The 56,165-nt window shown below is 59.4% G+C and carries 54 protein-coding genes, 1 tRNA gene and 3 pseudogenes (1 of these 58 running past the window's edge); 33 read left to right on the top strand and 25 right to left on the bottom strand.

Features of this window, described 5'->3' with window-relative positions; genetic code table 11:
- Positions 1 to 48: the 3' end of an AI-2E family transporter gene (locus PMI22_RS21860; protein ID WP_007944073.1), read on the top strand. 1,023 nt of this gene lie to the left of the window's left edge; the window shows 48 of its 1,071 coding nt (coding positions 1,024–1,071); the start codon falls outside the window, past its left edge; the stop codon is at positions 46 to 48.
- A gap of 137 nt (positions 49 to 185) precedes the next feature.
- Here the strand turns inward: PMI22_RS21860 and PMI22_RS21865 are convergent, their stop codons facing one another.
- Both PMI22_RS21865 and PMI22_RS21870 read right to left on the bottom strand, forming a co-directional pair.
- A complete protein-coding gene (locus PMI22_RS21865) occupies positions 186 to 659 on the bottom strand; it encodes a peroxiredoxin (RefSeq protein ID WP_007944072.1) in 474 nt (157 codons plus the stop codon).
- 10 nt (positions 660 to 669) lie between these two features.
- The gene (locus tag PMI22_RS21870; protein ID WP_007944071.1) at positions 670 to 1,230 is read right to left on the bottom strand and encodes a glycine cleavage system protein R; all 561 of its coding nucleotides are present in this window, start codon (positions 1,228 to 1,230) and stop codon (positions 670 to 672) included.
- 327 nt (positions 1,231 to 1,557) lie between these two features.
- Here PMI22_RS21870 and dapA point away from each other — a divergent pair, with 327 nt between their 5' ends.
- From dapA to PMI22_RS21895, 5 genes are all read left to right on the top strand, one after another.
- On the top strand, positions 1,558 to 2,436 hold the full coding sequence (gene dapA, locus PMI22_RS21875; RefSeq protein WP_007944070.1) for a 4-hydroxy-tetrahydrodipicolinate synthase: 879 nt from the start codon (positions 1,558 to 1,560) through the stop codon (positions 2,434 to 2,436).
- A gap of 17 nt (positions 2,437 to 2,453) precedes the next feature.
- On the top strand, positions 2,454 to 3,569 hold the full coding sequence (gene bamC / locus PMI22_RS21880) for an outer membrane protein assembly factor BamC (RefSeq protein WP_007944069.1): 1,116 nt from the start codon (positions 2,454 to 2,456) through the stop codon (positions 3,567 to 3,569).
- Between the two features lie 4 nt (positions 3,570 to 3,573).
- Positions 3,574 to 4,332, top strand: coding sequence for an MBL fold metallo-hydrolase (locus PMI22_RS21885; RefSeq protein ID WP_007944068.1), 759 nt, complete (start codon positions 3,574 to 3,576; stop codon positions 4,330 to 4,332).
- A gap of 28 nt (positions 4,333 to 4,360) precedes the next feature.
- On the top strand, positions 4,361 to 5,074 hold the full coding sequence (gene purC / locus PMI22_RS21890) for a phosphoribosylaminoimidazolesuccinocarboxamide synthase (RefSeq protein WP_007944067.1): 714 nt from the start codon (positions 4,361 to 4,363) through the stop codon (positions 5,072 to 5,074).
- Between the two features lie 83 nt (positions 5,075 to 5,157).
- Positions 5,158 to 5,247 (top strand) — tRNA-Ser (locus PMI22_RS21895).
- 140 nt (positions 5,248 to 5,387) lie between these two features.
- On the opposite strand, the gene PMI22_RS21900 is transcribed toward PMI22_RS21895, so the two are convergent.
- From PMI22_RS21900 to PMI22_RS21960, 14 genes and pseudogenes are all read right to left on the bottom strand, one after another.
- Complete coding sequence (locus PMI22_RS21900) at positions 5,388 to 5,678, bottom strand: DUF3077 domain-containing protein (RefSeq protein ID WP_007944065.1); 291 nt, start codon at positions 5,676 to 5,678, stop codon at positions 5,388 to 5,390.
- Positions 5,679 to 6,133: 455 nt separating this feature from the next.
- The gene (locus tag PMI22_RS32440) at positions 6,134 to 6,277 is read right to left on the bottom strand and encodes a hypothetical protein (RefSeq protein ID WP_157214409.1); all 144 of its coding nucleotides are present in this window, start codon (positions 6,275 to 6,277) and stop codon (positions 6,134 to 6,136) included.
- Between the two features lie 4 nt (positions 6,278 to 6,281).
- Complete coding sequence (locus PMI22_RS21905) at positions 6,282 to 7,688, bottom strand: lipid II flippase MurJ (RefSeq protein ID WP_007944063.1); 1,407 nt, start codon at positions 7,686 to 7,688, stop codon at positions 6,282 to 6,284.
- On the bottom strand, positions 7,689 to 8,510 hold the full coding sequence (locus PMI22_RS21910; RefSeq protein ID WP_007944062.1) for an acyltransferase: 822 nt from the start codon (positions 8,508 to 8,510) through the stop codon (positions 7,689 to 7,691).
- Positions 8,507 to 9,901: an O-antigen ligase family protein gene (locus PMI22_RS21915; protein WP_007944061.1), complete on the bottom strand. Its 1,395-nt coding sequence runs from the start codon at positions 9,899 to 9,901 to the stop codon at positions 8,507 to 8,509. Before PMI22_RS21915 ends, PMI22_RS21910 begins: the two co-directional genes overlap by 4 nt.
- A complete protein-coding gene (locus PMI22_RS21920) occupies positions 9,901 to 11,004 on the bottom strand; it encodes a glycosyltransferase family 4 protein (protein ID WP_007944059.1) in 1,104 nt (367 codons plus the stop codon). The genes PMI22_RS21915 and PMI22_RS21920 overlap by 1 nt, the downstream gene beginning before the upstream one ends.
- A complete protein-coding gene (locus PMI22_RS21925; RefSeq protein ID WP_007944057.1) occupies positions 10,995 to 12,209 on the bottom strand; it encodes a glycosyltransferase family 4 protein in 1,215 nt (404 codons plus the stop codon). Before PMI22_RS21925 ends, PMI22_RS21920 begins: the two co-directional genes overlap by 10 nt.
- A 24-nt stretch (positions 12,210 to 12,233) precedes the next feature.
- On the bottom strand, positions 12,234 to 13,586 hold the full coding sequence (locus PMI22_RS21930) for a hypothetical protein (protein ID WP_007944056.1): 1,353 nt from the start codon (positions 13,584 to 13,586) through the stop codon (positions 12,234 to 12,236).
- Positions 13,583 to 14,764: a glycosyltransferase gene (locus PMI22_RS21935; RefSeq protein WP_007944055.1), complete on the bottom strand. Its 1,182-nt coding sequence runs from the start codon at positions 14,762 to 14,764 to the stop codon at positions 13,583 to 13,585. The genes PMI22_RS21930 and PMI22_RS21935 overlap by 4 nt, the downstream gene beginning before the upstream one ends.
- The gene (locus PMI22_RS21940; RefSeq protein WP_007944054.1) at positions 14,764 to 16,743 is read right to left on the bottom strand and encodes an exopolysaccharide transport family protein; all 1,980 of its coding nucleotides are present in this window, start codon (positions 16,741 to 16,743) and stop codon (positions 14,764 to 14,766) included. The genes PMI22_RS21935 and PMI22_RS21940 overlap by 1 nt, the downstream gene beginning before the upstream one ends.
- Positions 16,744 to 16,804: 61 nt before the next feature.
- On the bottom strand, positions 16,805 to 17,620 hold the full coding sequence (locus PMI22_RS21945; protein ID WP_007944051.1) for a polysaccharide biosynthesis/export family protein: 816 nt from the start codon (positions 17,618 to 17,620) through the stop codon (positions 16,805 to 16,807).
- 7 nt (positions 17,621 to 17,627) lie between these two features.
- Positions 17,628 to 18,542, bottom strand: a complete 915-nt coding sequence (locus tag PMI22_RS21950) for a glycosyltransferase family 2 protein (RefSeq protein ID WP_007944050.1) — start codon at positions 18,540 to 18,542, stop codon at positions 17,628 to 17,630.
- The gene (locus tag PMI22_RS21955) at positions 18,539 to 19,999 is read right to left on the bottom strand and encodes a mannose-1-phosphate guanylyltransferase/mannose-6-phosphate isomerase (RefSeq protein ID WP_033048935.1); all 1,461 of its coding nucleotides are present in this window, start codon (positions 19,997 to 19,999) and stop codon (positions 18,539 to 18,541) included. Before PMI22_RS21955 ends, PMI22_RS21950 begins: the two co-directional genes overlap by 4 nt.
- A gap of 68 nt (positions 20,000 to 20,067) precedes the next feature.
- Positions 20,068 to 20,261: pseudogene (locus tag PMI22_RS21960) on the bottom strand (sugar transferase); the annotation flags it as partial.
- 1,252 nt (positions 20,262 to 21,513) lie between these two features.
- On the opposite strand from PMI22_RS21960, the gene PMI22_RS0129190 reads away from it, so the two are divergent.
- The 15 genes from PMI22_RS0129190 to PMI22_RS22030 all read left to right on the top strand — a co-directional run bounded on the left by PMI22_RS0129190 (position 21,514) and on the right by PMI22_RS22030 (position 38,871).
- A complete protein-coding gene (locus PMI22_RS0129190; protein ID WP_033048933.1) occupies positions 21,514 to 21,816 on the top strand; it encodes a hypothetical protein in 303 nt (100 codons plus the stop codon).
- 136 nt (positions 21,817 to 21,952) lie between these two features.
- Positions 21,953 to 22,285 carry a hypothetical protein gene (locus PMI22_RS21965; RefSeq protein WP_007944047.1) on the top strand — a complete coding sequence of 111 codons (333 nt, stop codon included), beginning with the start codon at positions 21,953 to 21,955 and terminating at the stop codon, positions 22,283 to 22,285.
- A 145-nt stretch (positions 22,286 to 22,430) separates the two neighbouring features.
- Positions 22,431 to 23,078 (top strand): TetR family transcriptional regulator C-terminal domain-containing protein, encoded by a 648-nt coding sequence (locus tag PMI22_RS21970; protein WP_007944046.1) that lies wholly within the window; start codon positions 22,431 to 22,433, stop codon positions 23,076 to 23,078.
- Between the two features lie 92 nt (positions 23,079 to 23,170).
- Positions 23,171 to 23,887: a response regulator gene (locus PMI22_RS21975; RefSeq protein ID WP_007944045.1), complete on the top strand. Its 717-nt coding sequence runs from the start codon at positions 23,171 to 23,173 to the stop codon at positions 23,885 to 23,887.
- A gap of 5 nt (positions 23,888 to 23,892) precedes the next feature.
- Positions 23,893 to 24,666: a substrate-binding periplasmic protein gene (locus tag PMI22_RS21980; RefSeq protein WP_007944044.1), complete on the top strand. Its 774-nt coding sequence runs from the start codon at positions 23,893 to 23,895 to the stop codon at positions 24,664 to 24,666.
- A complete protein-coding gene (locus tag PMI22_RS21985; RefSeq protein ID WP_007944042.1) occupies positions 24,663 to 26,924 on the top strand; it encodes a hybrid sensor histidine kinase/response regulator in 2,262 nt (753 codons plus the stop codon). Before PMI22_RS21980 ends, PMI22_RS21985 begins: the two co-directional genes overlap by 4 nt.
- Before the next feature lie 193 nt (positions 26,925 to 27,117).
- Positions 27,118 to 28,530 (top strand): amino acid permease, encoded by a 1,413-nt coding sequence (locus PMI22_RS21990; RefSeq protein WP_007944041.1) that lies wholly within the window; start codon positions 27,118 to 27,120, stop codon positions 28,528 to 28,530.
- 333 nt (positions 28,531 to 28,863) lie between these two features.
- Positions 28,864 to 29,655 carry an enoyl-CoA hydratase/isomerase family protein gene (locus PMI22_RS21995; RefSeq protein ID WP_007944040.1) on the top strand — a complete coding sequence of 264 codons (792 nt, stop codon included), beginning with the start codon at positions 28,864 to 28,866 and terminating at the stop codon, positions 29,653 to 29,655.
- 41 nt (positions 29,656 to 29,696) lie between these two features.
- Positions 29,697 to 30,857, top strand: a complete 1,161-nt coding sequence (locus PMI22_RS22000; protein WP_007944039.1) for an acyl-CoA dehydrogenase family protein — start codon at positions 29,697 to 29,699, stop codon at positions 30,855 to 30,857.
- An 18-nt stretch (positions 30,858 to 30,875) separates the two neighbouring features.
- Entirely contained in the window at positions 30,876 to 32,975 is a 2,100-nt protein-coding gene (locus tag PMI22_RS22005) for an acetate--CoA ligase family protein (protein WP_007944038.1), read from the top strand.
- Between the two features lie 10 nt (positions 32,976 to 32,985).
- Positions 32,986 to 34,593: a 5-guanidino-2-oxopentanoate decarboxylase gene (locus tag PMI22_RS22010; protein WP_007944037.1), complete on the top strand. Its 1,608-nt coding sequence runs from the start codon at positions 32,986 to 32,988 to the stop codon at positions 34,591 to 34,593.
- A 27-nt stretch (positions 34,594 to 34,620) separates the two neighbouring features.
- Positions 34,621 to 35,811, top strand: a complete 1,191-nt coding sequence (locus PMI22_RS22015) for a pyridoxal phosphate-dependent aminotransferase (protein WP_007944036.1) — start codon at positions 34,621 to 34,623, stop codon at positions 35,809 to 35,811.
- Entirely contained in the window at positions 35,804 to 37,219 is a 1,416-nt protein-coding gene (locus tag PMI22_RS22020) for an aldehyde dehydrogenase family protein (RefSeq protein WP_007944035.1), read from the top strand. The genes PMI22_RS22015 and PMI22_RS22020 overlap by 8 nt, the downstream gene beginning before the upstream one ends.
- Before the next feature lie 67 nt (positions 37,220 to 37,286).
- Entirely contained in the window at positions 37,287 to 38,006 is a 720-nt protein-coding gene (locus PMI22_RS22025) for an NAD(P)H-dependent oxidoreductase (protein ID WP_007944034.1), read from the top strand.
- Between the two features lie 160 nt (positions 38,007 to 38,166).
- The gene (locus tag PMI22_RS22030) at positions 38,167 to 38,871 is read left to right on the top strand and encodes a hypothetical protein (RefSeq protein ID WP_007944033.1); all 705 of its coding nucleotides are present in this window, start codon (positions 38,167 to 38,169) and stop codon (positions 38,869 to 38,871) included.
- 58 nt (positions 38,872 to 38,929) lie between these two features.
- On the opposite strand, the gene PMI22_RS22035 is transcribed toward PMI22_RS22030, so the two are convergent.
- Positions 38,930 to 39,121, bottom strand: coding sequence for a YegP family protein (locus PMI22_RS22035; protein ID WP_007944032.1), 192 nt, complete (start codon positions 39,119 to 39,121; stop codon positions 38,930 to 38,932).
- A 224-nt stretch (positions 39,122 to 39,345) separates the two neighbouring features.
- Between PMI22_RS22035 and PMI22_RS22040 the strand changes: the two genes are divergently transcribed.
- Positions 39,346 to 40,272, top strand: a complete 927-nt coding sequence (locus tag PMI22_RS22040; RefSeq protein WP_007944031.1) for a LysR family transcriptional regulator — start codon at positions 39,346 to 39,348, stop codon at positions 40,270 to 40,272.
- A gap of 57 nt (positions 40,273 to 40,329) precedes the next feature.
- A complete protein-coding gene (locus PMI22_RS22045; RefSeq protein ID WP_007944029.1) occupies positions 40,330 to 40,695 on the top strand; it encodes a 5-carboxymethyl-2-hydroxymuconate Delta-isomerase in 366 nt (121 codons plus the stop codon).
- 20 nt (positions 40,696 to 40,715) lie between these two features.
- Here PMI22_RS22045 and PMI22_RS22050 read toward each other — a convergent pair.
- Positions 40,716 to 41,006 (bottom strand): annotated as a pseudogene (locus PMI22_RS22050) (LysR family transcriptional regulator); the annotation flags it as partial.
- 403 nt (positions 41,007 to 41,409) lie between these two features.
- Between PMI22_RS22050 and PMI22_RS22055 the strand changes: the two are divergent.
- The 6 genes from PMI22_RS22055 to PMI22_RS22080 all read left to right on the top strand — a co-directional run bounded on the left by PMI22_RS22055 (position 41,410) and on the right by PMI22_RS22080 (position 47,928).
- Positions 41,410 to 42,792, top strand: coding sequence for a glutamine synthetase family protein (locus tag PMI22_RS22055; protein WP_007944027.1), 1,383 nt, complete (start codon positions 41,410 to 41,412; stop codon positions 42,790 to 42,792).
- Between the two features lie 157 nt (positions 42,793 to 42,949).
- Positions 42,950 to 44,599 carry a phosphoethanolamine transferase gene (locus PMI22_RS22060; protein WP_007944026.1) on the top strand — a complete coding sequence of 550 codons (1,650 nt, stop codon included), beginning with the start codon at positions 42,950 to 42,952 and terminating at the stop codon, positions 44,597 to 44,599.
- A gap of 66 nt (positions 44,600 to 44,665) precedes the next feature.
- Positions 44,666 to 45,328, top strand: coding sequence for a class I SAM-dependent methyltransferase (locus PMI22_RS22065; RefSeq protein WP_007944025.1), 663 nt, complete (start codon positions 44,666 to 44,668; stop codon positions 45,326 to 45,328).
- Between the two features lie 123 nt (positions 45,329 to 45,451).
- A complete protein-coding gene (gene rnd, locus PMI22_RS22070) occupies positions 45,452 to 46,585 on the top strand; it encodes a ribonuclease D (protein WP_007944024.1) in 1,134 nt (377 codons plus the stop codon).
- Positions 46,582 to 46,875 (top strand): YcgL domain-containing protein, encoded by a 294-nt coding sequence (locus PMI22_RS22075; protein WP_007898694.1) that lies wholly within the window; start codon positions 46,582 to 46,584, stop codon positions 46,873 to 46,875. Before rnd ends, PMI22_RS22075 begins: the two co-directional genes overlap by 4 nt.
- A gap of 120 nt (positions 46,876 to 46,995) precedes the next feature.
- A complete protein-coding gene (locus PMI22_RS22080) occupies positions 46,996 to 47,928 on the top strand; it encodes a D-2-hydroxyacid dehydrogenase (protein ID WP_007944023.1) in 933 nt (310 codons plus the stop codon).
- 54 nt (positions 47,929 to 47,982) lie between these two features.
- Here the strand turns inward: PMI22_RS22080 and PMI22_RS22085 are convergent, their stop codons facing one another.
- On the bottom strand, positions 47,983 to 48,576 hold the full coding sequence (locus PMI22_RS22085; RefSeq protein ID WP_007944022.1) for a nitroreductase family protein: 594 nt from the start codon (positions 48,574 to 48,576) through the stop codon (positions 47,983 to 47,985).
- A 167-nt stretch (positions 48,577 to 48,743) separates the two neighbouring features.
- Between PMI22_RS22085 and PMI22_RS22090 the strand changes: the two genes are divergently transcribed.
- Together PMI22_RS22090 and PMI22_RS22095 are read left to right on the top strand one after the other, a co-directional pair.
- On the top strand, positions 48,744 to 49,193 hold the full coding sequence (locus PMI22_RS22090; protein ID WP_007944020.1) for a YcgN family cysteine cluster protein: 450 nt from the start codon (positions 48,744 to 48,746) through the stop codon (positions 49,191 to 49,193).
- Positions 49,194 to 49,229: 36 nt separating this feature from the next.
- A complete protein-coding gene (locus PMI22_RS22095; RefSeq protein WP_007944019.1) occupies positions 49,230 to 50,459 on the top strand; it encodes a hypothetical protein in 1,230 nt (409 codons plus the stop codon).
- A 57-nt stretch (positions 50,460 to 50,516) separates the two neighbouring features.
- Here PMI22_RS22095 and PMI22_RS22100 read toward each other — a convergent pair whose 3' ends face one another.
- From PMI22_RS22100 to PMI22_RS22115, 4 genes are all read right to left on the bottom strand, one after another.
- The gene (locus PMI22_RS22100; protein ID WP_007944017.1) at positions 50,517 to 50,894 is read right to left on the bottom strand and encodes a YgaP family membrane protein; all 378 of its coding nucleotides are present in this window, start codon (positions 50,892 to 50,894) and stop codon (positions 50,517 to 50,519) included.
- A 91-nt stretch (positions 50,895 to 50,985) separates the two neighbouring features.
- Positions 50,986 to 51,456, bottom strand: coding sequence for an RNA methyltransferase (locus tag PMI22_RS22105; protein WP_007944014.1), 471 nt, complete (start codon positions 51,454 to 51,456; stop codon positions 50,986 to 50,988).
- A gap of 205 nt (positions 51,457 to 51,661) precedes the next feature.
- Complete coding sequence (locus PMI22_RS22110) at positions 51,662 to 52,033, bottom strand: YajD family HNH nuclease (RefSeq protein WP_007944009.1); 372 nt, start codon at positions 52,031 to 52,033, stop codon at positions 51,662 to 51,664.
- Positions 52,034 to 52,082: 49 nt separating this feature from the next.
- Complete coding sequence (locus tag PMI22_RS22115; RefSeq protein ID WP_007944007.1) at positions 52,083 to 52,769, bottom strand: spermidine synthase; 687 nt, start codon at positions 52,767 to 52,769, stop codon at positions 52,083 to 52,085.
- Positions 52,770 to 52,864: 95 nt separating this feature from the next.
- Here PMI22_RS22115 and PMI22_RS22120 point away from each other — a divergent pair, with 95 nt between their 5' ends.
- Positions 52,865 to 53,155, top strand: a complete 291-nt coding sequence (locus PMI22_RS22120) for a hypothetical protein (protein WP_007944005.1) — start codon at positions 52,865 to 52,867, stop codon at positions 53,153 to 53,155.
- Here PMI22_RS22120 and PMI22_RS22125 read toward each other — a convergent pair.
- A complete protein-coding gene (locus PMI22_RS22125; protein WP_007944003.1) occupies positions 53,152 to 53,625 on the bottom strand; it encodes a cyclic nucleotide-binding domain-containing protein in 474 nt (157 codons plus the stop codon). The genes PMI22_RS22120 and PMI22_RS22125 overlap by 4 nt on opposite strands.
- Before the next feature lie 102 nt (positions 53,626 to 53,727).
- Positions 53,728 to 55,782, bottom strand: a complete 2,055-nt coding sequence (locus PMI22_RS22130) for a S9 family peptidase (protein ID WP_007944001.1) — start codon at positions 55,780 to 55,782, stop codon at positions 53,728 to 53,730.
- Positions 55,783 to 56,029: 247 nt separating this feature from the next.
- Here PMI22_RS22130 and PMI22_RS22135 point away from each other — a divergent pair.
- Positions 56,030 to 56,165: pseudogene (locus PMI22_RS22135) on the top strand (MFS transporter); the annotation flags it as partial.

The raw sequence follows: 56,165 nt of genomic DNA, 5'->3' as shown, positions 1-56,165 counted from the left end.
CTGGATGCGTGGCCGCGCAAGGAGCCAGAGGTCGCGCCGCTGCTTTAAGCATCATTCTGGAAAATGAGGTGAGGCAAAGGGCCTCTTCGCGAGCAGGCTCGCACCCACAGGTGATTTGTGGTGAACACAAAACCAAGGTGGGACCGAGCCTGCTCGGGAAGGCGTCTGAACAGGCACCCAATCAATCAGGTTTTGTCGAGGGCCTGAGCAGCCGCCAATACCGTATCCACATGCCCCGGCACCTTCACGCCACGCCATTCCTGACGCAGGACACCGTCCTTGTCGATCAGGAATGTGCTGCGATCAACGCCCATGTATTCCTTGCCATACAGTTTCTTCAGCTTGATCACATCAAACAACAGGCAAAGTGCTTCTTCCTTGTCGCTGATCAGCTCGAAGGTGAACGCCTGCTTGGCCTTGAAGTTCTCATGGGACTTGAGGCTGTCGCGCGAAACGCCAAACACTTCGGTGTTCGCCGCTTTAAAAGCCTCAAGTTGATCGCGAAAGCCCTGACCTTCGGTCGTGCAGCCTGGCGTGCTGTCCTTCGGGTAGAAGTAAATCACTACCTGCTTGCCTTTAAGGCCCGCGAGGCTGACGGTCTGTCCATTGGTGGCGGGTGCTTCGAAGTCGGCGACCGGTTGGTCGATGGCAACGGCCATGAAAGCTTCCTTACATTGGGTTTTGTGGGCGCCACGGTTCAATCAGGGCATCCAGATTCAGCGCATCTGCGAAATCCAGGAACTGATCGCGCAGCCAGCTGATTTGCACGCCGGCCGGCAACGTCACGGTAAACGTGGCGTTGAGCATGGTGCCGCCGGTTTGCGGTGCCTGATACGTGTCGCAGGTCAGGTTTTCCAGCTCGACGTTGTGGTCCATGAAGAACTGACACAGCTCGTTGATGATGTCCGAGCGATAGGCCGAGCTGACATAAGCCACATAAGGCAGCGCCTGAGGACGATTCTCCAGCGCCGCGCTACGCACCACATTGACGGTGAACGCATGCTTTTTGGAGAGGCTCGACAGGCTGCCTTCCAGGCGCGCCAGGGCGTCCCAGCTGCCGGAAATCTCGAGGATCAACGCACTGCACTCGCCATGACGGGTCAGGCGGGAAGTGACCACGGCGCAGCGGTTTTCATGGCTGGCGCGGCACAGGACGTTAGTCAGCTCCATGGGGTTGGCGCCGAGGGCACTGATGACAAGGAATTGTTCGCGAACTGTGGGGGTGGACATGCAGCATTCCTAAAGCGATGAGCGGTCGATACGTCTAAGGGCTTTTTTCCGGGAACGAGCCTGCGGATGCGAATTCAGAAAACCCGGGCCACAAGGTTGCAACATGCTCCAGTGAGGCAGGAGCGAGGGGTGGCAACGCTGGATCGGGGCTTGTGATGCCGTAAATGGAGGCTGGAAACTGGCGTACGAGCTTATCAGTACCGATCAAAGTCTGAAGGGTAGCGAAAAGCAGCGCCAAGGGGAATGGCGGCAGCGCAGTACTTCGCTTGTACAAGCATCTTGGCGCCAGTACCATTACGGCTCTCTTTTTCCGGCAGGAGCGGTTGCATGATTGCGGGCAGTATGGTGGCACTGGTCACACCCATGGATGCACAAGGTCGTCTTGACTGGGACAGCCTGAGCAAACTGGTGGACTTTCACCTGCAAAACGGCACCCACGCCATCGTGGCGGTCGGCACTACAGGTGAATCGGCCACCCTCGACGTGAACGAGCACATCGAAGTGATTCGTTACGTGGTCAAGCAGGTTGCAGGGCGCATTCCGGTGATCGCCGGGACTGGCGCGAACTCGACTCGCGAAGCCATCGAGCTGACCACCAATGCGAAGATCGCCGGTGCCGACGCTTGCCTGCTGGTGACTCCGTATTACAACAAGCCGACCCAGGAAGGCCTGTACCAGCACTTCAAGGCCATCGCCGAAGCTGTCGATATCCCGCAAATTCTCTACAACGTGCCCGGCCGTACAGCGTGCGACATGCTGACCGAAACCGTGATCCGCCTGTCGACCGTGAAAAATATCATTGGCATCAAGGAAGCCACCGGCGACCTGAGCCGTGCTAAAGCCATCATTGATGGCGTGAGCGAAGATTTCGTGGTGCTATCCGGTGACGACGCCACCGCAGTCGAGCTGATGCTGCTTGGCGGTAAAGGCAACATATCGGTCACCGCCAACGTCGCGCCGCGCGACATGAGCGACCTGTGCAACGCGGCCCTGAAAGGCGACGCCGTGACCGCCCGCGCGATCCACGAAAAGCTGATGCCGCTCAATAAAACCCTGTTTATCGAATCCAACCCTATTCCCGTGAAATGGGCACTGCATGAAATGGGCTTGATGCCGGACGGTATTCGTCTGCCGCTCACCTGGCTCAGTGCGGCCTGTCACGAACCGCTGCGACAGGCCATGCGCCAGTCCGGCGTCCTGGTTTAATTGAGGAAGTACAACGCATGAAGCGAATGGCCGGACTTTCCGCACTTGCCTTGATTATCTCCAGCACGAGTGGCTGTGGATGGGTCTGGGGCCCGGAAGGTTATTTCCGTGACCGTGGTAGCGATTACCTGGAAGCGCAACAAACTGCACCGATGCAATTGCCACCGAATATCACAGACGCCAAACGTCTGGATCCGCTGCTGCCGATCCCGCGTAACGTGGCTGATGACACCGCCAAGGGCGAATACATCGTTCCTCGTCCGCAGCCGCTGGCGGCATCGGCCGATGCCAGCCCTTACTCCCTGCAGAAAGTCGGCGATACGCGCTCGATCCTGGCGCAGAACCCACCGGCCGAAATCTGGCCAGTGGCTGTGCAGTTCTTCCTGGACAACGGTTTCCGCCTGGATGAACAGCGCCCGCAAACCGGCGAATTCACCACCACCTGGCAGCATTCCGACGAACTGTCCGCCGCAATGGCCAAGCGTATGAGCGCCGCCGGTGTCAGCACCGACAGCCAAACCCGCGTTCGGGTACGTATCGAGCCGGGCGTACAGCGCAACACCAGTGAAATCTATGTGGTCAGCGCCGAGCGTCCTGCCGGCAGCACTGCGGATGTGGAGTTCACCAATCGTTCGCTCAACACCGGCCTGGATGCGGCACTGACCAACGACCTGCTCGCGAGCATGAGCCGCATTTCGGAGAAGGGCGGTTCAGTCTCCATGCTGGCTTCGCGTGATGTTGATACACCGGGTCGTGTCAGCCTGAGCGAAGATGGTAGCGGCAACCCGATTCTGATCGTCGGCGACGACCTGGATCGTGCCTGGTCGAGCGTCGGTCGTGCGCTGGAACAGGGCGAATGGCGTGTTGAAGACATCAACCGCAGCCTGGGCCTGTACTACATCAATTTGTCTGAAAAAGCCGAGAGTAAAGACGACAAACCTGGTTTCTTCAGCAGCCTGTTCGGTACCGCTCCGAGCAAGGAAGAAGTGGAAGCCCGCGCCGAGCGTTATCAGGTCCGCCTGAGCAAGGTCGGCGAAAACATTCAGGTCACCGTCGAGAAAAACATCAACACCGTGGCGCCGGCAGACGTGGCGCGCAAAGTGTTGAGCGAGATTCAGGACAACCTGGGCTGATCACATGCGTTTTGCCGTTCTCGGCAGCGGTAGCCAAGGGAACGGCACGCTGATAGCCAGCGATGACACGTATGTGTTGGTGGATTGTGGTTTCTCCCTGCGAGAAACCGAAAAACGCTTGCTGCGCCTGGGTGTAAACCCGGCGCAGTTGAGCGCGATACTCGTGACCCACGAACATGCCGACCACGTGCATGGCGTGGGTTTGCTGTCTCGGCGCTACAATCTGCCTGTCTACCTCAGTCGCGGGACCCTGCGCGGGATGCGCAAACCGATTGAACCGGCTGGCCTTCTGGCCGACGGCGAGAAACTGCAGATCGGCGCTCTGAGCATCGGCGTCATTGCCGTGGCTCACGATGCACAGGAGCCGACGCAATACGTCTTCAGCGACGGTGAGCGGCGCTTCGGCCTGTTGACCGACCTGGGCTCGTATTGCAACAAGGTGCTGGACGGCTATCGGGATCTCGATGCGTTGATGATCGAGTCCAACCATTGCCGTGACATGCTGGCTCGCGGTCATTACCCCTACTTTCTGAAGCAGCGGGTGGGCGGTGAACTGGGGCATTTGAACAACCACCAGGCGGCATTCCTGGTGTCCGAGTTGGGCTGGCAAGGCCTGCAACACCTGGTCCTGGCCCATCTGAGCAGCAAGAACAACCTGCCGCAGCTGGCCCGGCAATGTTTTGTCGACACCCTCGGGTGCGACCCGGACTGGCTGCAACTGGCCGATCAAGATTCAGGGCTCGACTGGCGATACATCGCCTAGCCCACCTACTTAGCAAGCGGAGCCCATCATGGAAAAACGTGAAGAACTCTACCGCGGCAAAGCCAAATCGGTTTACAAGACCGACGACGCTAACCGCTTGATCCTGCTGTTTCGCAACGATACGTCGGCGTTCGACGGCAAGCGCATCGAGCAGCTCGACCGCAAAGGCATGGTGAACAACAAGTTCAACGCCTTCATCATGCAGAAACTCGAAGCCGCCGGCGTGCCGACCCAATTCGACAAACTGCTGGGCGACAACGAATGCCTGGTGAAAAAACTCGACATGATCCCGGTCGAGTGCGTTGTGCGTAACTACGCCGCCGGTAGCCTGGTCAAGCGCCTGGGCGTCGAAGAAGGCATGAAGCTCAACCCTTACACCTTCGAACTGTTCCTGAAGGACGACGCCAAGGGCGATCCGTTCATCAACGAATCCCACGTCGTGGCGTTCGGTTGGGGCACGGCCGAGCAACTGGTTCGCATGAAAGAACTGTCGCTCAAGGTCAACGAAGTCCTGAGCAAACTGTTCGACGACGCGGGCCTGCTGCTGGTCGACTTCAAACTCGAATTCGGCGTATTCCACGACGGCTCCATCGTCCTGGGCGACGAATTCAGCCCGGACGGCTGCCGCCTGTGGGACAAGGCCACCGGTAAGAAAATGGACAAGGACCGCTTCCGTCAGGGCCTCGGTGACGTCATCGAAGCCTACGAAGAAGTCGCCAATCGTCTGGGCGTACCGCTTTAATCGACGCAAGCATCTGATAGCACGGAAAAATTTCGCTCAGGGGGTTCGCTTCCGGCGAAAGTGTTGTTATGATGCGCGCCGTTGGAGAGATGCCAGAGTGGCCGAATGGGACGGATTCGAAATCCGTTGTACCTTCACCGGTACCTAGGGTTCGAATCCCTATCTCTCCGCCATTACATAGAAAAAGCCCCGTAACTGAAAAGTTACGGGGCTTTTTCGTTTCTGACGTTTCGTTCAGGATATTTTCAGATGCGCTTTCAACCAGAGTTGGAGGCCCCTGATAACTCGTGCGAATACTCAGAATGCCGAGCCACTAACCTGCTGTCTTTTCACTCTTCCAAACAGGTCGTGGCGAAACAGCCTTCACCACATCATCGATCAGCGCTTTTCCCATCGCCGTCAAATAGTGTGCAGCCCAAGCATGACGGTCGGTGTCTTTTGCATAAGCTGCGTCCTCAGTGAGCGCCTTGGCCAGGAACAGGAAGTCCGAGGCCTGTGCCAATGCAACATTGATGGGCACACCCGCGCTGACGTGGAACATTGCATTGTCCGAGCAATAGATGGGGGTGAAGCCGATTGTTTTTGCTTCTGCAGGGTCGGTCATTTTCCACCTCCATTGATGCACAGGTGAAGGCGACGAAGCGGGAGGTTATGTTGTGCAGAATAGCGGTGAGCGAAAGGATGATTTTTAGACGGATTTACTTTGTTCATTTTCAGTTCCCTTGATTTGAGGAACTGCCACTTAGCCGTCTCAAAAGCTTGGGTGGCAGCCGTGCGTGGTGTGAGACCCGGCAATCAAGGTAACCGGTAGGCCCGAAGGCCTTCCACGCACAGCCGCCATAAAACCGTATCGCAGGCGAAAAAAACACCGCGATGGGTTCTGTGGCGCTTTGCGCCTTGATTGGTACCCGGGGTCTCACGCCCGATCGCTGAATGTGCAGCGACGTCTGGAGAGTATCCCGACGTAGATATGACCAACAAGGAGGTAACTTGCCCAAAAGCAGAGCAAGCTTACCCTCTTACGCAAGTCTCGGATTTTGCCTACAACCTCGGCGAGAGTCACCCGGATTGTTCGTCGGACACATCGCGGGTATCAAGAATGTCGTTGGCTTTCACTGCGAGTCGGCAAGGGAGCTTCGAGCAGCCTTTGAAGAGGCCGTCACTGATTATCTGGATACGTGCGCCAAGCTTGGGCGCACGCACCGGCTCATCCTTTCCACGGCCTGAGCCAAATCCCCAAAGCGCAGAGCAATAACAACCCGGCGACGGTGCTGAGCCCAAGCTGCAACCACGTATTAAGCAGCGGATGTAAAAACACCGCCGCCAGGCCCAGCAAGACCACGCTCAGGCCCCAGCGAATCGGCCAGCCGAGAAGTGCGAGCAGTTGTTGGCGTTGCATCAGCAACAGATTCGTCAGGATCACACCCCCCAACGCCGCCAGCGGGATGGCCTTCAGCCCGAACAGCACCGGTAAACTGGCCAGCAGGATCGCGTTGAGCAGGCTGCCGAGCAGCTCGCAGTGCAACGGCATTCGGGTGTCGCCAGCGGCGTAGGCGTAGCGCGCGAGCATGGCATTCCAGGCGCCAAATACCAGCGGCGCGGCAAACCATCCCAGTAACGCCGGTAGCGGACCCTCTATGCTCTGGGCTGGCAGCAGCAGTTGAATCAGCGCCGGGCTGGCTCCGACCAATCCCAGAGCAGCGGGCAGACTCAGCAACGTCGCCGCGTCCAAACCTCGGCGCAGCAAGGTTAGGCGCTGTTCGCCCTGTTTGCCGCTCATCAAGCCCAACAACACTTGGTTCAGGCTCATCAGGGCAATCAGCGGCAGGTTGATCAACTTGCGCGCCAGGTTGACCCAGGTCACCACACCTTCCCCCAGGTAGCTGGCGACCAGACGTTCCAGCAAGGCCAGACCTTGACTCGCCACGTTGCTGAGCAGAAGCGGACCAATGCGCCCGAGTAATTCGCGTCCGACGTGCGCTTCGCCGCGCAGGTGCCACGGGCGCCATCCGGATTGCCAGATCGGCGGCAGCAGGGGCACGCACATCAGCAGGCTACCGGCAAAGAGCGCCATCGACAGTTCGGCGCTGAGACTGGCAGAGCCTCGCCAAAACAAATAAATCACAGGTGGCAGGTTGAACAGCAATGAGCCCAACCCCGGCAGGACAAACCGTTGCCGGGCTTGCAGCGGAATGCTGAACAACGCATGCAGCAGCAGCCCCGGCACGCAGGCTGCCAACCAACGCAAATTGGCAGCCGCTTCAGCCTGGGCATCACTGTCCAGCCCCGGGCCGATCAGCCGGACCCAAAGGGGGGCACCCAGCGCGAGCAGCGCATAGAGTCCAAGCCCGACACCCAGCAGGCGCGGAGTCAGACCGGCGAGCCAGCTGCGCTGGAACGTCTCATTGCGTTGTTGGTAGAGGGGCAGGGCCGCAGCAGCCAACAGGCCGGCCGCCAGGGTCATGCGTAAGGCTTCCGGAATAAATACCGCCACCAGAAACGCGTCACTGCGATTGCCCGCACCCCAAGCGGCGACCAGCAGCCATTCGCGGGCAAAGCCGGCTACCAGCCCCGCGAGGGTTGCCAGGGTAAGCCACACGGTGCTGCCAAACATTTAATGAAACAGGGTGAACAGGCCTTTGCCACCCACCTTGTAATTCAAGTTTTGGGGACGTTCACCCATGGGTTTGGCTCCGCTACCGCCAACGATTTTGTAAGGGGCAATGTTCTTCGCCACCAAGGTATTGGCGGTGACCACTGCGCCGCGTCCGATGTGGGTGCTGTGAGCGATCAGCGCCCGCGTGGCGATCCAGGCATAGTCATCGATGTAGATCGGACCGGACACGGACCAGAACTCTGGCGCCGTCAGGTCATGGCTGCCGGCGATAATCAGCACATGGGAGGCAATCGCCACATGGTCGCCGATGATCAAGCCGGCACGGGCATCGACCTGGCAATGCCAGGCAATCACGCTGTCCACGCCCATCACCAGGTTTTCGACACCCAACACTTCGGTGTTGCGCCAGATGCTCGACCCCTTGCCGATTTTCGCCCCGCCCAGACGCAACCAGGCCAAGCGCACGTGATGACTGGGGATCTTGTTGATCAGAATGTTGTAGGCGTGCTCCCAGGCCCGCAAACAGCGATCTTTGAGGGTGATCCAGTTTTTGCCGTAACGCGGCACCAGCGTGCCCGGAATGTCCTGGCTCAAGCGTTGGTACAGGCGCCGTACCAGAGGGTCTTCAATGCTCGCTTCGATGTTCACCGAACAGATGCTGTAGCGCGCCTGCTCGCCATCGCCCTCGACGAAAAACACATCGCGGGTCATGCCCGAGGCAAAGGCCGCGTTCAGGTCTTCGTGGCTGGTGCCCAGCTCAACGGCCAATGATGGCAAGCGGTCGGGCAGGTCAGTAGAGTGAAAAATGCGATGTCTCATACTGGGCTTTCCTTGGGCGTAAAGGGATGAATGATCGAGGGACGCAGGCGGACCTGTTGCAAGCTCAGGCCCATCAACAGCCAGAACAGACCGATCAGGACGAAGGTAAAACTGAAGTAATGGTCGAACAGTCCCGTCAGCAGTGCGGCCAGTAAACCGGCGATGCAGCCCAGCCACAGGGCGTTTTCCCGGGTGACCTGACGTACGTCGGTCACCGGTCGGACTTCACGCCACCAGAGCACGGTAACGGTGACAAACAGCAGCATGCCGGGGATGCCGATCTTGTAGATGAAGTTCAGCCACAGGTTGGAAATGCCCGGCAGACCGCTGCCCGGGATGGGCGGGTCGAGCTTGAAGCCAATGCCCAGGGGAAAGCGGGCCATCGCGTCGGGGAATTTCGAGTATTCGTCGAAACGTATTTCGGTACTGGCATTGGTCGCCGAGAAAATCGTCATCAAGCGTTCCTGCAGCGGGGGGTAAAACATCACCAACGCCACCGCGAACGCTGCGCCGATGCCGATGATTCGCCCGCTGTAGGGCACGCGCTTGTAGGTCAGCCAGAGCAGCACCAGCGCCAGCGCGAGAATCGCCCCGCGAGAAATACTCAACAGCAATCCAGCGCAACCGAGTATCGCCACTGCCAGGCCCAATGCACGGCGAAAACCTGATTGCGTCCAGCCATACAACAGCGCCATGGGAATGAACAACACCAGCACGCCGCCGGTGAGGTTGGGGTGGACCCAGGGCGAGGCCATGCGCTGGTAGTTGGCAGAAAAGATGTCTTGCACCGCCTCCGGGTGCGCATATTTGAGGTCGGTAAGAATCGGGATCATCGACATTGCGTTACGGGTCTTGATGAACATGAAGACCGATAGCAGCAGCATCGCCAAATTGCCCAGCAGCAAAGCAATCACTAGCTTGTCGCGATCGGCATCGCTGCGCAGCAGCAAGGGCACCATGAACAGCAGGGACAGGTTCATCAGCCAGCGCACCCAGTTCACCGGGCCATTGCCGTCGGCGTGGATGATGATCATCCCCGCGATGAAGGGAATGATGCTGAATAGCATCAACCAGGCCATGGCCCGTTCGGTCGGACGCCACAGCAGCAGGTTGCGGGTCTGGCCGATGAACGACTGCCAGAAGACCCCGAGCCAGGTCAGCCCCAGCACCGCTTCACTGACCGTGGTGCGAATACCCAACTCCAGGGTGGTGTAAGGAATGCTGGTGGCCAACACCGCAAAGATCAGTAAACCCCATAGGGGTTTGCGCACCAGCGTGAGCGTCACCGCGAGGCCGATCACCACGAAGATCACTTTCATGGGCGGCAGCGCCCAGAGCAGTACACCAAAGACCAGGCCCAGTAGCAGCCCGATGATTTTTCCTGGCGGCATCAGTGGTACAACGCTGCGAGTAAGGTATCCAGGCGCTGACGATAGGCCGGCTCGGCGAATTGCCGGGCCCAGTCGCGTAGCGTTTGAGGATCGGTGGTGGATTCGTCCTGTGCCTGATCAATCAATGCGGTCTTCAGCTGATCGCGATCCCCGGCGTCGAAGCGCCGCGCTGAGGGCGGTGCCACTTCTTCCAGTGCCGAGCCTCTGGCTACCGCCACGGGAGTACCGGCGCTCAGGGCCTCGATCACTGGCAAGCCGAAGCCTTCTGCGTACGAGGGTTGCCAGAGGCAATCGGCGTTGAGGTAGAGCGCGTGCAGTTGGGCATCACTCACGCCGTTGACCCAATGCAGCCCCGGCAGTTCGTTCAGGGCTGGTGGCAGGTCACTGGCGTGACCGACCAGCACTAACTCCGGCACCTGTGGATTCTCCAGGCGACAGGCGTGCCAGTTTTCGACGAAAAATGCCATGTTCTTGCGCGGTTCACGGGTCCCGACCGCCAGCCAATAGCGCTCAGGCAATCCGCTCGGCAATTGACCTGGAGCGTCCTGGTATTCGGGAACCAGATTGTTCAGTACCCGAAATTTCGGTTTGGCCCAAGGAAACAACCTGGCGGCTTCGTTGCATGAAAAGCGTGACGGGCACCAGACTTCGTCGGCGATCCAGATCGACCAGGCAATCGAGGCTGAATCGATCAGCCGATAAGCCAGGGCCTTGAGCCGCGAGCGGTGGAAGTTGCGCTGAGTCAGCTGGAACAGGTCATGCAGAACCAGCACATAACGTGTACCGGCCGGTTTTTGGCCAATCGGCAAGCCCATATTGGCGGTGGCGATATACAGGTCGATCGTGTGTTGGCGGATGGCTGCCGGCAGAAAACTGCGTTCGAATCGCAGTCGTACCTGCGGACGCTGCAAGCCCTCCATCGGGCTCTGCCAGTCAGGGCAGGCCGCCGTCAGACGTTGCGGGTGGTCCAGCGGAGCCTCGCTGAACAGCACCAATTGCGTGTCGTCACGCGCACAAAGCGCTTGTTCGAGGGCTTTGACTTGCCGTGCAATGCCCGAAGAGGGAGCCACCGTGGCGGCGCGATAATCCAAGGCTACACGCATGCTCGTTTCTCCTCTGTCGATGGCAATTTCCGGTAGATCTGTTCCAGTTCGTCGCCGGCCACCGACCAGTCATGATGAGTGCGCGCATAACGACGCGCCGCGTCGGACAGACGTGCGGCGAGAAGCGGTTCACCGAGCAGTCGGACCACCGCGTCGGCCAGGGCCTGAGCGTTTTCACCGAACAGATAGTGTTCGTCGGGATTGATCGCTAACCCGGATGCACCTTGTCCGGTGCTGACCAATGGCAAGCCGGCGGCCATCGCCTCAAGCACTTTGAGCTTGGACCCGCCACCGTGGCGCAGCGCCGCGATGAACAGCGCGCATTGCTCTTGCAATGCAGGCAGGTCCGGAGCGAAGCCGATCCATTCAATGCGGGCGTCGGGCCAGCGTTCGGACCAGGTGTCCGGTAACGCGTACCCGACCACCGCCAGACGTGCCTCAGGACAGGCTTTCCAGATGAGAGGAAATATCTCGTCGAGCATCCATTGGACGGCGTCCAGGTTGGGGGCGTATTCGTAGTTGCCAACGAACAAGATGCGCTGGCTATTTGGGGCGGCTACTACGTTTGCATAGCTGCGACTGTCGACACCGTTGACCACGACTTCAACCGGTGTCGAGGTCAGCTCGCGCATGGCGTGCGCGTCGGTTTCCGTCACGGCCACCACCTGTCGGGCGGCATTGAAGGCTTTGCGTTCCCACTGTCGGCAGCGCCATTGATCGAAACGCACGAACGGCGAGGCCCAACGCGGGAAGCGGTCGTAAGTGGCGCCACCCAGGCTGGACTCGAGGTTGTGCTCGGTGAGGACGAAATCCCGTGACGTGTGCATCAGCGGTTTAAGGTACGGCTGCAAGCTGTAACTGTGCTCGATCTGTATCACATCCCAGGATTCTCGCAACAGTTCACCGAAGCATTGGCGCAAGGGGCGCGACAACCCATTGACAGTGGTCAACAGTGGCCAGGGCGCCAGCAACCCGGCGAACAAGGTCATCGGGTGCTTGAGCGGGCGTCGTGGAATCACGATCATCCGTTCCACCAAAGGTTCGAGTGCCGCACAAACAGCGGCGTCGGCTTCGGTCTTCGATTGCACCAGCAAGGTAATCTGGTGACCCCGTTCGCTCAAGGTGCGCAATAAGTGATATTGCCGGGTCTTTCCGCCGCTGGTCAGAGGCCAGGGCAGGTAGGGCACAATCCAGAGGATCTTCAATTATGGCGCTCCAGTCAGGGTTATTTACCACACCAGAATCTGCAGGGTCGGTTTCACCTGGGGGTGAATGCCGTCCGCTGTGTTGAGAGTGTCCCGGGTCCCGTTCAGTGGGTCGTAAAGCTCAGCCTGTTGAATCTGGGGCAGCTTTACGGTGCCCGCTTTGGCACTCCAGAACATCAACAGACGCTTCCCGTCCTCCCGCGCCCAGGCCACGCTGTAAAGTGCATCGGGTGCACCCTCCAGGTGCGGGGTCTGGCCCGGTTTGAGGCTTGGTCCAGTAATCTCCAAGAAGCGTGCCAATGCCCGGTACACCGGTTTTGGTTCGCCATCGAGGTCGAGCAGACCGTAATGCTGATCACGGGGCGAAGCTCGATCATCGAGGTCGGAAAGCGCGAAGAGAAAGATTCGCTGATAGTCCTGGGTACTCATCAGTGCGAGGCGACGCAGGGTGTAGTCCGCTTGACCGTCGACACCGATCAGCGCCTGCATCTCCTTGGGCCCGGCATAACTCGACCAGCCCCACTCGGTAGCCCAGACGTTCTTCAGCCCGGCGTTGTGCAGCATGTCATTGAGTTGCTTGCCGCGTAGCAGCACTTCGTTCTTGCCCGGCTCGTCGGTTTCCGGCGTTTCTGAATAGGGGTGATAGGCCGCCACCATACCGAGGCTTTGCACGCCCAATTTGCCAAGCGCTTCGAACATCAATGTGTCGCCACGGGGTGGCATCTGGCTGTAGTAGGCCATGCCACCCATCACTTGGGTCTTGCCGGGGGCGGCTTTGTCCAGCGCCTGATGGGTTGCAAGCAGCAATTGACCGTAGCCGGTGGCTTCGACCTGCGGGCGCCAGTTGTTCGGCAGGTTCTGCTCGTTCCAGACCTGCCAGGCATCAATGTTCGGGTAGCGTTGGGCTAGCATGGCCATGCGCTGGGCATAGACCTGCGGGTCCTTTGGCGGGTACTGATCCTGAAACGGTGCCCCGACGGGAGCCGTGGTAATGAAGGGCGCCGAGCCGACCATATAGAACACTGACTTGAGCTTCGACGCCGTGAGCGTTTTATCCAGCTCGTCCAGGGTGTTCAGTTGATAGTCGTTTTCGCGGGGTTCCAGGCGGTCCCAATGCAGATCCACGCGCACCCATTCCAGGCCGAGTTTCTGGTAGGCGCTGATCTGCTTTTTGTACTGCGATGGGGTAAACCATAAAAAGTGTGCATTCACGCCCAAGTAGTCTTTCCACACCAGCGTATGCGTGGGCGCGAGGTTGATCGGTGCGGCGTCGGCCGGCTCGCGGAGCATCAGCGTGCTGCCGATGGCCAGCGCGGCAACGACGGGTAGCGCGCGCAGCAGTCGGCGAGGGCGGGAGGAGGAGCTGCGAATATTCATCGTGATCGCTCCTCGCACGCAGACTTGAACAGATCGCCAAACCGCTGCGCAGTGGCCGACCACTCACGTTGTAGCCCTGTTTCGCGGGCCTGCATCGCCCACTGTCGCGCCAGTTCGGGTTCGAGCACCAAGCGTGTCAGGCAGTTGCTCAGCGAAGCGACATCGCCTTGCTGGTAGGTGACACCGTTGCCGCCAGCGACTTCTTCGGCGAAGGCTCGGGCGTTGGAGGTAATGACGCCGCGACCGCAGGCATTCGCCCAGGACAGCGCGCCGCTGGTGCCGCGCATCTGTCCCAGCCAACCGAGTTTTTTCGATTCGCGGTAGGGCAACACCATTACATGATGGGCCTGGATAGTGCTGGCAATGTCACTGGAGGGCAGGTCCAGTTGCCAGTCAACAGCATCGTCAAGTTGCAAGTCGCGAATCCGTTGCCGCAAGCCGTCCAGGTAATTGCCTGCGGGGTCGAAGGTCATCTCCGGCGCGGTGCCACCGGCCAGTGTCAGCCGCACGTGGCCCCGGCGTTGCGGGTGGGCTGCGAGTGTTTGGGCGAACGCCTCGATCAGGTCTTCGATACCTTTGCCCCGGTAGATGAAGCCGAAATACAACAGACGCAGCGGTTCCAGCGCTGGCAGCTCGATAGGGACAATCGGCAGGTTGCCATGGGCGATCACCGCAGATTGCTCCGCCCGCAGTCCCATGCGTTGGCGCAGACGGTCCCCACCCAAGCGAGTGAGGGTGACGAGCCGGCTCATGCTTTTGGCCAGGCGCCGTTCTTCATGCAGGGTCAGCGGGTCGGCGAGCAATGAGGCGGCCTGCGGCATTGGATGAGGCAGCCGTTCGAGCAGGGTCAACGGCCAGAATAGTCGGGCACGCCGCCAGATCAGCCGCTCAGGATCATGCACAGTGGCCGTCAGGGGGATTTGCGGCTGCTCCCGGCGCAGGTAATCCAGAGCCTGAAACTCACCGAAGCGACCACCGCCGAGTTCGGCGTGCACCAGGTCTACGTCGCGCCAGTCGACCGCCTTCAGGCGTGACAGTTGCTGCGTCAAGTCGTAACAGCCTGCCAGCGGAGTCAGCACCTCGATGCCCAGACGGCGCAGTGCGTTGCTGAAATGCGCGGCATAGTCGGCAATGCCGGTTTGCTCCGGCGGCAGTGGGGCCAGCAGCACGATACGCATCAGTTTGCTCCGCGCCAATGATTGAGACGCAGGAGCACTGTGGCTGGCACTTCAAAACGGCGGCGATTGAGGATCACCCCATCGACTTTGCCAAACGCGGTAGTGAGCAATGACAGGGCATTTTGGATCATCGGCACGGTGCTGGTGCGTGCCTCGATCACCAGCGCAATCAGGTCGGCGCGGCGCAGGAGCAGGAATGCGTCCCGGTTTGACGACAGTGACGAAGCATCAAGCAGCAGTACTTCGCCGGGGAGGGCTGGGCCGGCTCCGTTGACCTTGACTCGATGGCCGCGTTCTTCCAGCAGAAGGCGCAATTGCCAGATGATGAAACTCACCCCTTCACCGTCGCGCGCCGAGGTCAGGCCCAGCGCCAGGCCTTCACGCTCGATGCGATCCATGGGCAACAGGCCGTAGAGTCGATAGATACTCGCCGTCATTGCGGCCGGCGTTGCATCGTTGCTGTCGGGCACGCTGCTCCACAGCGGGATCTGGAAAAGCTCCAGCAGGCGTGCACCGTCGTGGATGCGCTGGTCCAGCAAGTAGCAGACATAAATTGTCAGCAGGCCCACCGCCAGGCCGGCGGGAATCGCAAACAACAGGATCAGCAGGCTCTTGGGGAATACCCGCGCCGGGTTAAACGTGGCGTGTTCGATCAGTGCAATGTTGCTGATCTGGCTGGTGTCCAGTTCGTGGTCGATACGCGCTTGTTCAAGGTTATCCGAATAAAGGGCGTAGCTTTTTTCTGCGGTGCGCAGTTGTTGGGTGAGGCGGTTGAGCTCAGGCTCATCGGTCATGACCCGACCGCGTTCGGTGCGCAGGGCTTCGAGGATTTTGTCGTAATCGGCGATTTGCCCGATCAGTTTTTGTTGCTGCAGTTGGGCATCGATCACCTGTTGCTTGACGTTGGTCACCAGGCCGTTGGGCGCGAGGTTTCTGGATCGCTCCAGACGGGTTTCTTCCTGAGCACTCAAGTCTCGCAGGTCGACGATGTTCTGATCTATTTGTTTGACCGCCGGAGCATTCGGCAAGTAGGTGCGCAGCAGGCGGGCACGCTCCACTTGCAGGGTATTGAGTTGGCGCTTGAGGTCGAGCTGGGTCGGGTTGAGACTGGTCTCGCGGGTGGTCACGACTTCTGCAGGCTGGTCCTTGAGTTGCAGGCGGGCGTTGATGAGGAAGCTGCTGATACCGGACAACTGATTCTGTGCGTTGACCCGTGCATCCGTGAGACGGTCGATCTGGCTGGTGAGGTTTTTCAGGCGTGCATCGACGCTGATCGAATCGATCTGTTTCAGACGCCCCTGCAGCTGTTGCTTGAGACTCTGAATCTGCCCGGCAACCTTGTTGCCTTCCGTTTCATAAAAGGCATAGAGGCTTTTACGGCCCAGCACCCGAGCGCGCTCTTCAAGGTAGGCGTCGACCCAGATCTCCACCACTTTTTGTGCGATCAGCGGATCATCCCAAGTGAAGCTGACTTCGATCACCGAGGAGCCCGCTTCGTGGCTGGCCGAGAAGTTCTTTTCCAGTCGGGTGGCCAAACGGTCGAGAGGACTTTGCGCCTCGGCCAGACCGACAATCTGCAGCACGCTGCGAACGCCGTCGATGACGGCACCGATGCCTTGCTTGGTGTAGAACTTGAGGGTTGCCCAAAAACCCTCTTCGGGGGTGGAGGTCATTTGCAGGTAGCGCTCAGCGACGATGTGCACGACGGGCCGGCCGGTGAGCATCTTCTCTTCGTCGACGATCGGGTCGTGCTGAGTGCTTGGCGCGACCAGGGTCTGGCGGTTGCCGGCCTCGATCGGCACGGTGGTGCTCTCACGCCCTGGCTTGACCAGCAAGCGCGCATCGGACTCGAAGCGGGCCGGCAGCAGGAACGCGCCCAGCACGGCAACCACAATGGTAGTAAGGACCGCCAGCTTGAACTCGCGGCGAAAAATGAAAAACAGCCTTAACAGGTCGCGTAGCGAGCGTATTTCAATCACAGGATCACTCCGTTTAGGGTGCGGTGAAAACGTACTGGCCGGGAATATGAACGAGTGATACTTAGCCGCCGCCTGGGTTACTAGAGACTTGGTTTGTGTCTTGTACCTTTACGTCCTGCTGATTGAGGTCGTAATTGAAACCGACACCAATCCCCTTGTTGACCGGAAACAGCTTGGTGAAGTACATGTCCACCGCTTCAACCGTGCTGCCGATCTTCGACTGGGGCACGTAGATCATGTCGCCGCGTTGCAAGGTCACCATCGGATGGTTGGGGTCGCTGAGCATGCTGCTCAGGTCGACGAAGTACATGGTGTACTTGCCGTTGGCACCGGTTCTGAGCAAGGCAACGTTGGAGCTGTCGGCCGACGGCAGCACGCCGCCGGAGCTGAGAAGGGCCTGTTCGACGGACACGGTGCCGGCCAGGTTGAAAAACGACGGGTTGGCCACGGCGCCACCAATGAACACCCGATTGCTCGGGGCAATGGCGATGTTTACCGTCACCGCAGGCTCGCGGAAGACGTTTTTGTAGCGATCGGTGATGTCCTTGCCGAGGTCTTCGGGGGTGCGCTGCGATGCCTTGATCCGGCCGATGTTGGGCATCGAAATAAACCCGTCGGGGCGCACCACGAACATCGTCATTTCATCGGCACTGGCCGCTTCCTGCGCATCGCGCACGATGCGAAGGGAGTCGCCAGTCTGGATCAGCACCTGTGCCGGAGGCAGGTCGGCCAGGGTAAACGCCATCTGATGGCGAGCCTTGAGCGTATCGCTGTCGGGAAGCGCGACATGCGCAGGCGTCGTGCAGCCACCAAGCCAGACTGAGGCGCTCAGGAGGCTCAATAGATAAAGCCGGGAACGTCGGTTAGTAGTCGTCATTGACAGCTCACACCCAGTAGTTGGAAAACATGCCCAGACGCCGCTTGAGGGGGGTCGGCAGATGCTGTTCGTAATGACCAAGGCGATAACCCAGCAGTTTCAGCGTGCTGCGCAGCAGTACTTCCGGTACCCGGTGCAACGCGCCGGCTTCACGCAGGGCCTGTATTTCGGCCAGTACATAACGCTTGCCTTCGCCACCGGCAGCACCGAAGGCATCCCTGATCCAGCGTTCACGGCCGTAGAACACGCCGATATCGAAATAGCGGCGAAACTCTTGCAGCAGGCTGTAGTTGTGCGAGTGTTGGACGCAGGCACTGGCGGCGTAGCGCACCTGATAGCCATTAAGGATCATGCGCGCAGCGACATGGGCGTCTTCGCTGCCGATCACATCCATCGGGAAACCGCCGACGGCTTCCAGGGCGCTGCGGCGATAGATCGAAAATGAATCCGAACTGAAACACGTCTTGATCCCCAGTTCAGGTGCATCGGCCAGGCTTTTACTACGGCTCTGGCGGGTGTAATTGAACTGCCGTGATTGAGCCTCAAGCACGCCGGCGCCGGGGTGGGGCAACTGACGGCCGTAAGCGACCCCGTTTCGCGGGTCTTGATGCAACTCTTCGTACAGATTGGCAAAGGTTTGCGGCGTCGCGGGAATGGCATCCTGGGTCATCAGAATCATTGCATCGGCGTCGACCTGCTGGCTGGCCCAACGACGTGTTCCACCATGGTTAAAGTCCTTGGCGGCAATCACGTGTACCTGAGCGCCGAACGCCTGAAAACGGCTGACGGTGGCATCCGTAGAGCTGCTGTCGACGACCAGCACCGTGTCCGGTTGCAGGGTCTGGGCTTTCAGCGCCGGCAACAACCGATCAAGGTGCTCCACGGCATTGCGGGTCGGAATGATCAGCGCGAGTCGGGTCAAGGGATCACCTTCGCAGGGGCGCGCCCATAGATGTCATCGAAACGCACGATATCGTCCTCGCCCAGGTACTCGCCGCTTTGTACCTCGATCATCACCAGATCAATGATTCCAGGGTTGCTCAGGCGATGGCGATGTCCCGCCGGGATATACGTGGACTCGTTGCTGTTGAGCAGGACCTCTCGATCGCCATTGGTGATCATTGCTGTGCCACTGACGACAATCCAGTGCTCGCTGCGGTGGTGGTGCATTTGCAGGGACAGCGACTCTTGGGGCTTGACCACGATGCGCTTGATTTTGTAACGCGCGCTTTCCTCAAGCACGGTGTACATCCCCCACGGCCGGGTCACCGTGCGATGCAGGCTGAACGCACTGTGGTTCTGGCGTTTGAGCTCTTGCACGATGTAGCGCACGTCCTGGGTGCGAGATGCATCCGCCACCAGGATTGCATCGGGGGTGTCGACGATAATCAGGTTTTTGATGCCCACTGCACCGAGCACGCGCTTGGGCGAGTCAATGTAGCAATTGTGAACGTCATGCAGGACTGCCTCGCCATTGACCTGATTGCCGGATTCGTCATTCGGGGTAAGTTGGCGCAATGCGTCCCAGGAGCCGATGTCGCTCCAGCCGATATCACACGGCACCACTGCCACCCGTTCGGATCGCTCCATCAGCGCGACATCGATCGAGATATCCGGGGCGAGGGCGAAGTTGTCCGCCGCGAGTTCGCGTTGTCGGCAACTCTTGTTATCCAGCGTCGAGCCGTTTTCCAGGCTGGCCTTGGCGGCTGCCAGGACCTCGGGTGCATGCAAGGCCAGTTCCTGAAGCAGCGTATCGACGCGGAAGCAGAACATGCCGGCGTTCCACAAGTGCCTGCCGCCATCGACATAGTCTTGAGCGGTGTCCAAGTCGGGCTTTTCGACGAAGCGTGCAACGCGAAATCCCTGCCTCAGCGCCTGGCCCTGCTCAATATAGCCAAAACCGGTTTCGGCCTTGTCCGGCTGGATGCCGAAGGTGACGAGAAAACCTTGCTCGGCCAGCACCCGAGCACTCTCTACCGCTGCAGCAAAAGCTTCTTCGTCAAGAATCAAGTGGTCTGCCGGCATTACCAATAACTGGGAGGTCTCACCCAAGTGCTCTTGAACATGCAATGCGGCAACGGCGATGGCAGCGGCGGTGTTGCGACCGAAGGGTTCAAGCAGCAGGTCGAGGCTCAGCCGCGCGGTATTGACGCTGCGGTAATCGTCCAGCGTACGGAACAGCAACTCACGGTTGGTCACCGTCAGGATACTGGTCACTGCGGGCAAGCGACTGGCCCGGCCAAAGGTCTTTTGCAGCAGGCTTTGGCCGTCGCGCATGCGCATGAAGGGCTTGGGCATGTTCTGCCGTGAAACGGGCCAAAGACGCGAGCCTGAGCCACCAGAGATGATGCATGGGATCAATCCACCGAGTTCGCTCATCATTAAACTTCCTTCGTCGAAAGAATGGTCGGAACTGTTATGAAAACGATGTACAAATCCAGCCAGATCGTTGTCTGGCGCTCGGCATTGAGGGCGGTCTGGTCGATATACTTCGATCGAACTTGAACACGCGGAACAGCCGACCGTTGTAGCCGTAGCGCTTTTGCCGAAATAGCGCCGGGCCTTTGGAGTCAAATCTGACTGCCAGTGAGGTGATCAGCAGAATGGGGGACAGCAGGACAATGCCCAGGCTCGCGAGGACGGCGATCAGTGCAGGCGCGTTCTTGCCTCGAGCAATGAAGCACCCCGTGACCCCTGTCTGTGCCAAAAACTTGCTATCGATCGATTTCTCAAGCATGGAAGCCTTCGCTGCCGGATAACCGGCCGGATCGTAGATCAAAAGTTAAGTGGCACGTTTCACATGTAAACGTCGCCCGCCGTCCGTCACGATAATTTGGCCACGCAAAGATGGCTTTATGATGTTGTTGGCAGGGTAGAAAAGGTCATCAGATGGGCGTCAATAAAATCTTGATGTTTTTTTGACGTTTGTTTCGTGGGCGCTTCGTACATGGCGCCTTGGGAGTATGGGAAAGCGTTCTTGCGATTGCAGCTATAGGTCCTGTGATTGTCGTGCGAACCGAAACGGCCGAGTTAGACTCTTTGCCTGCTGCAAGACTGGACTTTGTAATGACCGCAGTCTCGAGAGCCACGATAGCATCGCTTTTGGATTATGGTCAAAAGCAGTGCCATCGCAGGCTTTTTTTTACCATAACTCATAATTTTTGTTTGCACCTCAACAATTTTTCCACAGTGAGCGTCTCAAGTAAAAAATAGCCACAATGGAGTCCTCACGGGGTGCCGGAGCCGGTCAGTGTCTCGAAGCAGAAAGCAGAACTCTGTTATTGCTGGTTTTTTATTTTAATTCAATGGTTTAGTGTTTGGTGAAGGTTTAGAAGGGGGGGGTAGAAGCCAGGCGTTATTTTCGTTGTTAAGGCCAAGTGTGCGCATAGGCATGTTTCACAGTTTTAACACCGTTTCAGTCGAACTGTTGAGTTAGACGCTTTCCGGCAATAGGGGTGTAACAAAATCGGACAAGTTTCACCAATATCGGGTGGCGTTTGTGGGTAGTTCTGCGCCACGCGTGAGGAGACGCGCGACTGAATGACCATTGTAAAATAATGCCTGGAACAGCCTTGAAATGCTGCTGGCTGTAAACTACACCTCGATAGGGTGCCTGAAGCAGCTGGTCTTCCAAAAAAATCAGCCGGGCCACCCACTACGCAGATGAGATGTAGGCCGAAACGGCTCCAGTTTGGTGAGCCAGGATGGTGGTACGATGCAATAAAATGTTAATCGCGGGTCAACCCATCGCGATACTTTTCCGTGCTTCAGCGGCTCGCTCACGATGATGCCTCTAATTACATTCGAAGATACGACAGAACGCTTTAAAAGCTCCAAAGTTATTCATGTGATTGATTGCGAGTCGATTGATCGGGTTTTGAAGAAAGAGCGCTGTGCCCGACGAAAAACTTGGATCTTGTTTCTTGCGGTGCCAGGCACTGCGTAGGCGCCTGGATATCCTCGGTTATTGTTTTTTCTGTAAAAACAAAGAGGTGGTCAATGTGATTTCCACTGAAGAGTTGCAAAAACTAAAGGCGCAAGTTCAGCGTGATCAGCTGTTTGCACTCAAACAGTCTGCCGGCGAAGTCATGAAGCGGGCACGAGTTGCAATAGGTCGGGAGTTAAGTATGCACGCGGTATTACTGCGTAGCATAAGTGATGATTCTGGAAACGTTTGCTTCGAACAGGCCAATTGAAAACGCGTTCATTCGGTCGGTGTCGCTGCCTCTGAGAAAAAAACGAAGGCATCCTCCCGGATTCAAAGAAACAAGGTGTATCCACGTCATTGGCTATCATGCAATACACAGCGAATGATCAGATGACGGAGGATGCATGAACAGATGGCAACAGATTTGGTTGTCTGTGAAGCTTATTGCAGCCGTGGCGGCTTGTGTGACCGTTGCTGTTCAGGCCTTCCTCTACATGATGGACAGCTCTGACGCAGAGCGAATACACCCGTTGAGTATTCTGGTTGTCGGGCTGATCTTCGGCTTCATCACCTTTGGACTCCTCTATTTGCTTGAAAGGGGGGTACGGAGGTTAATCGCCCCGTTTGTCACTGCGAGTCCTGAGTCTCAAGCGGGGCATCAGAACGATGCGCGGCTGGCAGCGGAGCAGCCCCTCATCTTGCCTGCAGAAGATTCTCCTCAGGAGAAACAGGTGTGAGAGTGTGGCTTGCCCGTGATGGCGGCAACTCGGTTCCTGAGGCATGCATCTGACTGGAGACTTGCCACACTCTTGCTGTACAGTCGTTCAGCGCGCGGATTGTCCAGCCGCGTCCCTAATGATTGATCCACGGAGAGTGTCGCGCATGAGTCAGGAAGCCCGTTTTTCCCGCATGGAGCCGGAGTTACGCAAGGCCAATCTGATCGAGGCAACGCTGGTGTGCCTCAAGCGCCACGGTTTCCAGGGCGCCTCGATTCGCAAGATTTCTGCCGAGGCCGGCGTTTCGGTCGGGCTGATCAGTCATCACTATTCCGGTAAGGATGAGCTGGTGGCGGAGGCCTATCGAGCCATTACCGGCCGGGTCATGAGCTTGCTGCGCGACGCCATGGAACACGCGGCACCCAACGCCCGCGAGCGCTTGTCGGCATTCTTTCGGGGTTCGTTTTCCGCCGAATTGCTCGATCCGCAATTGATCGATGCCTGGCTGGCGTTCTGGGGGGCGGTGCGCACGGCGGAGTCGATCAACCTCGCGCACGAACACTCCTATGGCGAGTACCGCGGCATCTTGCGCAAGGTGCTGACTGAACTTGCGCAGGAAGAAAACTGGGAACGTTTCGACGCCGATCTGGCCGCCATCAGCCTCAGCGCCTTGCTCGACGGTTTGTGGCTGGAGTCGGGTCTCAACCCTGGCACTTTCACCCCGGAGCAGGGCATCCAGATTTGTGAAGCCTGGGTCGACGGTTTGCAGGCGGGCGGCCGCCAACGGTTTTGCGTCCTGACGACGGGTTGTTGATCGGTCGTTCAGCTGTCGATACTCTCTGGCGCCAAAGTAACAAAACACTCTAATAAGAAATACGCCTTCGGGCACACGCGGGACACCATGCGATGACTCCTCGGGTATTGATCGTCGATGACGATCCGCTGATTCGCGAATTGCTGCACGCCTACCTGTCCCAGGACGGTTATGAAGTGCATTGCGCCGCCACGGCGGAGCTGGCCGAAACTTTCCTGGCGAGCCAGACGGTCGATCTGGTGATGCTCGATATCCGATTGCCGGGCAAGGACGGCCTGACCCTGACCCGGGAGCTGCGGGTGCGTTCGGAAGTCGGGATCATTCTGATCACCGGGCGCAATGACGAAATCGACCGCATCGTCGGCCTTGAATGCGGCGCCGATGACTATGTGATCAAACCGCTCAACCCGCGCGAGCTGGTGTCCCGGGCGAAAAACCTGATACGCCGGGTTCGTCACGCGCAGGCTCCGCAACCGACGCCGGCCATCGCCAAGGCGGTCAAACAATTCGCCACCTGGGCGCTCGATACGGACCGCCGACGGCTGATCGACCAGACCGGCGGCGAAACCCTGCTGACCCACGGCGAATACCAGTTACTCAGTGTGTTTTTGCGCAACAGCGGTCACACCTTGAGCCGCGATCAACTGATGGACCAGATCCGCAATCGCGAATGGGTGCCCAACGACCGCTCCATCGACGTGCTGGTCGGGCGCTTGCGCCGCAAGTTGCACGACGACCCGGCCGAGCCGCAATTGATCATTACCATTCACGGTGCCGGTTACCTGTTTACCGCCAGCGTGGCGGCCTGAGCCCCATGTTGCGGGTGCTTGGCCTGCTGTGGGCGCTGGCCGCGAACAGCGCGATGGCGGCGCAAACCGTTCGTTACTGCGACTACCCGGTGTACCCGCCAATCTCCTGGAGCGACGGCAATCACGTGCGCGGCCTGGCCCCGAGTGTGGTGAAAAACCTCTTTGGGCAATTGGGCTACGAGGTTGAAGTGGTCGTGCTGGGCAACTGGAAACGCTGCCTGCTCGACGCTGCCGAAGGCCGGGTCGATGTGGTGTTGGCCTATAGCACCGCGCAACGTGAGCAGAGCATGGTGTTTTCAACAGTGCCGGTGTTGCGTGAGGAAGTCGCATTGTTCATCAATCGTCAGCACCCGGTGAAATTCGAGCGTCTGGAGGACCTGGCCAATTACCGTGGCGGGTTGTTGTTCGGTGAAAGTTACGGCGTGGATTTTGACCGATTGGTTGCCCAACACCAGAACATCGAATGGGTCTCGGACAGTCGCCAGAACTTCGGCAAACTGATGCGCGGGCGCATCGATTTCATCACTTCGGAACGGCGTACCGGACAGCTATACGTCGAAAACCTGTCGGGCGCGCAACACATCATCGCGTTGCCCAAGGCCTTGAGCGTGGACTACTTGCGGGTGGCCGTATCGCGCAAGTCGCCGCTGGCCAAGCGCATGCCGGAGATTGATGCGCAACTCAAACGCATGGTCGATAGCGGGGAGGTCGAGCGTTTGCTGAATGAAAGCGAAGTCACCTACCGCGACATGATCAACCTGCCGGCGAACGCCAAATGATTCGCGCCCGGCCCGGTGGACTGTTGCGGCGTCTGCTGCTGTTCATTCTGTTGTTCAGCCTGTGTTTCACCGTGCTGGCGAGTAGCGTGCAGCTGTACTTCGAATACCGCCGCGAAATGCGCGACATCGACTCGCGCATGGAGCTGATTCGCGCCGGTTACCTGGCCAGTCTGGAGCGCAGCCTCTGGGACTTGAACCAGGAACAATTGAATGTGCAGCTGCGTGGTCTGGTGGACTTTTCCGATGTGGCGCGGGTGCACCTGATCAGCCCTGATTTCGATCTGCTGCAAGGCAATCCCGAACCGGTCGGGCCATTGCGCATCGAGCGTTTTGAACTGGATTATCAACCGCCGACCGGGCCTTTGCGGCACTTGGGCCAGTTAGAAGTCAGCACCGATCTGGGCGCGGTGCATCAGCGCCTGTATGCCACCGGGTTGACCAGTCTGCTGTGGATGAGCGTCTTTCTGTGCGGTCTGGCGGTGGCGTTGTCGGGTTTGTTCTACCGTTTGGTTACCCGCCATCTGCAAGTGATGGCCGAGTTTGCCCGGCGCATCGCCGCCGGTGACTGGCACGAGCCTTTGCACCTGGACAAGCGCCGCCACGATCACCAAGACGAAATCGACACCGTGGCCCATGCGCTGGACGATATGCGTCGGGCGACTCTCAGTGACATTGAGCGCCGCGAAACCGATCGGCTGGCCCTGCAAGACAAGCGCGATGAACTGCTCCGGCTGGTCGAACGACGCACCGCCAGCCTGATGCGCGCCAAGGACGAGGCCGAGGCTGCCAACCTCGCCAAGTCACGTTTTCTGGCGACCATGAGCCACGAGTTGCGTACCCCGCTCAACGGTATTCTCGGCATGGCTGAGTTGCTGCGCGGAGCACGTCTGGATGAGCTCGACGGCAAGCGTCTGGATGCGTTGTACAAGGCGGGCGAAGGGCTGCTCTCGATTCTCAACGAGGTGCTGTATTTCGCCCGATTGGAGGAGGGCGTCAGCCATCCGGAACCGGTCGATTTTTCGATCAGGCACCTGCTCGATGAGGTGCTGACCCTGCTGGAACCGCGGGCGCTCAGTAACGATACGACGCTGCACTGCCGAATCGATCCGATGGTCGACGAGCAACACCACGGCGCCGAGCAATTCTTGCGTCAGGTTCTGAGCAACTTGCTGGCCAACGCGATCAAGTTCACCGAAGGCGGCAAGGTTGAGGTCGAGGTGACGCTGCTGGCTCCAGTCCCGGAACACACCAGGCAACGATTGCGCGTGAGCGTGACGGACAACGGTATCGGCATTGCCCCGGCCATGCAGGGCAAGATTTTCGAGCGCTTTACCCAGGCCAGTGAAGAGGTGGCGCAGCGCTTTGGCGGGACCGGGCTCGGGCTGGCGATCAGCAAACATCTGGTCGAGCAATTGGGCGGGCGGATGGGTGTGGAAAGTGAAGTCGGGCACGGCAGTTGTTTCTGGTTCGAACTGACGTTGCAGGCGTCTACCGGTATCACCGCCGAGGTGCTGAGCAGCGAGTCCGTGCAGGCGTTGAAGGTGCTGGTGGTCGAGGATGTGGCGCTGAATCGGGAAGTGGTCAGCGGCTTGTTGCAGCGCGACGGGCATCAGGTCTGGCTCGCCGAAGAAGGCGAGCAGGCGCTGGTGCAATGTGCCGGGCAGACCTTTGATTTGATCCTGCTCGATGTGCACCTGCCGGGCATCAGTGGCGTCGAGTTGTGCAAACTGATCCGCAATAACCCAGGCCCGAACCGCAACACCCGGATCTTCGCCCTGACCGCCAGCGTGCAGCCGGCCTTGATGCGTCGTTATCTGGAGGCCGGGATGGACGGCATTCTCGCCAAGCCTTTGAAGCTCGAAAACCTGCGACAAGCGTTGGCCGGGCAAGTGCCGGTATCTGCGCCGCAGCCTGTTGACGAGGCGATGGACTGGCCGCTGCTGGACACCCATCGCAGCCTGCTGGGTGAACAGAAGCTTCAGGGCTTGTTGGTGGTGTTGCGCGACTCGATCAGTCAGCATCGCGACGCACTCACCGAAGCCATCGAGGCCGATGACTGCACTGAAGTCGCCCACCTGGCGCATCGGCTGGCCGGCAGCAGCGACTCATTGGGCTTTCGCGCGTTGGCCAATGTGCTGCGGGCCTTGGAAGAGGCTGCGATGGCCAGTGATGAGCAGGCGTTGCGGACCTTGGCACCGCAGGTTCATGCGCAACTGCTGCATTCGCAACAGACGCTGACCGAGTTGCTGCACCGCTGACGTACAAGTTTGTTACGACTTTTTACAACTTCGATCTTTACGGTCATCGGGACCTTACAGGGTCTTCCAATAATCGAGGCAACCGCCACCGTGCGGTCTTCGAAGCTTATTGGAGATAATAATAATGAACTGCCGTAAAGCTGATCTTTCCCCGCGCCATGCCGCGCACCTTGCTGATTATTGAGGTGTGGACATGAGCCAATCTACCGAAACCAAAGGCATCCAACTCACTCGAGCCCTGAAAAGCCGGCACATTTTCATGTTGTCCCTGGGCGGCGTGATCGGCACGGGGCTGTTCATGGGCTCTGGCGTGACCATCAATCAGGGCGGGCCGGTGGGCGCGATTCTGGCGTACCTGGTCGCCGGTTTTCTGATGTATCTGGTGATGGTGTGCCTGGGTGAACTGTCCGTGCAAATGCCGGTGTCCGGCTCGTTTCAAACCCACGCGACCAAATTCATCGGGCCGGCCACCGGTTTCATGATCGGCTGGGTGTACTGGATGAGTTGGGCGACCACCGTGGGCCTGGAGTTCACGGCGGCGGGCATGTTGATGACGCGCTGGTTCCCGGCGGTGCCGATCTGGTATTGGTCGGCGTTGTTCGTGGTGGTGCTGTTCGGCCTGAATGCATTGGCGACTCGCGCCTTCGGTGAAGCGGAATACTGGTTCTCCGGGATCAAGGTCGCGGCGATTCTGGGCTTTATCGTGGTTGGCGTGCTGGTGATCTTCGGCGCCATCCCGCTGACTAGCGGTGCACCGGCACCGATGATGAGCAACCTGATCGGCGAATCACTGTTTCCTAACGGCTTGTCGGCGGTGTTCGCGGTAATGATGACCGTGGTCTACGCCTTCCAGGGCTGCGAGATCATGGGCGTGGCCGCCGGCGAAACCGATCAGCCGGAAAAAAGCATCCCGCGCGCGGTACGCAATGTGGTGTTTCGCGTGTTGATTTTCTATGTGCTGGCGATTGTGGTGTTGTCGGCAATCGTGCCGTGGCAGCAAGCGGGGTTGATGGAAAGTCCGTTCGTGCAAGTCTTCGATATGGTCGGCATTCCCTATGCCGCTGACTTGATGAACTTCGTGATCCTCACGGCGATTCTGTCGGTGGGCAACTCGGGTCTGTACGCCTCGACTCGCATTCTGTGGGCGATGTCGAAGACTGGCATGGCGCCGAAAAGCCTTTCGCCGTTGAGCAAGCGCGGCGTGCCGTTACGGGCACTGAGCATCACCTTGTGCTTTGCGCTGGTGTCACTGATGACCAGTTTTGTCGCGGCAGACACGCTGTTCATGGTGCTGATGGCGGTGAGTGGCATGTCGGGCACGGTGACCTGGATTGTCATCGCGCTGGCGCAGTACAAATTCCGCAGGGCCTACTTGCGCGATGGCGGAAAACTCAGCGACCTGAAATACCGCGCGCCGTGGTTCCCGCTGCTGCCGCTGACATGCATTGCGTTGTGCTGCTCGCTGTTTGTGTTTCTGGCGCTGGATGAAACACAACGGCCTTCGTTGTACTGGGGTTTTGGGTTTATCGCGCTGTGCTATGGCGCGTACTTCCTGATTCATCGCAAGCGCGAGGCGGTGCTGGCGCCAAGCCTACCGACCGTTTAAATCTTTGATTCAAAGCGCATTCCCTGTGGGAGCGAGCCTGCTCGCGATGACGGCATCATATTCAACATCGCTGTTGACTGATCCACCGCTATCGCGAGCAGGCTCGCTCCCACAGTTGTTTTAGGGTTGGTTGTAGGCAGTTGTTCGAAGTTGTAACAGTGCGATCCTTGCTAGCCCTGACTTTCTTAATAAATCCTTTAAATACAAATACATAGATTATTTATAAAACTGTTACAGCTCAATCCATCACCAATTGCCGCCTTGCTGAACACTCGTTTAGTATGGCCTCAAGTCGCATCACCTCAGACCAATCAAAATAATTCGAGGATTCGCATGACTACTCAATCTTCTCTGCTCAGTCAGGTCGAAGCCGGCGTTGCCAGGATCACCCTCAATCGCACCGCCCAGCGCAATGCGCTGGACATTCCGACCCTGAAAAACCTCCACGCCTTGCTGGACAATTTCAACGCCGACCCTGCCGTTCGAGTCGTTGTGCTGACCGGCAGCGGCCGCAGCTTCTGCGCCGGTGCCGACCTTGCAGAATGGGCCGAAGCCGAAGCCCGCGGGGCTCTCGAAACCTACGGCTGGACTGAAACCGCTCACGCCCTGATGTGCCGTTTGTACAGCCTGGACAAACCCACCATCGCCGCCATCAACGGTACCGCCGTCGGCGCCGGAATGGACCTGACGCTGTGCTGCGACCTGCGTATCGCCGGGCAATCGGCGCGCTTCAAGGCCGGTTACACCAGCATGGCCTACTCGCCGGACGCCGGTGCCAGTTGGCATCTGCCACGGCTGATCGGCACCGAGCAAGCCAAGCGCCTGCTATTCCTCGACGAATTGTGGGGCGCCGATCGTGCCTTGGCCGCCGGCCTGGTCGGCGAAGTCTGCGCCGATGAGCAACTGCTCGACGTCACCGCTGAATTGGCTACCCGTCTGGCTAACGGCCCGACTTTCGCGTTTACCCAGACCAAAAAACTCATGCGCGAAGGCGCCCAGCGCAGCCTGCCGGAGCAACTGCAAGCCGAGCTCGCCGCCGGTCTGTTGTGCGGTCGCAGCGAAGACGGCAACGAAGCCCTGCGCGCCTCCATCGAAAAACGCCCGGCCAGTTTTCTCGGTCGATAAGCCCCGACACCACATTCAGCACACGAACAACAGGTAGCCCCATGAATTTCCAACTGACCCAAGAACAAGAAATGTTGGTGGACGCGGTACGCAGTTTTGTCGCCAAGGAACTGCTGCCCCATGAGGAAGCGGTCGACCGTGCCGACGAAGTCTCCCCGGAGCTGGCGGCGCAGATTCGCGGCAAGGCCATCGCCGCCGGGTTCTATGCCTTCAACATGCCGGAAGAAGTCGGTGGCGGCGGTCTCGACTACCTGTCCCAGGCGCTGATCGAGCGTGAGCTGTCGAAGGTCTCATGGGCGCTGCATGTGTTCGTCGCACGGCCGTCGAAAATCCTCATGGCCTGCACCGGTGATCAGATCAATGACTACCTGTTGCCGTGCATTCAGGGCGAGAAAATCGACTGCTTCGCGCTGACCGAGCCGGGTGCCGGGTCCGACGCCAACGCGATCAAGACCCGCGCCGTACGTGAGGGTGATAACTTCATTCTGAATGGCAGCAAACACTTCATCAGCCACGCCGGCCACGCCGATTTCGCCATCGTTTTCGCGGTCACCGATACCTACGAACACAACGGCCGCAAGCGCAACGCCGTGACCTCGTTCCTGGTCGACCGCAACACACCGGGCATGACTATCCGCCGTGGTCCGAAGTGCGTGAGCAACCGTGGATATCACACCTACGAAATGTTCTTCGACGATTGCCGCGTACCCGCCGCCAAAGTGCTGGGTGAAGTCGGCAAGGGCTGGGACGTGGCCAACGCCTGGCTCACCGCCGGGCGCGTCATGGTCGCCGCCAACTGCGTCGGTCAGGCCCAACGTGCGCTGGATGTGTCGCTGCAATGGGCGGCGGATCGCAAGCAGTTCGGTCAACCAATCGGCACCTATCAAGGCATCTCGTTCAAGCTCGCCGACATGGTCACGCAGATCCGCGCCGCTGAACTGCTGACCCTGCACACCGCCTGGAAAATGGATCAGGGCACCATGACCGATGGCGAGGCCGGCATGGCCAAACTGTTCGCCAGTGAAGTGCTCGGTAAGGTCGCCGATGAAGCGGTGCAGATTTTTGGTGGCATGGGCCTGATGGATGAATGCCCGGTGGAGCGCATCTGGCGTAACGCGCGGATCGAGCGCGTCTGGGAAGGCACCTCGGAGATCCAGCGTCACATCATTTCCCGCGAATTGCTGCGGCCACTGTTGCGCTGATCGGCTCGGAGAATTGCTATGTCGCAGACGATTCGTGACAACCTCAAACGCCTGCTCGCGCCGCGCCATCTGGCGTTTGTCGGAGGCCGCAGCATGGCTCGCGCCCTCAAGCGCTGCGCCGAAGGTGGCTACCTGGGCGAGATGTGGCTGGTCAACCCGCAGCACGACACGCTTGAAGGTGTGCCGTGTGTGCGCAGCATCGCCGAGCTACCGTGCGGCCCGGACGCAGTGTTCATCGCGACCAACCGCGAGCTGACCCTGACCTGCGTCGCCGAGCTCGCGGCCAAGGGCGCCGGTGGGGCGATTTGCTACGCCTCCGGGTTTGCTGAAATAGGCGCCGAAGGCCAGGCCTTGCAGCAACAGTTACTCAATGCGGCCGGCAGCATGGCCTTGCTCGGCCCCAACTGCTACGGCTTGCTCGACTACCTGCACAGCTCCGCGCTGTGGCCGGTCGCCCACGGCGGCAAACCGGTGGAGAAGGGCGTTGCCGTGCTGACCCAGAGCGGTAACTTCGCCTACAACCTGTCGATGAGCGACCGCTCGCTGCCGGTGGCCTACATGGCATCGGTGGGCAATCAAGCGCAACTGGGCATCGCCGAATTGATGGACGTATTGCTCGATGAACCGCGCGTCACCGCTATCGGCTTGCACCTCGAAGGCCTGAAAAATGTGCCGGGTTTCGCCCGCGCCGCGCACAAGGCGCTGGAGAAGGGCATCCCGATCATCGCCCTGAAAACCGGCGTGTCGCAGATCGGTGCCGAACTGGCGCTCAGTCACACCAGTTCGCTGTCCGGCTCCGATGCGCTCTACGACAGCCTGTTTGCACGCCTCGGCGTGATCCGCGTCAGTGGCCCGGTGAGTTTTGTCGAAACCCTGAAAGCGGCAGCGTGCGGCCAGTTGCCGACGGGCAACAGCCTGATCGCGCTGGCCTGTTCCGGTGGTGACGCCGGGTTGATAGCCGACTACGCCGAACGCAATGACTTGAGCCTGCCCAAGCTCGATGAAGACCAAGTCGAAGAACTGGCGCAGGTGCTGCCCACCTACGCCAACCTGGTCAATCCACTGGATTTCACCACGGCGATCTGGGGCGACGGCGAAGCCTTGAACCGCATGCTCGACAGCGCCCTGCGCACGGAAGCCGACGCCGCGATGCTGGTGCTCGACTACCCGTCGGAATCCACCGGCGAACGCAAGGAATGCGACCTGCTGCTGGAACTGTTTTGCGCCGCGCTGGTGCGTCACGGCAAGACTGGTTTCGTCACCTCGGCGTTTCCGGAACTACTGCCAGCCCATGCTCGTGAACGTCTGCATGCGCAAGGCGTGGCGGCATTGCAAGGCGTGGAAGATGGCTTGGCGGCGTGGGGCCGCATTGCCGGTTATCAGCGCAATCGTCAGGCGCTGCTGGCGCTGGGTGAATCGGCGCTGGTGCCGCTGTGTCCGCAAGCGCTGGACGGTGAGGGTCACTTGCTCAACGAGTGGGATTCCAAAACTGCATTGAGTGCCTTCGGACTGCCGACGCCCAACGGCGTTTTGAGTACGCCGGACAAAGCACTGAGTGACGCCAATACTTTGGGTTATCCACTGGTGCTCAAAGCGGTCGACGCGCAACTGCCGCACAAAACCGAAGCCGGTGCCGTGGCGCTGAATCTCAAGGACGCCACCGCCCTGAGCGCAGCTTTGGAAAAAATGCGCGCAAGTATTGCCGACTACGCGCCGCAGGTGCCGTTTGATCAAGTCCTGTTGGAGCCCATGGCTAAACCACCGCTGGCGGAACTGATCGTCGGCATCAAGCGCGAAAATGACTTCGGCCTGGCCCTGGTCATCGGTGCTGGCGGAATTCTGGTGGAGTTGCTCAAGGACAGTCGCAGCCTGCTGCTGCCAACCACCGATGGCGCCATTCGCAAGGCCTTGTTGAGCCTGCGCAGTGCCGCGCTGCTGCAAGGGTTTCGCGGGCGCGAAGCGGCGGACCTGGATTCGCTGGTCGCGGCGATCCGCGCAGTGGCCGATTACGCCTGCGAAAACGCCGGGCAGTTGCTGGAACTCGATGTGAACCCATTGTTGGTCGGTGCCGCCGGCACGACTGCGGTCGATGCGTTGATTCGCCTCGGCCACGAATGAGGAATTGAATATGCAAACCACAACATTGACCGGCGGCCAGGCCCTGGTGCGTCTGCTGGCCAACTACGGCGTCGACACCGTGTTCGGGATTCCCGGCGTGCACACGCTGGAGTTGTATCGCGGCCTGCCCGGCAGCGGCATTCGCCACGTGCTGACCCGTCACGAGCAAGGCGCCAGTTTCATGGCCGACGGCTATGCGCGCGTCAGTGGTAAACCAGGCGTGTGCTTCATCATCACCGGCCCTGGCGTGACCAATGCTGCGACCGGTATCGGCCAGGCGTATGCCGATTCGATTCCGATGCTGGTGATTTCCAGCGTCAACCACACCGCCAGCCTTGGCAAGGGCTGGGGTTGCCTGCACGAAACCCAGGACCAACGTGCAATCACCGCACCGATCACCGCCTTCTCGGCGGTCGCATTAAGTGCCGAAGACCTGCCCGAGTTGATCGCCCGCGCTTACGCGGTGTTCGACAGCGAGCGCCCGCGGCCGGTGCACATTTCGGTGCCGCTGGACGTGTTGTCCGCAAAAATCACCCGTGACTGGAGCAATGACGTCGTGCGTCGTCCCGGTCGCGACGCCGCGTCGACCACGGCGCTGGAGGAGGCCGTGGGCAAACTGCAAAACGCCAAGCGGCCGATGATCATTGCCGGTGGTGGTGCGTTGAATGCGCAGCAAGCACTGCAAGACATCAGCACCCGACTTGCCGCGCCGCTGTTCACCAGCGTCGCCGGCAAAGGCCTGTTGCCGCCGGATGCACCGCTCAATGCCGGCTCGACCCTGTGTGTGGAACCTGGCTGGAACCTGATCGCCGAGGCCGACGTGGTGCTGGCGGTCGGCACCGAAATGGCCGACACCGATTTCTGGCGCGAGCGCTTGCCGCTGAATGCCGAACTGCTGCGGGTGGACATCGACCCGCGCAAGTTCAACGACTTCTACCCGTGTGCGGTGGCGTTGCACGGCGATGCGCAGCAAACCCTCGCGGCGTTGCTGGAACGTTTGCCGTCCACCGCGCGCGATGCCAGTGTGGCGATCGCAGCCGTCGCCGCATTGCGTGAAGCCGTGAAGGCCAGCCACGGCCCGTTGCAGTCGATTCACCAGGGGATTCTCGACCGTATCGCCGCCGAGTTGCCGGAGGATGCGTTCATCAGCACCGACATGACCCAACTGGCCTACACCGGCAACTACGCCTTCCACAGCCTGGCGCCGCGCAGTTGGTTGCACCCGACTGGTTACGGCACCTTGGGCTACGGTTTGCCGGCAGGCATCGGCGCCAAGTTCGGTGCACCGCAACGGCCGGGTCTGGTGTTGGTTGGCGACGGTGGTTTCCTCTACACCGCGCAGGAATTGGCCACTGCCGTCGAAGAACTCGACAGCCCGCTGGTGGTGCTGCTGTGGAACAACGACGCGCTGGGACAGATTCGCGACGACATGCTCGGGCTCGACATCGAACCGATTGGCGTACTGCCACGCAACCCGGATTTCGCCGCCCTTGGTCGCGCGTTCGGTTGCACCGTGAACCAGCCGCAAAGTCTGGCCGAACTGCAAACCGATCTGCGCCACGGCTTCAAGCGCAACGGCGTGACCCTGATCGAACTCAAGCACGCGTGCGCGCACTGATTTTCATTTTCTGGCAGAGGTATCGCCATGCGCTTTTCCGATCTGACTCAACGTATCGCCGGTGACGGCGCCGCCGCGTGGGACATTCATTACCGCGCCCTCGCGCTGCAGGAGCAGGGTGAAGACATTCTGCTGCTGTCAGTCGGCGACCCGGATTTCGACACCCCGGCGCCGATTGTGCAGGCGGCCATCGACAGCCTGTTGTCCGGCAACACGCATTACGCCGACGTGCGTGGCAAACGTGCCCTGCGTGAGAGCATCGCCAAACACTACGGACATCGCAGTGGCCAGCAGGTCTCGGCGGATCAGGTCATTGTGCTGGCCGGCGCGCAATGCGCGTTATTCAGCGTCGCCCAATGCGTGCTCAACCCCGGCGATGAAGTGATCGTCGCCGAGCCGATGTACGTGACCTATGAAGCGGTGTTTGGTGCCTGTGGCGCCGTGGTGGTGCCGGTGCCGGTGCGCCCGGAAAACGGTTTTCGCGTGCTGCCCGAAGACGTCGCCGCCCGCATCACACCGCGCACTCGCGCATTGGCGCTGAACAGCCCGCACAACCCGTCTGGCGCCAGTCTGTCCCGCGCCACCTGGCAAGCGTTGGCAGACCTGTGCATCACCCACGATCTGTGGCTGATTTCCGATGAGGTCTACAGCGAGTTGCTGTTCGACGGCGAGCACGTCAGTCCGGCGAGTTTGCCGGGCATGGCCGAGCGCACTGCGACGCTCAACAGCCTGTCGAAATCCCACGCCATGACCGGCTGGCGAATCGGCTGGGCTGTCGCGCCACCGGCCCTGGCTGCGCATCTGGAAAACCTCGCGCTGTGCATGCTCTATGGCCTGCCGGATTTTGTGCAGGACGCTGCGGTCGTCGCCCTCGAAAACCATTTGCCGGAGCTGGAGGCGATGCGCGAAGCCTACCGCCAGCGTCGCGATCTGGTCTGCGAATGCCTGGCCGATTGCCCAGGTGTGCGGGCCTTGAAACCCGATGGCGGTATGTTCGTGATGGTCGATATCCGCGACACCGGGCTCAGCGCCCAGGCATTTGCCGACCGCTTGCTCGACCGCCATGGCGTGTCGGTGCTGGCCGGTGAAGCTTTCGGCCCAAGCGCCGCCGGGCACATTCGCCTTGGGTTGGTATTGGACACGGAGCCACTGCGTGACGCTTGCCAGCGCATCACCCGTTGTGCCACTGAACTGATGGAAGCTCACGTCTATGCATAACCACACAACGCTGTTTATCGATGGCCGCTGGCAAACGCCGTCAGGGCAGGGCATCGCCGAGGTGATCAACCCGGCGACGGAAGAGATCGCGGGCTCGGTGCCGCTGGGCGATGAGCGCGACGTCGACAACGCGGTTGCCGCCGCGCGCAAGGCGTTCAGTTCATGGTCGCGCACGCCGTCGAGCGTACGTGCGGGCTACATCCGCGCACTCGCCGAGCAGTTGCGCGGGCGGGCCGACGAGATGGCCGCAGTGATCACCGCTGAACTGGGCATGCCGGCGCAATGGTGCCGCTCGGTGCAAGTTGAAGGCCCGATTACCGGGCTGGAGCACTACGTCGAACTCGCAGGCAGGATGGACGAAGTGCGTGAGGTCGGCAACTCGTTGGTGATTCGCGAAGCGGTAGGCGTGTGCGCCTTCATCAATCCGTGGAATTACCCGCTGCATCAACTGATCGGCAAGCTCGCCCCGGCGCTGGCCGCCGGGTGCACGGTGGTGGTCAAGCCGAGTCAGGAAACTCCGCTGCACGCCTTTTTGCTGGCGCAGATGATCGAGTCCATCGGCTTGCCGGCGGGGGTGTTCAACCTGGTCAGCGGGCCGGGCTCGAAGGTCGGCGAAGCGCTGGCCAAACACCCGGACGTGGACATGGTGTCGTTCACCGGTTCCACCGGCGCCGGGGTTCGCGTGGCGCAAGCCGCTGCGCCTTCGGTGAAGCGTGTATGTCTGGAACTGGGTGGCAAGTCGCCGCTGTTGATTGCCGAAGACGCGGACCTCGCCGCCGCAGTGCGTTACGGCGTGCAGGACGTGATGATCAACTCCGGCCAGACCTGTACCGCGTTGACCCGCATGCTGCTGCCGGCCAGTCGGTACGCCGAAGCGGTGGAACTGGCCATCGCCGAAACCCAGAGCCTGCGCATGGGCGACCCGCTGGACCCGCAGAGTTTCCTCGGGCCAATGTGTTCGGCGGCACAACGACGCACCGTGCGTGATTACATCCAGGTCGGCCAGCAGGAGGGCGCACGACTGGTGTGCGGTGACGACACGGCCGACGCGTTCGAGCGCGGTTTCTACGTCAGCCCGACGCTGTTCGCGGACGTCGACAATCGTATGCGCATCGCCCAGGAAGAAATCTTCGGCCCGGTGCTGTGCCTGATTCCCTACACCGATGAGGCGCAGGCGATCCGGATCGCCAACGATTCGCCGTTCGGTTTGTCCAGCGGTGTCTGGGCCGGTAGCGCAGAACGTGCCTTGCATCTGGGGCGGCAGTTGCGCGCCGGGCAGTGTTTCCTCAATGGTGCGGCGTTTAATTACCAGGCGCCGTTCGGTGGCTACAAACAATCGGGCAATGGCCGGGAGTGGGGCGAAGAAGGGCTCAACGAATTCGTTGAAGTGAAGGCGATTCAGGTGTGATCGCTCAATGAATGCACGTGCGTTATCGTCTTCACATTCAACGCTGGTCAACGTTTAAGGAATTGTCATGAAAGTACTGATCGTCCATGCTCACCCGGAGCCGAAATCCTTTACCGCCGCGTTGCGCGACCAGGCTGTCGCCACCCTCGAAGCCCAAGGGCATGAGGTCCAGGTCAGCGACTTGTACGCTATGAACTGGAACCCGGTGGCTGGCGCCGATGATTTTTCTTCGCGAGAAAATCCGGAGTACCTGGTGTATGCACTGGAGCAACGTCTTGGGGTGAAGAGCCAATCATTGGCACCGGACATCCAGCAGGAACTCGACAAATTGCTGTGGGCTGACCTGCTGATCCTCAATTTCCCGATTTTCTGGTTTTCGGCACCGGCCATGCTCAAGGGCTGGATCGATCGGGTGCTGGTGTCCGGGATCTGCTATGGCGGCAAACGCTTTTACGACCAGGGTGGATTGAGCGGCAAGAAGGCGCTGGTGACCGTCACCCTGGGCGGGCGTGAGCATATGTTTGGTGATGGCGCGATTCACGGTCCGCTGGAAGACATGCTGCGGCCGATCCTGCGCGGCACGCTGGCGTATGTCGGCTTCGACGTGTTGCAACCGTTCGTGGCCTGGCATGTGCCGTACATCAGTGACGAGGCACGCCAGGAATTTCTGAGGAGCTATCAGCAACGCCTGGAACACATCAGTGATGACCAGCCGTTGCAGTTTCCGCGTTTGGCTCAGTTTGATGAGGCGTTGTATCCGTTAGCCGGTTCGCGCGTGGTTGGCTGAATCCTATGGTCGCAGAGGGGTAGGGTTGAGGAACATCGCGAAATGCCTTCCCCCTCTATGTGAGAGCTCGGCGTGCTAAAAAAACTGGCGGTTTTTGATAGATGGATGGTCTGTGCATTTCTATGCTTCGCTCTTGGTTAACCATTCATATGGAATTCAGATGCTCAGCGTAAGCGCATCCTTCAGTTCAGTTTCCGTTTCACAACCTGCACGTTCAACTTCCACAGTGACCTCCCCCAAAGAAGTAAAACTCTTCGCGGTAGCCGAGCCTTCACGGACCCCATCTGACGACATTACTAAAGCGTTTGATAACTTAAGAGGCGAGCGATATGCCGTCGTACTGGCCGGTTTTTCTGGTTTGGGCTATGAGCATCCAGCAGCGGTCAGGCAAAAAATCACTGAGTTGCTCAATGAGGCCATAAAAAATCATAAAGAAGGCGTGGCTCTGGTCATTGGCGGAACCACTGACGGGATAGGCATGGGTTACGCCGTAGCAAAAGACGACCCTCATTTCTCGGATGTAAAGCTTATTGGTCTGGTTTCCGAGGTGGTAAAAGAACAGTGCCCCCACTCGTTGGCCAAGGAATGTGGCGACAATATTATTTTCGTTCCTGACCCTGATAACACCTGGGAGGTCCTGAACCAGGAAGGCTCTCATTCCTACACGGCTTATGCCGCTGAGAAACACGGCGAATTTAATATCCTGGGTGGTGGTGCTGTCGCGCAGAAGGAAGTTGAATGCGCCAAAAATCAGGGGGTAAGCCCCATGCTTTTCCAGTTTGCTCCAGACTCGGAACAACTTCAAAAAAAGCTGGAACAAGGCAAAACACGCGAAACGTTAATGCCGCTCGACGCTTTTTTTTAACCTGATCGGGCCAAAGCTGTTCCTGATCTCTGAACAGCTTCGGCATTGGCGGTCAGGCTTAGATTTCTTTCACCGGTGTTTCCCCCTCTACACCTTTGATCAACCCGATGGCGTGCAGGCAATCGGTCTTGTTCACATATGACTCGCCGCTGGCGATGGTCTCGTGATTCCCCGCCCTCAGGCGCCAGCGCCATTGTCCTTTGCCGGTGCTCGGGGTGCCTTTGGATTGCCTGTAAATCTCGAAATACATACTGCTCGCTCCATGCGATGGGTAATTGCGACAACCTGTGTGACGCATCGTGGGCAAGCCTAGCGGAGCTGGTTTTTTTGGCCATCAGGCATTTGTTTCCAGGCATTTGAAAATATGTCAGCAGACGCCTGCGGGGCGATGGACTGGCAATAGACGTCCGCTGGACATAGACGCCTCCGTCGGGCCTTTCTACACTGCCTCAAGTATCGGGACCGGGGGCAAGAATGAATCGCAATGAGCTGCGCAAGGCGGACATCAACCTGATGGTGGTGTTCGAAACGTTGATGCTTGAGCGCAACGTGACGCGGGTGGCGGAGAAGCTGTTTCTCGGACAACCGACCATCAGCTCCGCGCTCAACCGCCTGCGGACGATGTTCAACGATCCGCTGTTCATCCGCGTCGGCCACCGCATGGAGCCGACAGCCCGCGCCGAAGAGTTGATTCAATACCTGTCGCCGGCGCTGGATTCGCTGTCGATGGCCTTAAGCCTGACCCACGATTTCGACCCGGCCAGCAGCACCATGACCTTTCGTATCGGGCTGTCGGATGATGTCGAGTTCGGCCTGCTCCCACCGCTGCTGCGCGCCTTGCGCCAGGAAGCGCCGAAGGTGGTGTTTGTGGTTCAGCATGTCGATTACTGGCGCATTCCCGATTTGCTGGCGGCCGGCGACATCACCGTGGGCATCAGCCAGACCCGTGGCCTGCCGGCCAACGCCAAGCGCAAGTTGCTGCGGCACATTATGCCGAGCATCCTGCGCGCCGATGCGTCCGACACACCGCTGACGCTTGATGAATATTGCTCACGCCCTCATGTGTTGGTGTCCCACACCGCGAACGTCAGTGGTTACGCGGATGAGTGGCTGGCGGAGATTGGTCGTACGCGTCAGGTTGTCCTGTCCGTGCCGCAATACAGCTCGTTGCCAGCCTTGCTCGCCGGCACCGATTTGATCGCCAGCCTGCCGGATTACACAGCCGAGGCGATGGCGGCGTCCGGTCAGCTGTTCAAGGAACCGTTCCCGTTCAAGACCCCGACGCTGGACCTGTCGATGGTCTGGCTCAGCCATGTCGATACCGACCCGGCTGAACGCTGGTTGCGTTCGCGTCTGGAAGTGTTCATGAGTGAGCGCTCGCCTTTGCCGCTGCCTCAGTGAGTCAGACGGTGCTGTGTTATATGTAGGAACTCTCTGCCCTCTATCTGGAGCCGCCACATGCCACACCTGCACATGGAATACACCGCCAATCTGCCCGAGTTGCACGCCGACGTGGCATTGATCCGACTCAATAATGCCTTGGTAGCTTCCGGCCAGTTTGCTGCGGAGTCCGACATCAAGGGCCGAGCGCTGAAGGTCGAGACCTTCAAGGTCGGTACCGCGTTGAATGAACGGGCGTTTGTGCATGTGAAGCTGGCAGTGTTGAGCGGTCGCTCACCGCAGATTAAACAGCAGCTGTCGCAAAGCCTGCTGGCAGTGGTGCAGGACCTGTGTGAATGGCCAACGGGCGTCGATGTGCAGCTGTGCGTGGAAATCCTCGATATCGATCGCGAGTCCTACGCCAAGGCCGCCATCAGCGGCTGAATCCAGGTGACGGGATGCTACGTCGGGTCGAATGCCGGGGCGCTGGCGTGGCACAGGTTGATGCTTTCAAGGATGTTCAGCACAGGCGTGTACATGGTGCGGGCTTTGTAAGTGGGGCACATGCCGGCTGGGGTTTTGATGAACAGCTCGTCTTCAAAACCGGTCCGCAGCTTTTTCAGGCAGTAACTCACCGTGGACTGGCTGACGCAGAGCGTTTCCGACACGCCGGTGACGCTGCTCTGTTCGTACACGGCGACAAACACCATGAGGTCCTGCATGTCGAGCTTTCTAAGCAAGTTACTGTTCAGCATCCGTTCTGCCCCGCTGTGCTCCTTGCGCTGAAACTGCGCAAACGCGTGCGAAAGATCCTAGCGGAACGATGGTGCCAAGAGAATGCCCTGTAGGAGTTTTCTTTGGGCACTGTATGGAAATGATTGTTTAGCCCATCCGTAACCAAAGTTCTTCAAATCCCGATTTAAAGACTTGATCGCCCGTGTGACGCTGCTGCTCATCTGTTCTCTGCGGTTCTATCCATGGGCGATTGTCCCGTCGTACTTCCCTCCGAGTTGGCCTTTTGGGCGCTGTGGCACTGTCGTCACGCACGCCCACCGGATTCCTGCATTTCCCGTTGATTGCTCTGACAGGTCCCGCGCCCGGCGCTGGATCACTTCGGCGACGCCTGTGCGTTTGCCTGACGCGGAAAAGAGAATTCCCATGAGTTGTGCCACGACATCGTTCGCCTCCCCGCAAGAAGCCCTGACCTTTCTTGAACAGAACCCGGATATTGAAATGTTCGAGCTGTTCATCCTCGACAACAACGGCGTGCCCCGGGGCAAGTTATTGCATCGCGATGAACTGCTGGCGGTGTACAACAGTGGACGACCGTTGCCGAGCACCATTCTGGGCCTGACCATTAATGGCGATGACGTGGAAAACTCCGGATTGGTCTGGGACGTTGGCGATATTGACTGCCGCGCCTACCCAATCAGTGGCAGTTTGACGCGCATGCCGTGGCGGTTGATTCCGACGGCGGCGGTGCAAGTCAGCATGCACCCGAAAGAAGGCATGCCGGCGACTGTCGCCGACCCTCGGCACTTGTTGGCGAAAGTGATCGAAGGCTTACAGGCTGACGGTTATTACCCGGTCATGGCGGCGGAGCTGGAGTTTTATCTGCTGCACCAGCAGCGCGACAGTCAGGGGCGACCGCAACCGGCACGGGATGTCGATGGTGGACGGCCGCGCACGACGCAAGTCTACGGTCTGCGTGAACTGGAACAGATCGAGCCGTTTCTGGCCGATCTCTACAGTGCCTGCAAGTTGCAGGGGATTCCGGCACGTACCGCGATTTCCGAATATGCGCCGGGCCAAGTGGAAATCACCCTCGAACACCGCACCGATGCCCTACAGGCGATGGACGAAGCGGTGCGCTACAAACGGCTGGTGAAGGGCGTGGCACACAAGCACGGGATGACGGCCTGCTTCATGGCCAAACCCTTCGACGACCTGGCGGGCACCGGGATGCACATGCACGTCAGCCTGGCGGACAAGGCGGGCAACAACCTGTTCGCCAGCGAAGCGCCAGACGGGACGCCGCTGCTCAGGCAAGCCGTCGCAGGGATGCTCAGCACGTTGCTCGATTCGTTGCTGTTGTTCTGCCCGAATGCCAACTCTTACCGTCGATTCCAGACCAACAGCTACGCCCCCCTGGCGGCGACCTGGGGTGTGGACAACCGCACGGTGAGTTTGCGCGTGCCAGGCGGGCCGTCGTTCTCCCGGCACATCGAACACCGTATTTGTGGCGCCGACGCCAACCCGTACCTGGCCGCTGCAGCTATCCTGGCCGGTATCCATCGCGGTATTCGTGAACAACTCGACCCGGGTGCGCCGGTGGAAGGCAATGGATACGCCCAGGCCACGGAGTTGCTACCGACCGATTGGCTGACCACGTTGCGCGCGCTCGAAGGTTCGACCTGGGCGCGTGAAGCATTCGGCGCTCCCTTCCTTGGCGTCTACCTTGCGGTGAAGCGCGCTGAATACCGACAGTTCATGGGCGAGGTGGGTGAACAGGATTGGCGCTGGTACCTGAATCAGGCCTGAATCATTCTCAAATAGTTTTAACCTTATATAAGCCAACTAATCGTTGGCTTCTTTTTCACAAAAAATTGATGGTTGGGTGCCTAGCATTAGTGTTGTCGCGGTCAATGAAATTTTCACATTTGTCGCAGGCAATTCTTTTCAGGAACAGCCGATCACCATGTTTAAGATTAAAACCGTGCGCCCGGAATGGGTGACACTGATTGCCAGCGCCTTTTTGTTAACAGCCTTCAACTTTGTGCTGTGGAAACACCTGTTTGAGATCACCGCATCCGACGGAAAAGGCATCGTCATACGCGTAGCATTCGGGGCGATGATTCTGGCGGCTTTCAATATTTTTCTGACCTTTGTGGCCTTCAAACGTGTGTTGAAGCCGGTCCTGATACTGATTTTCATGATCAGCGCCAGTGTGGCCTACTTCATGAGTCAATACGGTGCGCTGATTGACACCGGCATGTTACGTAACTTTGCGCAAACCAATGCGACGGAAGTTCGGGACTTACTGTCGATAAAGTTGTTGGCCTATATTCTGTTTTTGGGTGTTTTACCGTCGTGGTTATTGTGGAAAACACCAATCAGTTATCGTCGGTGGCATCGTGAGTTATTAAGCAAGGTGTTGGTGAGTGTTGCCTCGGTCGCTGTCATTGGTGGTGTTGCACTGATTAACTATCAGGGCTTGTCCTCCTTGTTTCGTAATCATCACGAGTTGCGCATGATGGTCGTGCCGAGCAACTACATCGGCGCTTCGGCCGGCTATTTGCGTGAACAAGTGGTTTCCGCCCGTCAGCCGTTTGTCAAAATCGGCGAGGACGCCCGGAAAAACCCGGTCTGGCAAGCCCATGGCCGTAAATCCCTGACGGTATTGGTGGTGGGCGAAAGCGCCCGGGCGGAGAACTTTGGCATCCTGGGGTACGACCGCGACACTACCCCGAAGCTGGATAAAGAAGCCGGCCTTATAGCGTTCACCGATGTGCATTCATGCGGCACGGAAACCGCCGTGTCCGTGCCGTGCATGTTCTCCAACATGGGCCGCAAGGACTACAACGCGAGCACGGCGAAGAATGAAGAGGGCCTGCTGGATGTGCTCAAGCGTGCCGGTCTGGACGTGATCTGGCGTGACAACCAGTCGGGCTGCAAAGGCACGTGCGACCGCGTCACCCTTGAAGACGTGAGCAACTTGAAAGACCCGATCCTGTGCGCCAACAGCGAATGCCGCGATGAAATCCTGCTGCAAGGTTTGCAGCACTTTATCGACTCACTCGACAAGGACACCGTGCTGGTCCTGCATCAAATGGGTAGCCATGGCCCTGAATACTTCAAGCGCTACCCGAAAGAATTCGAACGGTTCACGCCGGTTTGTGAAAGTAACGGACTGAATAATTGCAGTCGCGAAAGTATCGTTAATGGCTACGACAACACACTGGTGTATACCGACCATGTGCTGTCGACCCTGATCGATCTGTTACGCAAGAACCAGGAAAAAGTGGACACCGCGATGCTGTACCTGTCCGACCACGGCGAGTCGCTGGGTGAATACAACCTGTTCCTGCATGGCACGCCTTACATGCTGGCGCCAGAACAACAGAAGCACGTGGCGATGCTGGCATGGTTCTCCGACAGCTATCAGAAGTCGTTCTCGGTAGACACCCACTGCCTGCAACTGACCCGCGACAAGCCATTGAGCCAGGACAACCTGTTCCATTCGATGCTGGGGCTGCTGGAAGTCAGCAGCAAGGTCTACAACCAGGACCTGGATATGTTCGCCGGGTGTCGCGGTGCTGTCATCGATGGCGTGTTGGCCAAAGATTGAAAGCTTCAACCTTTTTACGCAACGGCCGCTAGCCCGCGGCGGATTCACCACCTAGAGTCATTGCACATGTCTGCGCACCCCACATCCGCCATCGAGCTTGAGTTCGCCCGGCGCTACGACCAGGAACACGCCCGCGTCTGTCGTCAGCTGCAACCGCATAACCTGACGGGGCGTCTAACGTTCTGGCGCAAGGAAAACCTGGTGCGCAATGCACTCAAGGAGGCCGGCGAACCGGGGTTGATCCTTGACGTTGCTTGCGGCGCCGGGCGCTTCTGGCCGGTGCTGGCCGAGCACGCCAACCGCGTGATCCTCGCGTCGGACCCGTCTCAGGACATGCTCAACCATGCGCAGACTCACCATCCACAGAGTCTGCTCAAGCGAATCAAGACTTTTCAAAGTTCAGCCTTCACCCTTGGATTGTCCCCCAGCGCCGTGGACTGCATTTTTTGCATGCAGCTGTTTCAACACATCAACTGCCCCGAGCATCGATTGGCCATGCTTCAGGAGTTCCACCGGGTCAGTCGCGATACCGTGATTGTGGCGGTACGAGTCGACGGCTATTTCAAGCTGCGCCCCGTAAAGACGCAGGCCACTCATGTGACTTCGCCGGTCAGCAAGGGCGAGATTGAAGCGGAATTCAGGCAGGCCGGTTTCCGCGTACTGAGCCATCAGGATTTCCTGCCGACCTGTACCTGGATGCGGGTCTATGTGCTGAGTAAGACCAGTTAGTCTCCGCTTGTCAGACATTTCTTGCTGTTGGGTAGGTCTTTTCGCTAAAGCTCTTGTGCAGTGGATGCGCGGAAATCGCCGGCGGCGATATATACTGCGCGCCATTCTTCAAGGGAGAGCCGTGTGGCCATCGATATTCACTGGATTCGCGACAACGATAGCCTCGGTCAGTTTTGCGCCGAGTGGCAGCAGTTGCCATTCGTTGCCCTCGACACCGAATTCATGCGGGTCGACACCTTTTACCCGATCGCCGGCCTGCTGCAGATCGGCGATGGCGTACGCGCTTACCTGATAGACCCGCTGACCATCGACAACTGGCAACCCTTGGCCGCGTTGCTGGAAAACCCGGCCGTGGTCAAAGTCGTCCACGCGTGCAGCGAAGACCTTGAGGTCCTGTTGCGCCTGACCGGCAGCCTGCCGGCGCCGCTGTTCGACACACAACTGGCCGCCGCTTACCTGAACCTGGGTTTCTCCATGGGCTACTCGCGATTGGTGCAAGAGGTGCTCGGCATCGACTTGCCCAAGGGCGAAACCCGTTCCGACTGGCTGCAACGTCCGCTTTCCGACACGCAAATCAGCTACGCCGCTGAAGATGCTGTGCATCTGGCGGAAGTTTTCGTACAGCTTCGCCCGAAGCTTTCTGACGACAAGTACGCCTGGGTCCTGGAAGACGGCGCCGAACTGGTGGCCAACCTGCGCCGCGAGGTTGACCCGTACGAGGTCTATCGCGAAGCCAAACTGGCCTGGAAGCTATCCCGCGCCCAACTCGCCGTGTTGCGCGAGCTGTGCGCCTGGCGTGAACGCGAAGCCCGTGCCCGTGATCTGCCGCGCAATCGCATCGTTCGTGAGCATTCCCTGTGGCCGCTGGCGCGGACTCAGCCGGATAACCTCGGTGCGCTGGCGAAAATCGAAGACATGCACCCGCGTACCGTGCGTCAGGATGGCGAATTTCTGCTTGATCTGATCAAACGCTCTGGCAGTGTATCGCCCGATCAATGGCCGCCCGCCGTACCGGAGCCATTGCCAGTGGATGCGGCCGTGCTGGTCAAGCAGTTGCGCGCCATCGGCCAGGCCGAAGCCGAGCGCTTGAACATCGCGCCGGAACTGATGCTGCGCAAGAAAACCCTGGAAGCGCTGCTCAAGAGCGGCTTCCCCAATGGTCCTTACCAATTGCCTGATTCGTTGCGTGGCTGGCGCCGCGAATTGATGGGCCAGGCGCTGCTCGACAGCCTGGCCACCGCCGGAGAACAGCCTTGAAACGTATTTGCTCGATCTACCGAAGCCTGAAGAAAAACGAGATGTACCTCTATGTGCTCAAAAGCGATGCACTGGAGCGTGTTCCGGAATCTTTGATGGCAGCTTTCGGCAAACCGCACCACGCGTTCGATCTGGTGCTGACCCCCGAGCGCAAGCTGTCGCGCGAGGACATCACCGTGGTCCTGGAAAACCTTGAAAAACAGGGTTACCACCTGCAAATGCCGCCGGCCGAAGACGAGTACATCGAACACTTGCCGGAAGAATTGCTGCGCCGCAACGATCCGATGTGAACCGCAGACAGGCTCTGCCCGGAGTCTGTGTGAAACACTGGAATGATTTTTCGCGATGGCCGTGACGAGAGAGTGATGCTCCGTGCGCGGCCGTCTGCACGGTTTTTGAAAGGTTGAAACATGCGCGTTCTGATTGCCGAACACGACCACCCGGTATATGCACAGTTGTTGCGTCAAGCGGCGCCTGAGCTGGAAGTGCTCACCAGTGGCGACTCCGCTGAACTGGCTCGTCTGGCGGCGGATTGCCCGGTCTGGCTGGGTCAACCGGATCTGCTGGCCACCCTGTTGCGTCAGGGCCACGAGCCGCAATGGCTGCAATCGACCTGGGCAGGCATCACGCCACTGCTCGCCGACGGCTTGCCACGTCACTATCGCCTGACCCGCGCGGTCGGCATTTTTGGTCAGGTGATGGCCGAATACGTGCTGACTTACATGCTGGGCCATGAACGCGAAGTATTGGCGCGGCTGGTCAGTCAGGTCGAGCGCAAATGGGACAGCCGTCACGGCCAAAGCCTGGCGGGACGCAAGGTATTGATCGTCGGTACCGGTGATATCGGACGGACGGTGGCGCAGTTCCTGGTGCCGTTTGGCGTCGAACTGTACGGCATCGCCAGCGAAGCTCGCGAACAGGCACCGTTTGTTGAAGTGGGTTCGCTGGCGGATTTGCCGCGTTTGGTCGGGGAAGTGGATTACGTGGTCAATCTGCTGCCCAACACTCCCAATACACACGATCTGTATGACGCGGCACTGTTCAAGCAGTTCAAGCCGACCGGGTTGTTCATCAACGTCGGTCGCGGTGTCGCGGTGGTCGATGCGGATCTGGTGGAAGCCTTGAAAGAAGGGCATCTGGCGGGCGCGGTCATTGATGTCTGCCGTCAGGAGCCGCTGCCGCAACGTCACCCGTTCTGGACCGCCTGGGGCTTGCTGCTGACCGGTCACAGCTCGGCACCGACGTCGCCATCGATGATGGTGAATCTGTTTGTCGAGAATCTGCGTGCATACGAAGCCGGAGCGGCTCTGCGCGGGGAAGTGGATTTCGATCGCGGTTACTGAACCCACCGCAATGATCGTTCCCACGCAGAGCGTGTGGATGATCGGGTGACGCGCTTAGAGGGTGAAGTCGCCTTCAGCCGCCAACTCGCTCAACGGACGACGCGGGCTTGGCGCTTCACGCGCTTGCAGGTAATCCGCCAGCGATGCCTTGTCGCCCAGCTTCCCCACCGCAATGGCCGCGTGCAGCGCATAACCTTCAGGAATGTTCAGCTCCTTGCGGGTCAGTTCCTGATCGAAACCGGCCATGCCATGGGTGTGCCAGCCGCTGATGCTCGCCTGCAACGCCAGATGTCCCCACGCCGAACCGGTGTCGAAGGTGTGCCACAGCGCTGGAGTTTCTTCGGTCGCGCCCGGCACGGCGAAGGTGGTTTTCGAGATCACGATCACCAGTGCCGAGGCGTGTTGTGCCCAGCCGCGGTTGAATTCGTTCAGCAGGCCCAGGTAACGCTCCCAGTTTGGCGTGTCGCGACGCGCATACAGAAACCGCCAAGGCTGCGAATTGTAGGCCGACGGTGCCCAGCGGGCAGCTTCGAAGAAGCTCAGCAAGGTTTCTTCCGGGATGGTTTCGCCGGTGAACGCGCGGGGCGACCAGCGATCGGTGAACTGAGGGTGGATGGCATAGTCGGCGACGCGTGGATTAGCACTCATCAAGTGATTCCTTGCTACGTTTGAAAGTGAGGGAGCGACGCGAAACCCTACTTTGCGGCGCAAGAACTGACAAGCCTGTTAATACCGGCAGTCGCCAATGCTTGGCCCACAAGGGCCTTGGCACTAGACTGGCGGCCTTTTCACCACCTGATGTTGATGCTTGAGCCATGGCCGCCAAAGTCGAACCGTTCTGGATACGCAAAACCCTCGATCAACTGGATCAAGAGGAATGGGAGTCGCTGTGCGACGGCTGTGGCCTGTGCTGCCTGCAAAAACTCGAAGATGAAGACGACAACAGCGTCTACTACACGCGCATCGCCTGCAAACTGCTCGACCTGAAAACCTGTCAGTGTACCGACTACCCCAACCGGCGTGACTTCGTCCCGGACTGCATCCAGCTCACGCCGGGCAAGGCCGACGAGTTCAAATGGTTGCCACCGACCTGCGGTTATCGCCTGGTCAGTGAAGGCAAGGATTTGCCGCTCTGGCACCATTTGGTGTGTGGCGATCGCGATGCGGTGCACCACGAGCGTATTTCACAATCCGGGCGCATGCTCGCCGAAGGCAGCGTGCCTGAAGACGATTGGGAAGATCATCTGATATTCCGCGCGGGTTAATCGCTGGCGGTTTTGGGTTTTCACGAAGGAGTGTGTATGGCTGTGGGATGGCGCCTGTCGTTGGTCGTTGGGCTGCTGGCCCTGAGTTCATCCGCGTGGGCGGTGAAGAAGGTTGATCTGGACTACCACGTGCGCCTGTTGCCACAAAGTGATCAGGCAGAGGTGCGCCTGACCCTGGCGCAGGGCTCGGCGGTGCGCAGCCTGGATTTTGACCTGGGCGATGGCAGCCACTACAGCGACTTCAAGGCCGACGGCCAATGGCAACTTACCCCTGGAAAAGTGGCGCGAGGGGTCTGGCATCCCGCCGCTGACAAGGCCAGCCTGACCTACCGCGTGCGCATCAGCCATGGTCGCAAGAGCGGCAATTTCGACACGCGTATGACGCCGGGTTGGGCGCTGATGCGCGGTGACGATCTGGTGCCTCCCGCCAAACTCGATCAAGAGGACGGTATCGAGCTGGTTTCGCGCCTTGAGTTCGAATTGCCCAGCGGTTGGAAAAGCGTCGAAACCGCCTGGCCGCGGATCGGCAACAACAAATTCCGCGTCGACAACGTGTCCCGACTGTTCGACCGCCCCACCGGCTGGATGCTCGCCGGGCACCTCGGCAGTCGTCGCACGCGGCTGGGGGAAACCGAAGTCACCGTCGCTTCGCCTCAGGGCCAGGGCATGCGCCGCATGGACGTGGTGACCTTGTTGACCTTTGTCTGGCCGCAGGTACAGGCCGTGTTCCCGCGTCATCCAGGCAAATTGCTGATTGTCGGTGCCAACGACCCGATGTGGCGCGGCAGTCAGGCCGCGCACGAATCGATCTACCTGAACACGCGTCTGCCGCTGGTCAGCGAAAGCGGCAGCAGCGCGCTGGTGCGTGAGTTGGCGCAAGTGCTGGGGCGGATCAACGATGAACAGCGAAGCGACTGGATCACAGAAGGTTTTGCCGAGTATTACGCCATCGAACTGGTGCGCCGTGCCGGTGGCATGAGCGATGAGCGGTATGAAAGCTTGCACGCCAAGCTGGTCAAGGACGGCCAGAAGGTCACGAGCCTGCGTGGCGAACAGATCAACCCGGCGCAGGTGGCAAAAGCGGTGGTGTTGTTACAGGAACTGGACCGGGAGATTCGCTTGAAGACACGCAACAAGCGCTCGCTGGATGATGTATTGCGCGGGGCGATGCGTCTGGAGAGTGTGGATACCAAGGAGTTTGTACAACTGGCCGAGAGCGTTATTGGCGAACCGTCCAAAGTCCTTGATACCGAGTTGCTTCAGTAACACCGCCATCGCGGGCTTGCCCGCGAAGAGGCCCGGAGTCTCACTACATCGTCCGGATCAAACCCCGGTTTTAGGCGACTCCAACGAGTCATTCCCCGTCACCGTAGCGGTTTTCGTTGCGGCCTCGGCATTCGCCTTCAACTTGCTCAACTCTTCCCCGGCCCGTTCAATTTTCGCCCGTACAATGTCCATGTCCTGGCGGCTTTTCTCGATCTTGCTCTTGAGCGAACAGTGTCCGGTAACGCCACGAGCCAGTGCTGCACCGCCAATCGCTACTTGAATCAGACCGAAAATACCACCGCGACGCAGGCCTTTGCCCATCATCACGATGCCACCCGCCACGGAGCCGGCGCGCTCCCAACCGTGGACGTTCTGCTCGGAATGGGTCTGGAACGGGGTCGATTCGATGCGCTCTACGCGTTTGAGTTCGCTCATGATCTTTCTCCTGGCAGGAAGGCTGTTTCAGTCGTGGATAATTAAGCTGACTGCCCAAACCGGCGGCTTGTTCCATCGAATGTACGTTGAATCAGCGAAATTTCGCCCCGGAACGGGTGTTGAGCCCTTTGGACATGCGGTCGTAGAGCACGACGTTGACGGTGGCCGCCAGGTTCATGCAACCGGTGGTCGGGATGTAGACCACGTCTTCGCACCAGTCGCGAATCTCTTTATCCAGCGAGCCGTCTTCCGGGCCGAAGATGTAAAGGGCGCGATCCGGATGGGTGTATTCCGGCAGGGAACGGGCGCCGTCGACCAGTTCCACGGCAACCGGCACACAGCCCAATGGCAGGATTTTTTTCAGGTCGTCGATGCCGATCAGCGGGATGTCGTAGTGGACGCGCTTGGTGTCGGTGACGAAGTCGGCGGCGCGTTCATAACGCTTGCCGGTATAGAACACGGACGCCACGCCATAGCAGCCGGCGGCGCGCATGACCGAACCGACGTTTTCCGGTGATTTGGGGTTATACAAACCAATGCAGCTGTACCGTTTGTCTGCCACGAGCGGGGTGCCTTCGGGGAAAAAACGGCGATTATACGGGGATTGGGGGAGGGGTGTTCAGTGATCGTTCCCGCGCTCCGCGTGGGAATGCCTCAACGGACGCTCTGCGTTCGGCTCTAAATGGGACGCGGAGCGTCCCGAGCTGCATTCCCACGCAGAGCGTGGGAACGATCAGGCATGAGGCCAGTCAAGGCACTGAAGATCTTCAGTCTTCCTTCTTCATCAATCCCGCCAACGCCGCAAACGGGTTATGCGTCGCCTTGGCGATTTTCGGCGTGCTCAGCGAGCCTTCGCCGAAATACTGCTGATCGGTATACCGCGAGTGTTCATTGTCGTGGCAGTACAGGCACAACAGTTCCCAGTTGGAGCCATCCTGCGGGTTGTTGTCGTGGTTGTGGTCGCGGTGGTGCACGGTCAGTTCGCTCAGACGCTTGCCGGAGAATTCACGGGCGCAGCGGCCGCACACGTGCGGGTACATCTTCAGGGCCTTGTCGCGGTAGCCCATTTCCTTGTCGCGCTGGTTGTCGGCGAGGATGCGGTCCAGCTTCGAAGTATTGGTCGGGGTGGACGAACTCATGGGTTCACCTTTGTAAAAAGACTAATGACGGTATTAAGCGAAGTTTAGCTCAGCCCTTGAGCTTCTCGGCAATCCAGATGGTGTGGCGTGTGCCCTTGTTGCCATGGGCGAAGACTTGTACTTCTTCAGCCTTGAAACCGGCCTTTTTCAATTTGTCGGAAAACTGTCTGTCGGCACTGGCCGACCACACCGCCAGCACGCCTTTGGGCCGCAGGGCCTTGGCGCAGGCGCTCAGGCCGCCGGCGGAGTAGAGCCAGCTGTTGGCTTTCTGGGTCAGGCCTTCGGGGCCGTTGTCGACGTCGAGCATGATCGCGTCGAACCGTTGGGGCTCGGCCTGCAACACTTTGGCCACGTCTTCCATGCGAATCACGGTACGCGGGTCGAGCAGCGGGTTGCCGGCTTTCTCACCCAGCGGCCCACGATTCCACTCCACCACCCCCGGCACCAACTCAGCGACCACCACTTCGGCGGTCTTGCCCAAATGTTTCAGCGCCGAGGCGAGGGTGAAACCCATGCCCAGGCCGCCGATCAGCACGCGTGAATTCGGGCGGCCGGCCACTTTGCGGCACGGGATCTCGGCCAGTGCGTCTTCGGAGCCGTGCATGCGAGTGTTCATCAATTGTCCGCCATCGCCACCCTGGATCTTGATGACGAAATCCTCACCGTATTCGAACAGGCACAGGGCACCGCCGTTTTCAGGAATGGGCGTGGTGTCGAGCAGGACGAAACGTTTCATGGGGCTCTCTTGAGAAAGTCTTGCATAAACTGGGAGGGCAAACGGGCGCAGTTGGGAGTAGCCTGAAAGGGACAACTAGGCCAACGGAGCCATTGATGAAGCGCACTATTCTAACGGCCATTGCTCTGGCCGCGCTCTCGATTACTGCAGTGCAGGCGCAAACGCTGCAAACCATTCCCGTCAGCCCTGCCCCCATGCCCGGTTCGCCTGGCACCGCGACGCCGACGCCGTACCCGCAAATCACCGCGCCCTCCTTGCCAAAGACCGGCCCTGGCAGTAGCGGTCCGCCGTTGGTACCGATTGAAATGCCGAGCCCGCCGACCAAGGATCAGCCCGTTCCGGGGATCGAACAAAACCCGACGAAAGTCAAATCGCCGGGCGGTTAAACCTGCTGCGAAAGCAGCTGCCCGTCAGCCATTCGCAAGCGTTTGGAGAGGGATACGGCGAGGGCGCGGATGATCTTGGCGGCGATTTTTGGCGCATCGTTGATCATCTTTTCCAGTGAGTCCTTGCCCAGGTTCAGCAACTGGCAGTTGCTCGCCGCCACGCAACTGGCTGAACGGCGTTCTCCATCCAGCACGGCCATCTCGCCGAACGAGCGACCGCTGCGCAACGTGGCCATGGTCACGAGTTGCCCGTCACCATTGGTTTTTTGCACCGCCACCTGGCCGGTGTGAATGATGCACATGAAACTGCCGGCATCACCCTCATGGAAAATCTCCTCGCCCTGGGCCACGGTGCTGATGCTGAAATAGCCCGAGGCCGCCGCAAAATCTACGGGCAGCAATTGATCGAACAGGCCGCAGTCCATCAGCCAGTCGCGAATTTCGTTGTTCAGTAAGGTCGGTTCTGACATGTCGTCATTCTTGTGTCTGTTGCTGGGTCGAATTTGATGTCACCACAAATCCCTGTGGGAGCCGGGGTCTGGTGTTAAGACCGGAACCCCGCGCCAAGTTCCTCAGGCAATGCCCAAAACCTTGAACAAAAATGCGTATTCGAGTGCTACGTCACGCAATCCTTGATAACGACCGCTCATCCCGCCATGCCCGGCGCCCAATTCAGTCTTGAGCAGCAGAAGATGGCTGTCGGTTTTGGTCGCGCGCAATTTCGCCACCCACTTGGCCGCTTCCCAGTACTGCACACGGCTGTCGTTGTAGCCGGCAATCACCAGCGTTGCCGGGTAGGCTTGCGCGGTAACGTTTTCGTACGGGGCGTAGGCCTTGATTCGGTCATAAACGTCCGGCTCTTGCGGGTTGCCCCATTCGTCGTATTCCGTGACGGTCAGGGGCAGGTCCGGGTCGAGCATGGTGTTGAGCACGTCGACGAACGGCACTTCGGCAATCGCCGCCCCGAACAACTCCGGCCGCTGATTGAGCACCGCGCCAATCAGCAAACCACCGGCACTGCCTCCGCTGATCGCCAGTTGCGGCGCAGTGGTGAAGCCGTTGGCAATCAAGTGTTCAGCGCAGGCAATGAAGTCGCTGAACGTGTTGTGCTTGTGTTCCTGCTTGCCGGCCCGATACCAGGCTTCGCCCAATTCACCGCCGCCACGCACGTGGGCGATGGCGAAGGCCATGCCGCGATCCAGCAGGCTCAGGCGGGCGTGGGAGAACCACGGGTCGAGGCTTTCGCCATAGGCGCCATAACCGTAAAGGTACAGTGGCACGGGTTGGCCCAGATGTTCGCGTTTGACCACCAGGCTGATCGGCACCCGGGTACCGTCCGGTGCGGTTGCCCACAAGCGCTGGCTGACGTAGGCGTCGGCATCAAACGGGCCGAGCACCGGGGTTTGCTTGAGCACTTTCTGCTCGCCGCTCTGCAGTTCAAGCTGGCGAATTTGCGCCGGCCGGTTCAGCGCCTCGTAGCGCAGGCGGATCCTGTCGCTGACGAACTCCAGGCTGTTCTGGACGTGCAGGCTGTAGGCCGCATCCGGCAATTGCACCCGATAAGGCGACTGGCCTTGTGAGTGAACCTCGATGATCGGCAAGCCGCCTTCGCGCAGGCTCAGGGTCATGGCGCCGGTGTTCAGGCTCATGCCATCGATCATCACGGTGTCGCTGTGGGGGATGAGGTTTTTCCAGTCGGCTTCGGTGGGCGCCACGCCGGTGTCGACAGCGCTGTACAGGGCAAAGTTGATGCCGTCGCGGTTGGTGCGAATGAACCAGGTCCATTCGCCGTCGAGGGCGCCGTGGTCGACGTCGTATTCATGGTCTTCAACCCGTGGCGCCAGGCACGTGAAGGCCTGATGCGGCAGGGAGGCGTCAAGCACCCAGACTTCACTGGTGGTCTTGCTGCCAAGGGACAGCAACAGTTGCAGTTCGGAGCTTGAGCGGTAGCAATGCAGGAAGAATCGTCCGTCCGGCTCATGGAACACTTCTTCGGCGGCCGTGCCATCCAGCCGGTAACGGAACAGTTTGTGCGGGCGATGGGTGTCGTCCAGCTCGCCGAAAAACAGCGTCAGGCTGTCATTGGCCCAGGTCATGCTGCCGTCACAGTCCTGGAATTCCAGTTCGCTGACGCGACCGTCGGACAATTCCTTCACGAACAGCGTGTAGATCTCGTCGCCGCTGGCATCGATGCTGTAGGCCAGACGCTGGTGGTCCGGGCTGATGCTGAATGCGCCCAGGGAAAAAAAGCCGCCGTTGGCCAGTTCATTCGGGTCCAGCAGCAGTTGCTCGTGGCTTTCGTCGAGCTGCAGGCTGTCATCGGCCGGGCGCGGGCAGCGGTAGTGCCGGGCGTATTCGTCACCGGCGGTGGTCCGCGTGTAATACAGGTACGGACCCCAAGGGGAGGGCAGCGACAAGTCGGTTTCGAGAATCCGGCCCTTGATCTCTTCGAACAGGGTCTCGCGCAAGCCTGCCTGATCGGCGGTTTGCGCCGCTTGATAGCTGTTTTCAGCCTTGAGGTAGTCAAGCACCGCGTCGGTGTCGCGCTCCTGCAGCCAGGCATACGGGTCATCGCCTTCGGCCTTGTGGGCAATGGGCGCGTCGGAAACGTTGGCGGATAAGGGCATGGATGGCTCTCGTGCAATGTACGAAATAGGGGTTTGGCAGGCTGCTGCCAGATCAAGATCAAATGCAAAACCTGTGGGAGCGAGCTTGCTCGCGATGGCGGTATGACAGTCAACACTGATGCTGAATCTGATGACCTCATCGCGAGCAAGCTCGCTCCCACAGGTTCTGTGCCTTGACCGACAGGCATTGGGACAAGCCTGATGTGCGAAAAGTCGTTACTATAAGCGCCTCTTTGCCTGCCTTGCCATGGACACCATGACCGAGAACGACTATCTGATCGCTTGGGGCCTCTACGCCTTTGCCGCTTTGGGCTGCCTGTTGGTGTGGATGCGCCTGACCCACTGGATGTGGCGCTGGCTACGCGAGCCGCTGCGGCTGCTGG

The organism is Pseudomonas sp. GM21 (genome assembly GCF_000282215.1).
Taxonomy (GTDB): domain Bacteria; phylum Pseudomonadota; class Gammaproteobacteria; order Pseudomonadales; family Pseudomonadaceae; genus Aquipseudomonas.
The sequence above is the reverse complement of the archived record's forward strand: the minus strand, read 5'-3'. Positions and strand labels throughout refer to the sequence as shown.

What these genes read in the sequence shown, in the direction of transcription:
- PMI22_RS22035 (WP_007944032.1), bottom strand. Translation starts at nt 39,121, where the DNA reads ATGTATTTCGAGATTTACAGGCAATCCAAAGGCACCCCGAGCACCGGC.
- PMI22_RS22010 (WP_007944037.1), top strand. Translation starts at nt 32,986, where the DNA reads ATGCAAACCACAACATTGACCGGCGGCCAGGCCCTGGTGCGTCTGCTG.
- purC (WP_007944067.1), top strand. Translation starts at nt 4,361, where the DNA reads ATGGAAAAACGTGAAGAACTCTACCGCGGCAAAGCCAAATCGGTTTAC.
- PMI22_RS22000 (WP_007944039.1), top strand. Translation starts at nt 29,697, where the DNA reads ATGAATTTCCAACTGACCCAAGAACAAGAAATGTTGGTGGACGCGGTA.
- dapA (WP_007944070.1), top strand. Translation starts at nt 1,558, where the DNA reads ATGATTGCGGGCAGTATGGTGGCACTGGTCACACCCATGGATGCACAA.
- PMI22_RS22055 (WP_007944027.1), top strand. Translation starts at nt 41,410, where the DNA reads ATGAGTTGTGCCACGACATCGTTCGCCTCCCCGCAAGAAGCCCTGACC.
- PMI22_RS21990 (WP_007944041.1), top strand. Translation starts at nt 27,118, where the DNA reads ATGAGCCAATCTACCGAAACCAAAGGCATCCAACTCACTCGAGCCCTG.
- PMI22_RS21980 (WP_007944044.1), top strand. Translation starts at nt 23,893, where the DNA reads ATGTTGCGGGTGCTTGGCCTGCTGTGGGCGCTGGCCGCGAACAGCGCG.
- PMI22_RS21995 (WP_007944040.1), top strand. Translation starts at nt 28,864, where the DNA reads ATGACTACTCAATCTTCTCTGCTCAGTCAGGTCGAAGCCGGCGTTGCC.
- PMI22_RS21930 (WP_007944056.1), bottom strand. Translation starts at nt 13,586, where the DNA reads ATGAATATTCGCAGCTCCTCCTCCCGCCCTCGCCGACTGCTGCGCGCG.
- PMI22_RS22100 (WP_007944017.1), bottom strand. Translation starts at nt 50,894, where the DNA reads ATGAGCGAACTCAAACGCGTAGAGCGCATCGAATCGACCCCGTTCCAG.
- PMI22_RS22020 (WP_007944035.1), top strand. Translation starts at nt 35,804, where the DNA reads ATGCATAACCACACAACGCTGTTTATCGATGGCCGCTGGCAAACGCCG.
- PMI22_RS22090 (WP_007944020.1), top strand. Translation starts at nt 48,744, where the DNA reads ATGGCCGCCAAAGTCGAACCGTTCTGGATACGCAAAACCCTCGATCAA.
- PMI22_RS21905 (WP_007944063.1), bottom strand. Translation starts at nt 7,688, where the DNA reads ATGTTTGGCAGCACCGTGTGGCTTACCCTGGCAACCCTCGCGGGGCTG.
- PMI22_RS21965 (WP_007944047.1), top strand. Translation starts at nt 21,953, where the DNA reads ATGAACAGATGGCAACAGATTTGGTTGTCTGTGAAGCTTATTGCAGCC.
- PMI22_RS22115 (WP_007944007.1), bottom strand. Translation starts at nt 52,769, where the DNA reads ATGAAACGTTTCGTCCTGCTCGACACCACGCCCATTCCTGAAAACGGC.
- PMI22_RS22110 (WP_007944009.1), bottom strand. Translation starts at nt 52,033, where the DNA reads ATGAGTTCGTCCACCCCGACCAATACTTCGAAGCTGGACCGCATCCTC.
- PMI22_RS21985 (WP_007944042.1), top strand. Translation starts at nt 24,663, where the DNA reads ATGATTCGCGCCCGGCCCGGTGGACTGTTGCGGCGTCTGCTGCTGTTC.
- PMI22_RS21870 (WP_007944071.1), bottom strand. Translation starts at nt 1,230, where the DNA reads ATGTCCACCCCCACAGTTCGCGAACAATTCCTTGTCATCAGTGCCCTC.
- PMI22_RS22120 (WP_007944005.1), top strand. Translation starts at nt 52,865, where the DNA reads ATGAAGCGCACTATTCTAACGGCCATTGCTCTGGCCGCGCTCTCGATT.
- PMI22_RS21975 (WP_007944045.1), top strand. Translation starts at nt 23,171, where the DNA reads ATGACTCCTCGGGTATTGATCGTCGATGACGATCCGCTGATTCGCGAA.
- PMI22_RS22040 (WP_007944031.1), top strand. Translation starts at nt 39,346, where the DNA reads ATGAATCGCAATGAGCTGCGCAAGGCGGACATCAACCTGATGGTGGTG.
- PMI22_RS22030 (WP_007944033.1), top strand. Translation starts at nt 38,167, where the DNA reads ATGCTCAGCGTAAGCGCATCCTTCAGTTCAGTTTCCGTTTCACAACCT.
- PMI22_RS22065 (WP_007944025.1), top strand. Translation starts at nt 44,666, where the DNA reads ATGTCTGCGCACCCCACATCCGCCATCGAGCTTGAGTTCGCCCGGCGC.
- PMI22_RS21915 (WP_007944061.1), bottom strand. Translation starts at nt 9,901, where the DNA reads ATGCCGCCAGGAAAAATCATCGGGCTGCTACTGGGCCTGGTCTTTGGT.
- PMI22_RS22085 (WP_007944022.1), bottom strand. Translation starts at nt 48,576, where the DNA reads ATGAGTGCTAATCCACGCGTCGCCGACTATGCCATCCACCCTCAGTTC.
- PMI22_RS22025 (WP_007944034.1), top strand. Translation starts at nt 37,287, where the DNA reads ATGAAAGTACTGATCGTCCATGCTCACCCGGAGCCGAAATCCTTTACC.
- PMI22_RS22125 (WP_007944003.1), bottom strand. Translation starts at nt 53,625, where the DNA reads ATGTCAGAACCGACCTTACTGAACAACGAAATTCGCGACTGGCTGATG.
- PMI22_RS22005 (WP_007944038.1), top strand. Translation starts at nt 30,876, where the DNA reads ATGTCGCAGACGATTCGTGACAACCTCAAACGCCTGCTCGCGCCGCGC.
- PMI22_RS21920 (WP_007944059.1), bottom strand. Translation starts at nt 11,004, where the DNA reads ATGCGTGTAGCCTTGGATTATCGCGCCGCCACGGTGGCTCCCTCTTCG.
- bamC (WP_007944069.1), top strand. Translation starts at nt 2,454, where the DNA reads ATGAAGCGAATGGCCGGACTTTCCGCACTTGCCTTGATTATCTCCAGC.
- PMI22_RS22095 (WP_007944019.1), top strand. Translation starts at nt 49,230, where the DNA reads ATGGCTGTGGGATGGCGCCTGTCGTTGGTCGTTGGGCTGCTGGCCCTG.
- PMI22_RS21935 (WP_007944055.1), bottom strand. Translation starts at nt 14,764, where the DNA reads ATGCGTATCGTGCTGCTGGCCCCACTGCCGCCGGAGCAAACCGGCATT.
- PMI22_RS22060 (WP_007944026.1), top strand. Translation starts at nt 42,950, where the DNA reads ATGTTTAAGATTAAAACCGTGCGCCCGGAATGGGTGACACTGATTGCC.
- PMI22_RS21910 (WP_007944062.1), bottom strand. Translation starts at nt 8,510, where the DNA reads ATGAGACATCGCATTTTTCACTCTACTGACCTGCCCGACCGCTTGCCA.
- PMI22_RS21970 (WP_007944046.1), top strand. Translation starts at nt 22,431, where the DNA reads ATGAGTCAGGAAGCCCGTTTTTCCCGCATGGAGCCGGAGTTACGCAAG.
- PMI22_RS22130 (WP_007944001.1), bottom strand. Translation starts at nt 55,782, where the DNA reads ATGCCCTTATCCGCCAACGTTTCCGACGCGCCCATTGCCCACAAGGCC.
- PMI22_RS22015 (WP_007944036.1), top strand. Translation starts at nt 34,621, where the DNA reads ATGCGCTTTTCCGATCTGACTCAACGTATCGCCGGTGACGGCGCCGCC.
- PMI22_RS22080 (WP_007944023.1), top strand. Translation starts at nt 46,996, where the DNA reads ATGCGCGTTCTGATTGCCGAACACGACCACCCGGTATATGCACAGTTG.
- PMI22_RS22045 (WP_007944029.1), top strand. Translation starts at nt 40,330, where the DNA reads ATGCCACACCTGCACATGGAATACACCGCCAATCTGCCCGAGTTGCAC.
- PMI22_RS21900 (WP_007944065.1), bottom strand. Translation starts at nt 5,678, where the DNA reads ATGACCGACCCTGCAGAAGCAAAAACAATCGGCTTCACCCCCATCTAT.
- PMI22_RS21885 (WP_007944068.1), top strand. Translation starts at nt 3,574, where the DNA reads ATGCGTTTTGCCGTTCTCGGCAGCGGTAGCCAAGGGAACGGCACGCTG.
- PMI22_RS21945 (WP_007944051.1), bottom strand. Translation starts at nt 17,620, where the DNA reads ATGACGACTACTAACCGACGTTCCCGGCTTTATCTATTGAGCCTCCTG.
- PMI22_RS21865 (WP_007944072.1), bottom strand. Translation starts at nt 659, where the DNA reads ATGGCCGTTGCCATCGACCAACCGGTCGCCGACTTCGAAGCACCCGCC.
- PMI22_RS21955 (WP_033048935.1), bottom strand. Translation starts at nt 19,999, where the DNA reads ATGAGCGAACTCGGTGGATTGATCCCATGCATCATCTCTGGTGGCTCA.